This is a genomic window from Acidisoma cellulosilyticum, assembly GCF_020621385.1.
Lineage (GTDB): Bacteria > Pseudomonadota > Alphaproteobacteria > Acetobacterales > Acetobacteraceae > Acidisoma > Acidisoma cellulosilyticum.
In genome coordinates this window covers 1-56,082 of sequence record NZ_JAESVA010000003.1, presented here as the reverse complement: position 1 = coordinate 56,082, position 56,082 = coordinate 1, and the positions used below count along the sequence as shown (strand labels likewise).

General features: G+C 64.0%; 50 protein-coding genes (1 of these 50 only partly in view). 29 read left to right on the top strand and 21 right to left on the bottom strand.

Features of this window, described 5'->3' with window-relative positions:
• Positions 1–1,319: the 5' portion of an ATP-binding protein gene (locus tag ACELLULO517_RS08930; RefSeq protein WP_227306992.1), read on the bottom strand. Its footprint begins 85 nt before the window's first position; only the first 1,319 of its 1,404 coding nucleotides appear in the window; it begins with the start codon at positions 1,317–1,319; its stop codon lies beyond the left edge, outside the window.
• Positions 1,316–2,041, bottom strand: coding sequence for a response regulator (locus ACELLULO517_RS08925; protein WP_227306991.1), 726 nt, complete (start codon positions 2,039–2,041; stop codon positions 1,316–1,318). The genes ACELLULO517_RS08930 and ACELLULO517_RS08925 overlap by 4 nt, the downstream gene beginning before the upstream one ends.
• Before the next feature lie 133 nt (positions 2,042–2,174).
• Here ACELLULO517_RS08925 and ACELLULO517_RS28605 point away from each other — a divergent pair, with 133 nt between their 5' ends.
• Together ACELLULO517_RS28605 and ACELLULO517_RS08910 are read left to right on the top strand one after the other, a co-directional pair.
• Positions 2,175–2,732 carry a hypothetical protein gene (locus tag ACELLULO517_RS28605; protein ID WP_264481422.1) on the top strand — a complete coding sequence of 186 codons (558 nt, stop codon included), beginning with the start codon at positions 2,175–2,177 and terminating at the stop codon, positions 2,730–2,732.
• A 167-nt stretch (positions 2,733–2,899) separates the two neighbouring features.
• Positions 2,900–5,926: a glycosyltransferase family 2 protein gene (locus tag ACELLULO517_RS08910; protein WP_227306989.1), complete on the top strand. Its 3,027-nt coding sequence runs from the start codon at positions 2,900–2,902 to the stop codon at positions 5,924–5,926.
• Here ACELLULO517_RS08910 and ACELLULO517_RS08905 read toward each other — a convergent pair.
• The 3 genes from ACELLULO517_RS08905 to ACELLULO517_RS08895 all read right to left on the bottom strand — a co-directional run bounded on the left by ACELLULO517_RS08905 (position 5,894) and on the right by ACELLULO517_RS08895 (position 11,975).
• Positions 5,894–6,850, bottom strand: a complete 957-nt coding sequence (locus ACELLULO517_RS08905; RefSeq protein WP_227306988.1) for a YihY/virulence factor BrkB family protein — start codon at positions 6,848–6,850, stop codon at positions 5,894–5,896. The genes ACELLULO517_RS08910 and ACELLULO517_RS08905 overlap by 33 nt on opposite strands.
• A gap of 308 nt (positions 6,851–7,158) precedes the next feature.
• A complete protein-coding gene (locus ACELLULO517_RS08900; RefSeq protein WP_227306986.1) occupies positions 7,159–9,651 on the bottom strand; it encodes a sensor histidine kinase in 2,493 nt (830 codons plus the stop codon).
• Between the two features lie 200 nt (positions 9,652–9,851).
• Positions 9,852–11,975: a GGDEF/EAL domain-containing response regulator gene (locus ACELLULO517_RS08895; protein ID WP_227306985.1), complete on the bottom strand. Its 2,124-nt coding sequence runs from the start codon at positions 11,973–11,975 to the stop codon at positions 9,852–9,854.
• Positions 11,976–12,241: 266 nt separating this feature from the next.
• Between ACELLULO517_RS08895 and ACELLULO517_RS08890 the strand changes: the two genes are divergently transcribed.
• From ACELLULO517_RS08890 to mctP, 5 genes are all read left to right on the top strand, one after another.
• Positions 12,242–13,177, top strand: coding sequence for a crotonase/enoyl-CoA hydratase family protein (locus ACELLULO517_RS08890; RefSeq protein ID WP_227306984.1), 936 nt, complete (start codon positions 12,242–12,244; stop codon positions 13,175–13,177).
• Positions 13,178–13,285: 108 nt separating this feature from the next.
• Positions 13,286–15,139: a M3 family oligoendopeptidase gene (locus tag ACELLULO517_RS08885; RefSeq protein ID WP_406566251.1), complete on the top strand. Its 1,854-nt coding sequence runs from the start codon at positions 13,286–13,288 to the stop codon at positions 15,137–15,139.
• 5 nt (positions 15,140–15,144) lie between these two features.
• A complete protein-coding gene (locus ACELLULO517_RS08880; protein WP_227306983.1) occupies positions 15,145–16,503 on the top strand; it encodes an ABC1 kinase family protein in 1,359 nt (452 codons plus the stop codon).
• An 85-nt stretch (positions 16,504–16,588) separates the two neighbouring features.
• The gene (locus ACELLULO517_RS08875; protein WP_227306982.1) at positions 16,589–16,813 is read left to right on the top strand and encodes a DUF3311 domain-containing protein; all 225 of its coding nucleotides are present in this window, start codon (positions 16,589–16,591) and stop codon (positions 16,811–16,813) included.
• Positions 16,813–18,369 carry a monocarboxylate uptake permease MctP gene (gene mctP, locus ACELLULO517_RS08870; RefSeq protein ID WP_227306981.1) on the top strand — a complete coding sequence of 519 codons (1,557 nt, stop codon included), beginning with the start codon at positions 16,813–16,815 and terminating at the stop codon, positions 18,367–18,369. The genes ACELLULO517_RS08875 and mctP overlap by 1 nt, the downstream gene beginning before the upstream one ends.
• A gap of 9 nt (positions 18,370–18,378) precedes the next feature.
• Here the strand turns inward: mctP and ACELLULO517_RS08865 are convergent, their stop codons facing one another.
• Entirely contained in the window at positions 18,379–18,603 is a 225-nt protein-coding gene (locus tag ACELLULO517_RS08865) for a hypothetical protein (RefSeq protein ID WP_227306980.1), read from the bottom strand.
• A gap of 141 nt (positions 18,604–18,744) precedes the next feature.
• Between ACELLULO517_RS08865 and ACELLULO517_RS08860 the strand changes: the two genes are divergently transcribed.
• Positions 18,745–19,605: a TIGR01459 family HAD-type hydrolase gene (locus ACELLULO517_RS08860; RefSeq protein ID WP_227306979.1), complete on the top strand. Its 861-nt coding sequence runs from the start codon at positions 18,745–18,747 to the stop codon at positions 19,603–19,605.
• A gap of 81 nt (positions 19,606–19,686) precedes the next feature.
• Positions 19,687–19,884 (top strand): hypothetical protein, encoded by a 198-nt coding sequence (locus ACELLULO517_RS08855; RefSeq protein WP_227306978.1) that lies wholly within the window; start codon positions 19,687–19,689, stop codon positions 19,882–19,884.
• Positions 19,885–19,897: 13 nt separating this feature from the next.
• On the opposite strand, the gene ACELLULO517_RS08850 is transcribed toward ACELLULO517_RS08855, so the two are convergent.
• The 7 genes from ACELLULO517_RS08850 to miaA all read right to left on the bottom strand — a co-directional run bounded on the left by ACELLULO517_RS08850 (position 19,898) and on the right by miaA (position 26,911).
• The gene (locus tag ACELLULO517_RS08850) at positions 19,898–20,635 is read right to left on the bottom strand and encodes a hypothetical protein (protein WP_227306977.1); all 738 of its coding nucleotides are present in this window, start codon (positions 20,633–20,635) and stop codon (positions 19,898–19,900) included.
• Between the two features lie 15 nt (positions 20,636–20,650).
• The gene (locus tag ACELLULO517_RS08845; RefSeq protein ID WP_227306975.1) at positions 20,651–21,220 is read right to left on the bottom strand and encodes a hypothetical protein; all 570 of its coding nucleotides are present in this window, start codon (positions 21,218–21,220) and stop codon (positions 20,651–20,653) included.
• Positions 21,221–21,370: 150 nt separating this feature from the next.
• Entirely contained in the window at positions 21,371–22,294 is a 924-nt protein-coding gene (ppk2, locus tag ACELLULO517_RS08840; RefSeq protein ID WP_227306974.1) for a polyphosphate kinase 2, read from the bottom strand.
• 163 nt (positions 22,295–22,457) lie between these two features.
• Complete coding sequence (gene ilvC / locus ACELLULO517_RS08835) at positions 22,458–23,477, bottom strand: ketol-acid reductoisomerase (protein WP_227306973.1); 1,020 nt, start codon at positions 23,475–23,477, stop codon at positions 22,458–22,460.
• A gap of 60 nt (positions 23,478–23,537) precedes the next feature.
• Entirely contained in the window at positions 23,538–24,056 is a 519-nt protein-coding gene (gene ilvN / locus ACELLULO517_RS08830; RefSeq protein WP_227306972.1) for an acetolactate synthase small subunit, read from the bottom strand.
• Positions 24,056–25,852 carry an acetolactate synthase 3 large subunit gene (locus ACELLULO517_RS08825; protein ID WP_227306968.1) on the bottom strand — a complete coding sequence of 599 codons (1,797 nt, stop codon included), beginning with the start codon at positions 25,850–25,852 and terminating at the stop codon, positions 24,056–24,058. The genes ilvN and ACELLULO517_RS08825 overlap by 1 nt, the downstream gene beginning before the upstream one ends.
• A 63-nt stretch (positions 25,853–25,915) precedes the next feature.
• A complete protein-coding gene (gene miaA, locus ACELLULO517_RS08820) occupies positions 25,916–26,911 on the bottom strand; it encodes a tRNA (adenosine(37)-N6)-dimethylallyltransferase MiaA (protein WP_227306967.1) in 996 nt (331 codons plus the stop codon).
• A gap of 92 nt (positions 26,912–27,003) precedes the next feature.
• Here miaA and serB point away from each other — a divergent pair, with 92 nt between their 5' ends.
• A complete protein-coding gene (gene serB / locus ACELLULO517_RS08815) occupies positions 27,004–27,876 on the top strand; it encodes a phosphoserine phosphatase SerB (protein ID WP_227306966.1) in 873 nt (290 codons plus the stop codon).
• A gap of 25 nt (positions 27,877–27,901) precedes the next feature.
• A complete protein-coding gene (locus ACELLULO517_RS08810) occupies positions 27,902–28,177 on the top strand; it encodes a hypothetical protein (RefSeq protein ID WP_227306964.1) in 276 nt (91 codons plus the stop codon).
• A 57-nt stretch (positions 28,178–28,234) separates the two neighbouring features.
• Here the strand turns inward: ACELLULO517_RS08810 and truA are convergent, their stop codons facing one another.
• The 3 genes from truA to def are packed head-to-tail and all read right to left on the bottom strand — an operon-like array spanning position 28,235 to position 30,454.
• Complete coding sequence (truA, locus tag ACELLULO517_RS08805) at positions 28,235–28,993, bottom strand: tRNA pseudouridine(38-40) synthase TruA (protein ID WP_227306962.1); 759 nt, start codon at positions 28,991–28,993, stop codon at positions 28,235–28,237.
• Positions 28,990–29,898 carry a methionyl-tRNA formyltransferase gene (fmt, locus tag ACELLULO517_RS08800; RefSeq protein WP_227306961.1) on the bottom strand — a complete coding sequence of 303 codons (909 nt, stop codon included), beginning with the start codon at positions 29,896–29,898 and terminating at the stop codon, positions 28,990–28,992. Before fmt ends, truA begins: the two co-directional genes overlap by 4 nt.
• A 13-nt stretch (positions 29,899–29,911) precedes the next feature.
• Complete coding sequence (gene def / locus ACELLULO517_RS08795; protein ID WP_227306960.1) at positions 29,912–30,454, bottom strand: peptide deformylase; 543 nt, start codon at positions 30,452–30,454, stop codon at positions 29,912–29,914.
• Between the two features lie 154 nt (positions 30,455–30,608).
• On the opposite strand from def, the gene ACELLULO517_RS08790 reads away from it, so the two are divergent.
• The 9 genes from ACELLULO517_RS08790 to ACELLULO517_RS08750 all read left to right on the top strand — a co-directional run bounded on the left by ACELLULO517_RS08790 (position 30,609) and on the right by ACELLULO517_RS08750 (position 38,150).
• Positions 30,609–31,130, top strand: coding sequence for an Hsp20 family protein (locus ACELLULO517_RS08790; protein WP_227306959.1), 522 nt, complete (start codon positions 30,609–30,611; stop codon positions 31,128–31,130).
• A 55-nt stretch (positions 31,131–31,185) separates the two neighbouring features.
• Positions 31,186–31,440: a DUF1150 family protein gene (locus ACELLULO517_RS08785; protein WP_227306958.1), complete on the top strand. Its 255-nt coding sequence runs from the start codon at positions 31,186–31,188 to the stop codon at positions 31,438–31,440.
• A gap of 72 nt (positions 31,441–31,512) precedes the next feature.
• Positions 31,513–32,973, top strand: coding sequence for a DNA repair protein RadA (gene radA, locus ACELLULO517_RS08780; protein WP_227306957.1), 1,461 nt, complete (start codon positions 31,513–31,515; stop codon positions 32,971–32,973).
• Entirely contained in the window at positions 32,970–33,563 is a 594-nt protein-coding gene (locus ACELLULO517_RS08775; protein ID WP_227306956.1) for a CvpA family protein, read from the top strand. The genes radA and ACELLULO517_RS08775 overlap by 4 nt, the downstream gene beginning before the upstream one ends.
• A 45-nt stretch (positions 33,564–33,608) precedes the next feature.
• Positions 33,609–35,087, top strand: coding sequence for an amidophosphoribosyltransferase (gene purF, locus ACELLULO517_RS08770; protein WP_227306954.1), 1,479 nt, complete (start codon positions 33,609–33,611; stop codon positions 35,085–35,087).
• 204 nt (positions 35,088–35,291) lie between these two features.
• Positions 35,292–36,221 (top strand): GGDEF domain-containing protein, encoded by a 930-nt coding sequence (locus ACELLULO517_RS08765; RefSeq protein WP_227306953.1) that lies wholly within the window; start codon positions 35,292–35,294, stop codon positions 36,219–36,221.
• A 467-nt stretch (positions 36,222–36,688) separates the two neighbouring features.
• Complete coding sequence (locus tag ACELLULO517_RS08760; protein ID WP_227306952.1) at positions 36,689–37,321, top strand: CHAP domain-containing protein; 633 nt, start codon at positions 36,689–36,691, stop codon at positions 37,319–37,321.
• Positions 37,322–37,377: 56 nt separating this feature from the next.
• On the top strand, positions 37,378–37,857 hold the full coding sequence (locus ACELLULO517_RS08755) for a lactonase family protein (protein ID WP_227306951.1): 480 nt from the start codon (positions 37,378–37,380) through the stop codon (positions 37,855–37,857).
• Positions 37,854–38,150: a hypothetical protein gene (locus ACELLULO517_RS08750; RefSeq protein WP_227306950.1), complete on the top strand. Its 297-nt coding sequence runs from the start codon at positions 37,854–37,856 to the stop codon at positions 38,148–38,150. Before ACELLULO517_RS08755 ends, ACELLULO517_RS08750 begins: the two co-directional genes overlap by 4 nt.
• Here the strand turns inward: ACELLULO517_RS08750 and ACELLULO517_RS08745 are convergent.
• Positions 38,131–39,051, bottom strand: a complete 921-nt coding sequence (locus ACELLULO517_RS08745) for a LysR substrate-binding domain-containing protein (RefSeq protein ID WP_227306949.1) — start codon at positions 39,049–39,051, stop codon at positions 38,131–38,133. The genes ACELLULO517_RS08750 and ACELLULO517_RS08745 overlap by 20 nt on opposite strands.
• Before the next feature lie 159 nt (positions 39,052–39,210).
• On the opposite strand from ACELLULO517_RS08745, the gene ACELLULO517_RS08740 reads away from it, so the two are divergent.
• On the top strand, positions 39,211–41,202 hold the full coding sequence (locus ACELLULO517_RS08740; RefSeq protein WP_227306948.1) for an FUSC family protein: 1,992 nt from the start codon (positions 39,211–39,213) through the stop codon (positions 41,200–41,202).
• Between the two features lie 107 nt (positions 41,203–41,309).
• A complete protein-coding gene (locus ACELLULO517_RS08735; protein ID WP_227306947.1) occupies positions 41,310–42,797 on the top strand; it encodes a multicopper oxidase family protein in 1,488 nt (495 codons plus the stop codon).
• 4 nt (positions 42,798–42,801) lie between these two features.
• Here the strand turns inward: ACELLULO517_RS08735 and ACELLULO517_RS08730 are convergent, their stop codons facing one another.
• Positions 42,802–44,607 (bottom strand): ABC-F family ATP-binding cassette domain-containing protein, encoded by a 1,806-nt coding sequence (locus tag ACELLULO517_RS08730; RefSeq protein ID WP_227306946.1) that lies wholly within the window; start codon positions 44,605–44,607, stop codon positions 42,802–42,804.
• Between the two features lie 189 nt (positions 44,608–44,796).
• Here ACELLULO517_RS08730 and lepB point away from each other — a divergent pair, with 189 nt between their 5' ends.
• From lepB to rpiA, 6 genes are all read left to right on the top strand, one after another.
• Complete coding sequence (gene lepB, locus ACELLULO517_RS08725; protein WP_227306945.1) at positions 44,797–45,540, top strand: signal peptidase I; 744 nt, start codon at positions 44,797–44,799, stop codon at positions 45,538–45,540.
• A 47-nt stretch (positions 45,541–45,587) separates the two neighbouring features.
• A complete protein-coding gene (gene rnc / locus ACELLULO517_RS08720) occupies positions 45,588–46,301 on the top strand; it encodes a ribonuclease III (protein WP_227307667.1) in 714 nt (237 codons plus the stop codon).
• Positions 46,298–47,203: a GTPase Era gene (gene era, locus ACELLULO517_RS08715; RefSeq protein WP_227306944.1), complete on the top strand. Its 906-nt coding sequence runs from the start codon at positions 46,298–46,300 to the stop codon at positions 47,201–47,203. Before rnc ends, era begins: the two co-directional genes overlap by 4 nt.
• Before the next feature lie 44 nt (positions 47,204–47,247).
• Positions 47,248–48,120: a D-amino-acid transaminase gene (locus ACELLULO517_RS08710; protein ID WP_227306943.1), complete on the top strand. Its 873-nt coding sequence runs from the start codon at positions 47,248–47,250 to the stop codon at positions 48,118–48,120.
• 83 nt (positions 48,121–48,203) lie between these two features.
• On the top strand, positions 48,204–49,223 hold the full coding sequence (locus ACELLULO517_RS08705; protein ID WP_227306942.1) for an NADP-dependent oxidoreductase: 1,020 nt from the start codon (positions 48,204–48,206) through the stop codon (positions 49,221–49,223).
• A gap of 3 nt (positions 49,224–49,226) precedes the next feature.
• On the top strand, positions 49,227–49,961 hold the full coding sequence (rpiA, locus tag ACELLULO517_RS08700; protein WP_227306941.1) for a ribose-5-phosphate isomerase RpiA: 735 nt from the start codon (positions 49,227–49,229) through the stop codon (positions 49,959–49,961).
• 336 nt (positions 49,962–50,297) lie between these two features.
• Here rpiA and ACELLULO517_RS08695 read toward each other — a convergent pair whose 3' ends face one another.
• Positions 50,298–50,678, bottom strand: a complete 381-nt coding sequence (locus ACELLULO517_RS08695; RefSeq protein ID WP_264481420.1) for a RidA family protein — start codon at positions 50,676–50,678, stop codon at positions 50,298–50,300.
• Positions 50,679–50,722: 44 nt separating this feature from the next.
• Positions 50,723–53,164 carry an ATP-dependent helicase HrpB gene (gene hrpB / locus ACELLULO517_RS08690; protein ID WP_227306940.1) on the bottom strand — a complete coding sequence of 814 codons (2,442 nt, stop codon included), beginning with the start codon at positions 53,162–53,164 and terminating at the stop codon, positions 50,723–50,725.
• A 79-nt stretch (positions 53,165–53,243) separates the two neighbouring features.
• Between hrpB and ACELLULO517_RS08685 the strand changes: the two genes are divergently transcribed.
• On the top strand, positions 53,244–55,373 hold the full coding sequence (locus ACELLULO517_RS08685) for a protein-disulfide reductase DsbD family protein (RefSeq protein WP_227306939.1): 2,130 nt from the start codon (positions 53,244–53,246) through the stop codon (positions 55,371–55,373).
• A gap of 3 nt (positions 55,374–55,376) precedes the next feature.
• Here the strand turns inward: ACELLULO517_RS08685 and ACELLULO517_RS08680 are convergent, their stop codons facing one another.
• Complete coding sequence (locus ACELLULO517_RS08680; protein WP_227306938.1) at positions 55,377–55,841, bottom strand: DUF2147 domain-containing protein; 465 nt, start codon at positions 55,839–55,841, stop codon at positions 55,377–55,379.
• Positions 55,842–56,082: the final 241 nt, after the last annotated feature.

Here is a 56,082-nt window from a genome sequence, read left to right as displayed (position 1 = left end):
TCGCGCGCGATGGGCAGGCCGAGGCCGACGCCGCCGGTCTCCCGATTCCGGCTGGTCTCCAGCCGCTGGAAAGGCTGCATCACGCGCTCCATATGTTCGGGCGGGATGCCGGGGCCTTTATCCAGAACTTCGATCTTGAGGTGCCGCACCTCGCGGGCCGGCGGGATCAGCTTCACATAGGCCGAGCCGCCATATTTGACGGCATTGCCGATGATATTCGTCAGCGCCCGCTTGAAGGCCTGCGGTCGCACGCGGGCCGTCAGATGGCCGGGGCCTTCGTAGCGGAGCTGGTCGGCGATATCCGGCGCGGCATCGCCGGCCTCATCCAGGACCGTGCGCAGCAACTCGGCGAGGTCGATGGGAGAGACCGGCTCGTTCGGGCTGGCGATGCGGCCGAAGGCGATGGTGGCGGAGACCATGGCCTCCATCTCATCCAGATCCTGCAGCATTTTGCCGCGCTGCTCGTCATCTTCCATGAATTCGGCGCGCAGGCGCATGCGCGTGATCGGCGTGCGCAGATCATGGCCGATGGCCGTCAGTAGCAGGGTGCGGTCGTCGACGAAGCGCCGGATACGCCCGGCCATGGTGTTGAAGGCTTTCGCCGCCGCCGCCGTCTCAGACGGGCCGTCTTCGGGCAGCGGTGGGGCATTGACGTCCCGGCCCAGCGCTTCAGCGGCTGCAGCCAAGGTCCGCACCGGCGCGGTCAGGCGCCGCACGGCCCAGATGGTCATTGCCGCGGCCAGCGCCGTCATCAGGATGAAGGCGAACAGAAATTCGGTGCCCTGGAACGAGTCGGGCCGGGGCAGCCGGCTTGTCACGATCAGCCAACGGCCGCTCGGCATTTGCAGGGCCGTGTATTCGTGGCGCGAACTGGGGTCGAAGCCGAATCGAAAATGCTGCGGCCGCAGTTCGGGCGGGATGGGGAAGCCATCCATATTGAGCAGAATCGCATGGCGCACTGGCGGTGGCGTGGGCAGCAGATTGCTGAAATCGGAGTCGACATTGTCCGTCAGCCGCGCTGAGAAATTTTTTGACAGGGGAATGGTCTTGAGACGGCTGTCCTGCTTCGCGGGCGGCACCTCCACCAGATCGCGATACATGCTCATGACGCGGAAGCTGTAGACGCGCAGCCCGGCCAGCCGCACGAGGTCGTTGCGGTCCAGCGTGTGGATGCCGAGGCCGAGGGTCTGCACGACGACCAGACCCACGATCAGCACGAAGGCCGTGCGGGCCGCGAGGCTGCGCGGCCAGAGCCGGATGCGGAACCGTTTAGGCTGCGCCGGCTGTTCCTCGGTCGCTACTCGGCCGAATGCGCTCACGCGCGTTCGACGGTCGCGGCCAGCACATAGCCGCCGCCACGGACGGTTTTGATCAACTGAGCACCGCGACCCTGGTCATCCAGCTTGCGCCGCAACCGGCTGACCGCGACATCGATCGCGCGATCGAAAGGTCCGGCCTGACGGCCGCGAAGAAGATCGAGCAGCATGTCTCGTGTCAAAACCCGGTTGGCACGCTCCAGGAGCGCGAAGAGGAGATCGTATTCACCGCCGGTCAGCGGCACTTCAACCCCTTCGGGATTGAGAAGCCGCCGCCTTGCCGGTTCCAAAGTCCAGCCGGCAAAACGCAGGGGACGCGCTGTCCGGTCGCTATTGCCGGCCGTCTCCTGGGTATCGCTGGCCCGACGCATGATAGCACGGATGCGGGCCAGAAGCTCGCGCGGGTTGAAGGGCTTCGCAATGTAGTCGTCGGCGCCGAGTTCCAACCCGATGATCCGGTCCGTATCCTCGCCCATGGCGCTCAGCATGACGATCGGGACGTCTTCCTGGTCGCGCAGCCAGCGCGCCAGATCCAGACCGCTTTCGCCGGGCAGCATGAGGTCGAGGATGACTAGCTGAAAGGCGCCTCGGGTCCAGGCGCGCCGTGCTTCGCGCGCGTCGCGCACGGCGGTGATCCGAAAGCCGTTCTTCTCCATGAACCGCGTCAGCAGGTCACGGATCTCGTGATCGTCGTCGATGACGAGAAGGTGAGGGCGTATATCCATAATCAAAACATAAGAGAGTCTGGGCGGAAGGTGCAGATACTTCCTGGCTCTGTTGCATTTTGTCGCGTTTCGGTCGGAAGCCCGTCACAGAAGGCGGCGATGCTGGCCTTCTCGACAGGAAAGGGATCGTTCCATGGGACGCATCGCAACGGCTGCAATCATTACCATCGCTTTGGCCGGCGCCACGGTTCAGAGTTTTGCTGGCGGCTTGCCGTCTGACGACAAGGCGGGCGTCACTGCGCAGGCATCCTTGCCTGTGGACGCGCTTCTGGCCGATGCCGCACCGTCGGCACCGCCCATGCCATCCATGATGCCGGGCGCCGATCAGCCCATGCCGCCGCCGCCGGGTGGCTTCCCGCCGGGTGGTCCGGGTGACCGGATGCGTCCGCCGGGCCCGATGATGGGTTGGGGGCCGCATCCCGGCATGCATGGTCCTTGGGACCGCATGCGGCATATGGCCCAGACCTGGGGGCTGTTCTTCAATCAGAAGGACAAGAATTTGAGCGACAGCGATGTCCAGACCCTGGCGGCGGCCGTTCTGCTGATCCATGGCAACCATAGCTGGAAGGTGGCGAATGTCGCCGACGCGGCCGATGGGTCCGTGACCTTCGCCTATACGACGACGGATGGCGCGGTCATCGCCCGCTTCTCGATGGACCGTCACACCGGGCGCTTGACCCGTATCGGCTAAGCCGGCTGATCTCAAGGCTTAGCCTGAGGTGCGGACCCTTTGCGAATGCGCAGGGTCTGCACCGGTCCCCGAACGCGGATGATCAAAACCTGCCGGACAAGTCCTGGTAAGGGTTGATCCGCGACCGCCCGACCAGCGATACAGGGAGGGAGAGCAGGGGCGACACAATGGTGCAGAAGACAGGACCGTCTCGTTCCACTCGTGTAAGCGGGCCGCTGCCGCAATCCGGCTCGGTCACGATCACCATCGATCGCCAGACCGTTCAACTGCAGAAAAAAGGGCCTGACCTGTTCGGCCCCGGCGTTCTGACTGTGCTTCTGGACGGCAAGGCCGTGACGCAGATATCGGTCAGTCGCCCATCGGCCGAGCTGCATTTCACGCTTCCGCCCCGTCTTTTGCCGCTTGCGATTGACTTGGTTGATCAGGCTACAAACAGAAGCGTGCTCGCGGCGCCCTTGTCGCTTGAGCAGATATTGTCGCCGTCGATCGAACGGGCGGAGATCGGGCGCGGGGAATGTCTCATGACCGTGAGCATGGCCGGGCGTCCCGTCACGGCACTGGCCGTTATTCTGGTCGATGATCATGGCATGGCCGTCGCGGGCGGCATGCTGGAAGCGGCCAAACGCAGCGAAAGCAGCCGCACGCGCTATGCGGCATCATTGCCGCTGCTTCGGCTGTTGCCTAATGATCAAGCAAACCCACTGACGCTTTATGTCGGCGGGCGCCGCATGGCCGAGCCCGTTCCGGTGTCAGCCGAGGCTGTCGGTTTCGTCGGCTATGTCGACCAGGCCGCGGGGGATCAGATACGCGGCTGGGCGATAGACCTGGCAAGGCCAAAGCATCCGGTCAGCCTCGATATTCTGGTCGGCGACCGTCTGGTCGCGACCATCCTTGCGCGGGAATCGCGACCGGACCTGAAATCGCACAAAGGGAAGTTTTCCAGCGCCTTCACCGTCGAGAAGGCGATTCTCGGCAAGCTTGTGCGTGGCGACATTGTCTCTGTCGTCTTGGCTGGTACCAAAACCCACCTTGTGCACAGCCCGCAAGTTGTTCAGGCGGCCGAGACCATTCGCGGCATCTTCGACAATATCGACGGCAATCAGGCCTGCGGTTGGGTGATCGATCTCAGCAAGCCGGGTAAGCCCTGTACCGTGGAGGCGTTATGCGAAGGTCGGGTGATCGGCACCGCGCTTGCCAACGGGTTGCGCCGCGATGTCCTGGAAGCCGGCTATTACACGGATCGTTGTGGCTACAGGATTGTTCTGGAGGAGCCGCTCCATACCTTGTTCGGCCGCGATATCACGGTGCGCATCAAGGATAGTGGCGTCATTCTGAACGGCGGTCCAAGGCAGCCCAGGATCAATCCCAATATCCTGACCTACCTGACGCCGGATCGGGGCATTCCGCCGCGCGTATTGGGGCGCCTGCGTCAGCGGATGAACCGACAGGCGGACGGCACAGGTATTTCGCTGATCATGCCGGTCTACAATACAAGGCGGGATTGGTTGACGGAGGCGCTGCGGTCCGTCTGTCAACAATGGTGTGGCGCCTGGGAACTCATCTGTGTTGATGATGCATCGACGGAACCGCATGTCGCGGCCATGCTGGCCTGGTTCGCGCAGACCGAGCCGCGCATTCGCGTTCTTCGCGCGCCGCGCAACGAGGGGATCGCGGGCGCCACGACGCGCGGCATCCAGGCCGCGCGCTATCCCTATGTCGCGCTGATGGATCATGATGATGTGTTGGAACCGGATGCCGTCCATCATCTCATAACCGCCGCGCGCAAGACCGGCGCCGATTTCATCTATAGCGACGAGGCTTTGACGGCCGAGGATAGTTCCGTCGTGTTGGACGTGCGGGCAAGACCCGCCTTCTCTCATGACTATTATTTGTCCCATCCTTATCTCGTGCATATGATCGCGGTGCGGACGGAGATTGCTCAACGGATCGGCGGGTTCGACGCAAGCTTGGCTATTTCCGCCGATGTCGATTTTATCCTGCGTGTCATCGAAGAAAGTCAGCGCGTCGCGCATATTCCGCGGGTGCTCTATCGCTGGCGAACGCACGCCACTAGCACAGGGCACGAGAAGCAGGGCCAGGTGATGGCGGCGACGACCGCCGCTATCCAGCGCCATCTCGATCGGTTGAAAACGGGGGCCTTGGCCAGGCCCGCGGATGAATTTAACCAGTTCGAGATCGCCTGGCCTGACCCTGGCGGGCGCGTGCTCATTGTCATCCCCACCAAGGATGGGATCGACGTGCTGCGCCAATGCATCTCGTCGATCGAGGCGACGGTGCCGGCCAGCGAATACAGGCTTGTCGTCATCGACCATGAATCGCGGGAAGCGCAATCCAAGAAATATCTGGCGCAGCTGGCGAAGCGTCACACCGTCATGCCGTATCAGGGCAAGTTCAACTATGCGCGGATGAATAATCTCGCCATTCGCACGCATGGTCAGAACGAGCCTTTCGTTCTTTTCATGAACAATGACATCGAGGCGGTAGAGGCCGGGTGGTTTGAGCGGATGCGGTCGCTGGCAGCCCGTCCCGATATCGGGGCGACGGGTACTGCGTTGATGTATAGCGACAAGCGCATGCAGCATGCCGGTGTCATCGTCGGCATCAATGGTCTGGCCGATCATGCGCTGCGGTTCGAACCCGTCTGGAACCAGGATGGCAGCCGCAATCTCGGCTATAATGCCTCCCTGACCGCCGTGCGGGATTTCTCGGCCGTGACGGCTGCCTGCATGATGATGCGCCGGTCGGTCTTCGACGAGATCGGCGGCTTCAATGAGGCCTATGCCGTCGGCTTCAACGACACCGATCTTTGCCTCCGCATCGGCCAAGCCGGCTACAAACTCATCTATGACGGCCGGACCTTGCTCTTTCACCACGAATCGGTGACCCGCATCGCCAAGGCGCAGTTGAAACATCCGCAGGATGATTCCAATTTTCGGCGGGATTGGCAGGGTTTGTTGACCGGCGGCGACCCTTATTACAGCCCGCTGCTGGAACTCTATGGGGCGGACCACAAGCTGCGCCTGGCGGAATGCCCATCCTTGGCGCCGCGTGTCGTGCCGGTCAGTCTGGGGCGCCCGCGTCCGGGCAAGGTCGCACCCCGTGCGCAACCGGGCAGGAAAAGCCGTTCGGCTAAGCCTGTCTCAGTCGCGCGGATCGGTGCCGCGGCCGATTGAGGCTGGCGCCGCGCCCTCGTCCGCGGGGGGGCTGATGTTTTCCGGCGCAAAAAGCTCGTGCGCGGCAGGGGTGCGCAAGCCGCCGTCACGGGGGCGGTTCGGTTTGCGCACACGGTCGATCTGGGCGTTCAGCTCGGCACCGAACAGCACGGCATAGGCGCTCACCCAGAACCACATCATGACACCGACGGCCGCCCCCAGCGCGCCGTAGGCGGCGCTGTAGCTCGCGATATTGCTGACGTAAAAGGAGAAGATGCCTGAGACCAGCAGCCAGAGAATGGCGGCGGTCAATGCGCCGGGCAACACGGGCCCGACCCCATCCGGATGCGGTGCCGGCCCGATCTTGTAGAAGAGTGACAGCATGCCGAGGACGAAGGCGAATAGCCCGGCAATGCCCGATAGATGCGCCAGCTGCGCCGTATAGCGGGACAGGCCGAGCGCGGAAAATGCCGTGGGCAGGCCGACCAGTACGCCGATGCCAAGCACGGCGGCCAGGATGGCGCCGAAGGTCATCATCATCGCGAGCGCCTGGAACTGTAGGACGCTCCGCGTCTCTTTCCGGCGATAGGCGAAATTCAGCGCCCAGATCAGGGATTTGGTGCCGGATGCAGCCGACCAGAAGGCGATCATGAGGCTGACGGCGAGGCTGATGGTCAGCGTCCCGCTGTGGTTGCTGACCAGTTCATGCACCCGGTCGGACAGCAGCTGATAGGCGGCGCTCGGCATGATCTGCCGCAGATAGGCAAGCTGCGGTTCCACCGTTACGGGGTCGAAGACCATGCCATAGATGGAAATCAGCATGGTCATGGCCGGAAACAAGGCAAGCGTCGCATAGAAGGCGCAGCCGGCCGCGTTCAGGGACATATAGTCGGAAACCATGGCAAGCGTCGTCGCACGGAGCACGCGACCCGGCGGGGTCCGCATTTTCTCCTGGATTTCCCGCTGTAGCTTTTCTGTCACCATCCGTCAGAGCTTCCCTGGCCGCCCGGTGTGCGGCCGAACCGGCGTGCTTTCAACCGCAAACATATTTTCCTCTATCACCAAGATGTTAGGCGGCGTTTTGGACCTGCTGTCTAGAGCGTTTCCTGCTCGCTTATGCTCACAGATACCGCTCTAGATTATTGTTTTTGCGAGCATCTTCACACAGTCAGATGATGTCATCTGACTGTGATCTGCTCTAGCTGCGATGCCATGACCTTGGCCGGGTGAAGATCTGAGATCGCGGCGTGTGGTCAGACTTTGGGAGCGTCGTATTTCGCCCGCAAGGCCTCCGCGACCCGGTCGACCTCCTGGGCCAGGTTCAATAACGCGCGCTGACATTCCGCCTGATCGGCGAGGTTCAGCCGACGGAACTGGCGGCAGAGCGCGTGGACCGCTTCGGCGCCGATATTGGCGGCGGCACTGCTCAAGGCATGGGCTTCCGCCTGAAAAAGAACGCCGTCGCCTGCGCGGGCCGCAACCCGCAGCGAGAGCATCAGCGCTTCCGCATCGGCGATGAATTCATGAGCGAGTTCGGTCGCAAAGACAGCGCCGCCCAGCAGCTCAAGCTCTCGCAGCATGCGCGGGCTTAACGTTTGGGCCGGGCGTTCCTGGGCGGCGACGGGGGCGGGAAGGCCGGCGGCGCGCGCTGGCAGTCCTGCCGCATCGCTGAAATTGGCGACGATATCCAACAGGCGGCCGGCCTCGATCGGCTTGACGATGCAAAGATCCATGCCCGACTCGATGCAACGCGCCGCCATCTCGGGTGTGGCATCGGCCGTGAGCGCCAGGATCGGCAGATGCCGTTCTCCCGCCGTGGCAAAGCGGTAGAGCTTCGTCGCCTCCAACCCGTTCATCACCGGCATGTTCACATCCATCAGAACCAGGGCAAACTCCTCCCGCTCCATCGCGTCCAGCGCCTGTTCGCCATTGCTGACGATCTTGAAGCTATGGCCGCCGCGTTCAAGGATTTTGGCGACCACCGACTGATTGATGCGGTTGTCGTCTGCGATGAGGATATGGAGCGAGCGCCCTTGGGACCGCCCGGCCAGCGGCTTGGCCGTGTCGGGGTCCAGTCGCGCGGCGGCCGCGCGCAGCACCGTCTCGATCTCGGCGTCGCTGGGCTCCGGTGGCAGGTAGGACAGGCAGAAGCGGCGCAGATCGCGCGTAAATTGGCTGGGGACAGGCCTATCCGTATTCAGCAGAATGACGGGTGGCACAAAGTCAGCAAGCTCCGGCCGCATGTCCCGGATAAAGCTGCTGACGCCGGGCAGGCTCGCCGTATCCAGCAGCACCGCATGAAGCCCTTGGGTCTGCATCATGACGGCGGCCAAAGCCGCCTCGTCATCGGGGGGCACATGCATGGCGGTCAATTCCACGCCCTGCGTCCTGAACCGCTGCGACAGAGCGTCCGTCGCCTGCGGATCAGCGCTCAGCAAGGCAAGACGCAGTGGGGGCAGGGGCGGCGCTGGACCATTGGCGATGCCCAGCGGCAATTCCAGGCGAAAACGACTGCCCTCACCAAGCCTGCTCTCCAAGGTGATTTCGCCGCCATGCAGCCGGGCGAGGCTGCGCGCGATCGCAAGGCCCAGCCCGCTGCCGCCGAAACGGTCCAGGATAGTGGCGTCCGCCTGGGCAAAACTGTCGAAAATCCGGCCCTGCGCCTCGGCCGCTATGCCGATGCCGGTATCGATGACCTCGAAGACCAAAGTGATCTCCGCGTCGCTGCGGGTCAGAACATCGACCGCGATCAGCACCCCGCCGCATTCGGTGAACTTGACCGCATTGCTCGCCAGATTGCGGAGGATATCCATGATCTGCCGCGGATCGCCGATCAGGCAGGCCGGGGTCATCGGGTCGATATAGGTCGATAGGGCAATCGCCTTGCTGGCTGCCGGAACCGCGACCAGTCGCTCGATCTCATAGAGAAGTTCGGGAAGGTCAAAGGTTTGATTCTGGCCGGGGAACTGGCCGGCCTCAATGCGCGAAAAGTCGAGGATACCGTCGATCAGGCCGAGCAGGGATCGTGCGGCCGCACCGGTCGTTCCCACCATCTCCCGCTGTTCACGATCCAGCCGCGTTTCCGATAGCAGGTCGCTCATGCCGATGACGGCATTCAGCGGCGTGCGCAGTTCATGGCTGACACTGGCCAGAAACTGGCTCTTGGCCTGGCTTGCCTGTTCGGCTTGCGATTTGGCGACCGACAGGCTGCGGATGAGGGATCCGGCATAAAGCGGGATCGCGACGAGCCCGGCCAGAAGCCCCCCGGAAAGATAGGGGTCCATCCGCCAATAGGTTGTGGACAGGATGCAGACCGCGAAACCGACCGTGGCGCAGCCCATGGCTGCCCGCAAATAGGTCAGGCCGAACCGAAAGCCATAGCCCAGGACGGCCCAGAGATAGATCGGGTAAAGGGGGGCTGTCACGCGCCCGCCGATATGCAATCCGAAAGACAGCATGCCGGTATCGGCGATCAGCTGCAGGATGATTCTCACCCGCGACGGGCAGGCGCGAATCACGAGATCGCAGAAAAAGACGACACCGAGCAAAGCGTAGAAAGCGCTGCTCAGCAGAACGATTTCGTCCTCGCCGGAGTTTCCGCTGAGCCGCACCCCGGCGAGGTAGAAGAAGACGCCAAAACCGATAACCAGACGATTGATGACGATCTGGTGCTCGGTTCCGGTCCCTTGCCTGAGGCGGCGCCCGATCGTGGCGGCACCCGTTCGGATTTTTGCCCGGATCGACAAACCGCCAAGGCTCACGGCCGCAGGGCGCGGCTTGTGGTTCGGCTCCGATTCTGCGCTCGGCTCAGGGGATCGGTTGCTTCTGAAACTCGGCCTCAAACGTTTGGGCATGGCTCTGGCACTCAGACTGGGCGCGCGTTACAGCATCTTCCCGCCCGGTCTTGAATGGTTTTCTTAGGCCGATCTTGCCGAGACCAGGCAAACTAGCCGGAGCCGGCCATCCTGCCAACAAAATGAGACGCATAAAACGTCTCAAGCTCGGATGGGGGCAAAGCCCGGCTGAAAAGATAGCCTTGGAGTTCGTCGCAACCCTCGTCGCGCAGGACTGCCATTTGTTGGGGCGTTTCCACGCCCTCCGCGATGATCCTGAGACCGAGGCCCCGGCCGAGACCGATAATGGCACGGGCGATGGCGATCCCCTCGGGGCGGGACGGAATGCTATGGACAAATCCCTGGTCGATCTTGAGGCCGTCGACGCGCAGGCGCTCGATATAGTCGAAGGAAGCATAGCCGGTTCCGAAGTCATCGACGCAGAACGTGACGCCTTGCTGCTGCAAGGTCATAATCTGCCGGCGGGCAGCCTCGTGATCTTCCAGCAGGGTGGTTTCGGTCAGCTCAAGATCGATCAGCCGAGGCGAGACGCCGGAGCGCGCGATGGCGGCCCTGACCAGTTCGGCCACGTCATTGCTGCGGAACAATGAGGCCGAAAGATTAATGCCAACGCGAATGGCGAGGCCTTTCTTTTCCCATTCGGCGGCCTGCCGGCAGGCCGCGTCGAGAACCCATAAATTAATTTCGGTCATCAGCCCGGCCTCTTCGGCGACAGGCAGGAAATGATCGGGGTAGATCAGCGTATGGGCATCCGGGCCCCAGCGTAGAAGGGCTTCCACGCCCACCATGCGCTGGCTGCGCGCATCGATTTGCGGCTGGTAGTGCATCACGAGTTCGTTGCGCCTCAGCCCCGCCCGAAGGTCTATCTCAAGCTGGGCGGATTTCCGCACAGCGGATTGCAAGGTCGGCTCGAAACGATAGATGCGGTTCCGCCCCAGCGACTTGGCGCGATACATGGCAAGGTCCGCGTGCTGCATCAATGCGCTCGGCGTGGATCCATCTTGCGGAAAAAGAGCCGTGCCGATGCTGACGCTGGTATGAATGCTCTGCCCGGCAATGGGAAAGGGCATCTCAAAGCTTTTTCGTATCGATTCAGCAACGGTAAACGCGACGTCGGATGCATTATCCACCGCAAGGCCGATTTGCAGAATGCCAAACTCATCGGCGCCAATCCTTGCCAGAATCTCGCCGTTGGTGAGGAAGGTCTGCATCCTTTTGGCGACCGCACTCAGCAAATGGTCTCCGTTATCATAGCCGAAAGCATGACTGACGCTTTTAAACCGGTCGAGATTTAAAAAATGCAAGGCGAAGACAAGCCGATCGCTGCTCCGGGCGATGGCTTCCTCCAGACGTAGCGTCAGGGCATGCCGGTTCGGCAATTGCGTGAGGGCATCATGATGCGCCACGTAATGCAGATGGTCTTCGGCGCGCTTGCGTTCGGTGATGTCCAGCGACGTCGTCAACACGCCGGTGACATCGTTCTCGACGGATTTGAGCGGCGCTTTGCTGGTCAGAAATACCCGTCGGATGCCCGTCGGGTCGATGATCTCTTCTTCGAAAGCGGGCAGCGGCAGGCCGTTTGCAAAAACCCGCGCGTCCAATTGACGCGACCGCATCGAGGCGGTGTGATTGCCGTCGTCATCCCCAAAAATTGTAATGTGTTCGGCATTGGCAAAAATACAATCGCCGCGTCGATCATAGGCGCTGACCATGGCCGGCACGGTGTCGATCACTTGCGCCAGCCGATCGCGGCTATTGCGCAGCAACTCCTGCCGCTCTTGTTCTATGCCGGCCAATTCCTCGGCCAAAGCATTGGCCCGAATACGAATTTGCTTCTGGCGCGATCCGATTTTCAGCAGGTTGCGGGCGCGGGTAATAAACTCCTGATGATCGATGGGCGTCTGCACGAAGTCGGTCGCGCCGGCTTCCAAAGCTTCAAGGCGAAATGCGCGATCATCATAGGCTGTGATAACAATAATGGGGACATCGACGCCGTTCGGCAGGGATCGGATTTGCTGAGTGAAGGCGGCCCCTGTCATTTGCGGCATCTTGTAGTCGGTAATGACAAGGTCCGGCATCTTGCTGCTGATCGCCTTCAGCGCCGGGTCAGGCGTCGCGAAGGCTTCGACTTCGATGTTATCGTCCAAAAAGCTGGCGAGCCGCGAAAAGATGCTGCGGTTCGTAGCGCGATCATCGACGATGACGACAAATGCCATATAATCCTCGATAGACGCGACTTGTCTCGGCCGGGATAGCCGAATCTCAAAAACGGTCACAAACCTATAGTGGAAGCGTCATTTTTCCAAGCAGCCTGAATGATCCGGGCGCGGGCAGCCCGTTCGGGTCGAACAATTTTCCATGAGTGCAGGAAACTTACTGCTCCTTCCGTAAAACCTGTGAAAAATAGAGCGTCCGACGAGAATTGGGATGGTCCCGATCGATCGGGCGGCGCGGCCTGCTCGCGCGCTCACAGGAGTTCACTATGACCTTTGTCAATCCATCACTCGGTCTTGTCACGTCGCCTGCTGAAATGTCGGCGTCCGTCGCGGCCGAGGCCTTGTCCGCTTTGACCGCAAGCTACTATCCCACCATTCAGCTGGAACTTGATTCCGCAGCGAAGGCGCTTTTTTGCTATATGCGCCCCGAAGGACGTCCGAGCTATACGCCGGAATTGTTGCGCGACTTGGGTCGTATGCAGAATGATATTGCTCTAGCCACGGCTGTTGGCGAACCCTTTCGCTATTTCGTCGTGGGATCGCGCGTCGCCGGCACGTTCAATCTTGGCGGTGATCTCGATCTCTTCGGTGCCAAGATCCGCGCCGGAGACAAAGCGGCGCTTCGTGCCTATGCGCATGCTTGCGTCGACGTCGTCTATCATAATGCCATCGGCTATGGGCAGCGCGTGACGACCGTCGCTCTGGTCCAAGGTGCGGCTCTGGGTGGCGGGTTCGAGGCGGCTTTGTCCTGCCACCATATCGTCGCCGAACGCAGCGCGACCTTTGGTCTGCCCGAAGTGCTCTTTAACCTCTTCCCGGGGATGGGCGCCTATTCTTTGCTGTCCCGCCGGCTGGATGCGGTCCGCGCCGAGCGGATCATCCTGAGCGGCAAGGTCTATTCGGCGGCCGAACTCTACGAGATGGGTCTGGTCGATATGCTGGTGGAGGACGGCGAGGGAGAGGTCGCGGTGCGCGAATACCTCGCCAGGCTGGACCGTCGCTTCAACGCCCATCAGGCCGTGCTGCAGGCGCGCCACCGCGTCCATGCCCTGACGCGCGAGGAACTGATCGACGTCGTCGATGTCTGGGTCGACGCGGCGATGAAGCTCGATGACGCCGACCTGCGTCGGATGGGACGGCTGGTGCGCGCACAGACCCGCCGGCATGGCAGCGGCGCAGAGACACGTCTTGCCGCCGAATGAAAGGGCGGGACCATAGGGGCGTCGGGGTGGGTGAGGTCTGGGCATCGGATTTTGAGCCGCCCGAGCCTTGCCCTAGACTGCTATGGGATAGACGGGAGATCAATCGCTATGGTTCGACGTGAGATGGTCTGCATGCCGGACGGCCCCGCCTCTGGCGGTGCTCCGGTTCAGGGGCCGCTTCTGCCGGCCTGGGACCTGGCGGACCTCTATGATGGTGTGGACAGCCCCGCTCTGCTTCGCGATTTGGAGGAGAGCAAAAGCCGCGCCGCTGCTTTTCGGGCTGCCCATGCGGGCAAGCTCGACGGGCTTTCAGCGGTGGCTCTGGCGGGCGTGCTGCAGCAATATGAGGCGATCGAGGAGGTGCTGGGCCGGATCATGTCCTATGCCCAGCTTCTGTTCAGCAGCGACAGCTCGGACGCCAAGATCAGCCGTTTCTACCAGTCGATGAGCGAAAAGGTGACGGAGATCTCGACCGATCTCCTCTTCTTTACCCTCGAACTCAACTGCCTGGATGAGCAGGCGCTGACCGCCAAAATGGCGGAGCCTGCGCTGGGCGCGTGGAAATCCTGGCTTGATGATCTGCGCATCTTCAAGCCGCACCAGCTGTCCGACGACATCGAGCAGCTATTGCACGAAAAGGAGGTGACGGGCGCCAGCGCCTGGAGCCGCCTGTTCGATGAGACCATGGCCGGTCTGCGCGTCTCTGTCGCGGATGAGAGCCTGACCGTCAGCGATGCGCTGAACCGGCTCTCCGACCGTGATCGGGAGACGCGCAAGGCTGCCGCCGGCGGGATCAGCGAGACCTTTGCCGAGAATATCCGGCTCTTTTCGCTCATCACCAATACCTTGGCCAAGGATAAGGAGACGATCGACCGTTGGCGCCATTATCCGACGCCGGCGAGCTACCGCAATCGCTCCAATATGGTGGAAGACGAGGTCGTCGACGCGCTGGTCTCGGCGGTGACCGCCAATTACGGCCCCCTCTCGCACCGTTATTACAGCCTGAAAGCCGATTGGCTGGGGCTGCCCAAGTTGCAGCATTGGGACCGCAATGCGCCCCTGCCGGCGGACAGCGACCAGAAAATCACCTGGGCCGATGCGCAGAGCCGCGTTCTCTCGGCCTATGGCGCCTTCAGTCCGGTCTTGGCCGAAGTCGGCCAGCGTTTCTTCGACCGGCCCTGGATCGATGCCGGGCTGCGTCCGGGCAAGTCCGGCGGCGCCTTCGCGCATCCGACCGTGCCCTCCGCTCATCCTTATATCTTGATGAACTACCACGGCCGCACGCGCGACGTGATGACGCTCGCCCATGAACTCGGCCATGGCGTGCATCAGGTCCTGGCCGGCGAGGCGCAGGGCTATCTTCGCTCCGGCACGCCGCTGACGCTGGCTGAGACGGCAAGTGTGTTCGGTGAGATGCTGACCTTCCGCGCCATTCTGGACGCCGAGACCGATCCCGCCCGCCGCCGCATCATGCTGGCCTCCAAGGTTGAGGACATGCTCAACACGGTGGTACGCCAGATCGCCTTCTATCAGTTCGAGACGAAGGTCCATGCCGAGCGTCGCGGCGGCGAATTGCTGCCGGAGCGGCTGGGCGAAATCTGGATGGATGTGCAGACCGCCAGCCTTGGTCCGGCATTTGAGTTCACACCCGATTATGCCGCCTACTGGGCTTACATTCCGCACTTCATTCATTCGCCCTTCTATGTCTATGCCTATGCTTTCGGCGATTGTCTGGTGAATGCGCTTTATGCGGAATTCGCGGCCGGCCATCCGCGCTTTCAGGAAAAATACCTGGATATGCTGCGGGCCGGCGGCACCAAGCGGCACAAGGAATTGCTGGCACCCTTCGGGCTGAATGCGGCTGACCCGGCCTTCTGGACAAGGGGACTCGACGTGCTGGCCGGCTTTATCGATGAGCTGGAAGCGGCCGGAACACCCGCCGCTTCCGGCCAGGGGGCCTAAGACGCATGGCGGATAAAGGGCGCGACGAAGCCAGTTTTTTCGGCAGCGTGCGGCGCTTTGCCCGCACCTCCGGGGCGGTCGGCGGCATCGCCGCCCGGGTCGCGGGGGAGCGTGTCTTTGGCTTCAAGACGGACCGCGCCGCCCATGCCGAGGATCTGCGTCAGGTTCTGGGCGGGCTGAAAGGCCCGCTCATGAAGGTGGCGCAGATTTTGACCACGATCCCTGACGCTCTGCCGCCGGAATATGCGGCAGAACTGTCGGAATTGCAGGCGAATGCGCCGTCGATGGGCTGGCCCTTCGTTCGCCGCCGCATGGCGGGCGAACTCGGGCCCGAGTGGCAATCCCGTTTCCAAAGCTTCAGCCAGGAGGCGGCGGCCGCGGCCAGTCTGGGACAGGTCCACAAGGCCGTGCTGCCTGACGGGCAGACGGTCGCCTGCAAGCTGCAATATCCGGATATGCCGAGCACGGTGGAAGCCGACCTGCGCCAGCTCAAGATCGCCATGGCGATCTATCATCGCATGGACAACGCCATCCAGCATGATGAGATCTACAAGGAATTGTCCGAGCGGCTGCGGGAAGAGCTGGACTATGAGCGTGAAGCCGCCCAGATGCGGCTCTATCAGGCGATGCTGGCCAATGTTCCGGACGTGCATGTGCCGACGCCGATTGCCGCGCTGACCACGGACCGCCTCCTCACCATGACCTGGCTGGACGGCAGTGCCCTGCAGCGTTGGCTGGATACGGAGCCGCCGCTGGAAGCGCGCAATCGTGTGGCGGAGGCCTTGTTCCGGGCCTGGTATGTGCCTTTCTACCGCTACGGCGTGATCCACGGCGACCCGCATCTCGGCAATTACCAGATGCGGCCGGACGGCGGCGTCAATCTGCTCGATTTCGGCGCCATCCGTGTCTTTCCGCCGAGCTTCGTGCGGGGCGTGATCGATCTCTTCGAAGCCGTGCGCGACGGCGATGACGGCAGAGCGGCCGAGGCCTATCGCAATTGGGGCTTCGCGGATGTCACGCCGGAAATGGCCTCCGTTCTCAACGGTTGGGCTCGTTTTCTGTATGAGCCACTGCTGGATGACCGGGTTCGCCGGATTCAGGACACGCCGGACGGTCAGTTCGGTCGCTCCGTCGCGGAGGAGGTCCATTCGGGTCTCAAGAGCATCGGCGGGGTACGTCCGCCGCGCGAATTCGTGTTGATGGACCGCTCGGCCGTGGGCCTGGGCAGCGTCTTCCTGCGTCTGAAGGCGGAGCTGAACTGGAGCCACCTTTATAAGGAGGTCACGGCGGGGTTCGATATCGACGCGCTCGCCGAGCGTCAGGCAGCGGCCCTGGCGGCGGCCGGGGTGCCGCCAACCAAGTAACGCTTGGTATTCAAGCAATTGCCCGAGAGATGACGGATTGGTAGGGAAGGACAGCGCCCGAAACGGGGTGTAACCGGAGGACGTCATGCCCCAACCCGCCCGCCGACGCGCCAGTCTTTGGCGCGTCCTTCTGATCCTGCCCATCCTCGCCGTGGTGGCGGTCGGCTGTTTCAACCGCGCTGGCCCCAGCCTGTGGGGATTTCCGTTCTTCTACTGGTACCAGATGCTGTGGGTCATCCTGTGCTCGGTCATCGTCGGTTTTGTCTTCCTCATTGAGGGAAAAGCGGCCGATGCGGGAGATGACGCGTAATGACGCCCCTTGCTCTGCAACCTGTCGCACTCGCGGTTTTCCTGGCCCTTTTCGTCTTTGTCACCGTGCTCGGCTTCCTGGCGGCGCGATGGCGGCGTGGCGATCTGGATACGCTGCATGAATGGGGTCTGGGCGGCCGGCGCTTCGGCACCTGGATTTCCTGGTTCCTGCTCGGCGGCGATCTCTATACGGCCTATACATTCGTGGCCGTGCCGGCACTGGTCTTCGGCGCGGGTGCGGTTGGGTTCTTCGCCGTGCCCTATACGATCATCATCTATCCGATCCTGTTCGCCTTTTTTCCGCGCCTGTGGCGGGTCTGCAAACGCCACGGTTATCTGACGGCGCCGGAATTCGTTCGCGGCCGGTTCGAAAGCCGCTCGCTGTCGGTCGCGCTCGCACTTACCGGCATTCTGGCAACCATGCCCTATATCGCGCTGCAATTGGTCGGCATGCAGGTGGTGCTCGCCGCACTCGGCCTTCAGGGCAGCGGCATCTGGGCCGATATGCCGCTTTTCATCGCCTTCGTGGTGCTGGCGGCTTTCACCTATACCAGCGGTCTGCGGGCGCCAGCGATCATCGCGGTGGTCAAGGATCTGCTGATCTATGCGACCGTGATTGCCGCCGCGATCGTCATCCCGATGCATCTCGGCGGTTGGAGCAAGATCTTCGCAGCCGTGCCGGCGGCGAAGCTGACCCTGCCAGTGCCGGGGCCGCATAGCCTTGGCAGCTACGGCGCCTATGCCACGCTCGCCTTGGGCTCGGCGCTCGCGCTGTTTCTGTATCCGCATTCCATGACGGGCATCCTGGCGGCCAGCAGCGGGCGCGTGATCAAACGTAATGCCGCCTTGCTGCCGGCCTATTCCCTCGTGCTCGGCCTGCTGGCACTGCTCGGCTTCATGGCGATCGCCTATGGCGTCGCGAAGAACCCAGCCTATGCTGCCGGCTTCGCGCAGTACAAGGGCAATTTCGCGGTGCCGGCGCTGATCCTGTCAGCCTTTCCGTCCTGGTTCGCGGGCATCGCTTTCGCGGCCATCGCCATCGGCGCTCTGGTGCCGGCCTCGATCATGTCCATCGCGACCGCCAATATCTTCACGCGCGACATCTACAAGGCTTTCATCAAGCCGCATGCCACGGACGCCCAGGAATCCGGCATGGCCAAGTTGGTATCGCTGATCGTAAAACTCGGCGCGCTCGCCTTCATCGTCATTCTGCCGGCGACGACGGCGATTCAGTTTCAGCTGCTCGGCGGAATCTGGATCATTCAAACCCTGCCGGCGGTCATGCTCGGCCTGTCAAAGCTTCGCCTGCGACCGGCCGCGCTGCTGACGGGCTGGGCGGCCGGCATGGTCATCGGCACGGCGATGGCGGCATCGACCGCCTTCAAATCGGCGATCTTTCCGCTGCATCTGCCCGGTGGTTTTTTGGCACCCGGCTATGCCGCGCTCTATGCGCTGATCGCCAATCTGGCGATCAGTTTGGTGCTGTCCTGGATATTGAACGCGTTCAGATCCGAAGCGGCGGCGCGGAATGATCCCGCCGCGCGCTTCGAATTCTGAACGGCATTTTTAGCCGCTGTTGCCACCGCCGCCGCCCGGCGCGGTGGGGGAGGCGCCGGTGCTATTCGTCCCCGGAACGGTGCCCGTCACCGGATTGATCGGCGCCGATGTGGCGGGCGAAGCAACCGGGGAGGTGGGTGCCGGTTCCTTTGCCGTCGTGCCCATGTCGGCACAGCCGGCCAACCCGACCAGTGCGCCCGCGACCGGCAGAACCAGGAATAATTTTCTGACCATCATTGCCTCTCCATCGGTTATTCGAAGGTCGGCAGGTGAGGGTGAACCGTCTCGGGTTCAACATCGGGCTCGGCCACGTTCACGTGACGCTGCGGTGCCGAAGACTTGCCACCGTTTCTCGGTCGTCGGACAAGCGGTGTCATGATCCAGCCGCCTTTGCTTCCTGCCTTCGACGCCGTTTTCGCTGACGCCGATGCCTTCCTGCTCGACCAGTTCGGCACCATCCATGATGGGGAGCGGCCTTATCCCGGCGCTGTGGCGGCCATGCTGCGCGCGCGGGCGGCGGGTAAGCGCATTCTCATCCTGTCGAATTCCGGCAAGCGGGCTGCACCCAATAAAGCAAGGCTGGCACAGCTCGGCTTCCCGGCGGAGAGCTATGACGGCTTTCTGACCTCGGGCGAGGTCGTCTGGCAGATGCTGGCGGCCCGACGCCTGCCGGCCTTGCAGCGCGTCCGTCGCGTGCTCGTCCTCTCCCGTGGCGAGGATAAGGCCGCCTTGGCGGGGCTCGATCTCGAACGGACCGAGGACCCTCAGCGAGCCGATCTTGTCATTCTGCTCGGCAGCGAGGCTGATCGTATCGGTCTCGCTGCCTATCGCGCCCGGTTGGCAGAGCCGGCGCGGCGGGGTGTTCCTTGCCTCTGCGGCAATCCCGATCGTCTGATGGTCCTGGGCGACGGGTCCCTGGCGCCCGCACCCGGCCAGATTGCCGAAATCTATGCTGAGATGGGCGGCTCCGTGGTCTGGGTCGGCAAGCCGCATGCTGCCCTGTACGAGGCTGCTTTCGCGGAATTGCGGGCGATTCTGGGGCGCAATTTTGCGCCTGACCGGATCTGGGCGGTCGGCGACAGTCTGGAACACGATATTGCCGGCGCAGCCGCCCTTGGCTGCCGCTCCATCCTCGTCACCACCGGCATTCTCGGTGGCAGCACGCCCGCGGATATCGCGGACGAAATGACGCGATGGCAGACGCAGCCCGATGCGATCCTGCCCATTTTTGCGTGAGCGGGCTCTTTCACTCGTTACCGAAACCTTTACGGGCCTCCGCGCGTGCCTAGGTAAACCTGATCATTCCGGAGATGAGAGATGCGCAATTGGCTCGCGATCCTGGCCGGGCTTGGTGTGATGGCCAGTCTGTCCGCCTGCTATTATCCGCCGCCGGGTGGTTATTACCATCGGCCGCCTCCGCCGGTTGCCTACCGGCCCCCGCCGCCGGCTTATCGGCCGCCCCCGCCTCCGGGCTATCGCCCGCCGCCACCGCCACCCCGGCCGGTCTATCCGTAAAAGGCCCGGCGCCTCAGCGCCGGAAAGCGGCGGCGAGAGCGGCGTCCAGCGGCAAGGGCAAATGTGGCGCGAGCGATGCTGGGTCGAAGGGCTGCACGCCGCTGCCTGGTTGATTGAGCAATAGACTGCGAACCTGTCGCTGCGGCGCGAACCAGACGCTCATCAGCGGTGACGCCCAGGGCCAAGTGTCGCGCGACAGGATTGCGACCTCGGTTTTGGGCGGAAACGGGATGAGCCCGGTCGCGCGCCGCAATTCGGCATGCAAAGCAGCGCGATAGCGCGCCCAGTCCAGATCCGCCCGCGCATTGCCGATCATGACGGTCAGGGTCAGCAGGACAGCGATCCAGCTGACGTAGCGCGGCATTGCTCTATTCTTTCGCGGCAAGTGTTGCGTGATCAGAAACCAGGCGAAGACGACTGCCGCGATCAGGCAGGCATTGCCGCGCGCGGCAAAAGCGCTGGCCGGGGTCGCGGGCAGTATCGCGGCCGCAATCGCCAATCCCGCGAACAGAACGGTCGCCATGACGCCGGCCCAGAACCGTCGGTGTGCCGGCAAAAGCCCGAAGGGCAGAAGCAGAAAGGCCAGCAGGCCGGCTAAGGCTGGGATATTGGCGCCGCCGTCCGGCATCCAGAGCCAATCCAGACCGACCAGGCCCTGCACAAAACTGGCGCGATTGGTGGGCACGCGGGGATGCAGGATGTCATTGACCGCCTGGATGCTTCCGGCAATCAACAGGAGTGCCGCGATCATCAAGATCGCCCGCCCTTACCCACGCGTCTGACGTGCCCTTTGCCAGCTTGCGCAGGCAAGCAGCGGGCCGAGGAAGGCGGTCGACTCATATAGTCTGAGACAGCCGATGGACAGCAGCAGAATCAGACCCAATCGGGCCGGGGACAAGGGGGCGACCGCAACCATCAGGAGGAGCAGACAACAATAGGCGGCCGCAAAAGGCCCGTCAGCGACGCTGGCAAAGGCAGAACTCATGCTGCCGGCCAGAAAAACGAATAAGGGAATGAGGGCGAGGTGGCGCTGCGATCGGGGCAGGATCAGGACAGCGCTTCCTGTCAGCAGCAGCGGCATCAGCGTGCTGGACAGGCTGAACAACAGAGCCACGGCCTGCGGCCTTGTCGCCCCCAACCGCATGCCGAGCACAACCGGGGCCTGCACCAGGATTTGCGCCGTCAGGCGCGAGGGTTCGATGATGACGAAGCCTCGCGCCAGCCAAAGATGGGCGGCGTAGAAAGCGCCATCGGCAAAAAGACCGCGCAGCGCCAGCCCAGCCCAGATTTGGGTGAGGAACAGCAGGGCAAGTGCCGCGATGAGGATAAGTGACACCCTATCCGCGGCACCGGCCGACAAGCGGCGCGGGCCGGATGCTTCACGCTTCGTGAGGAAAGCCGCGCCACCATCCATTTAAATACGATATCGGAATGTATGGTGGCGCGCCAGTCAAAGTCCGGGCGTTGGTGGGGACTTTCTACCCCGTCAGTAGATGCCGGGCACATACATGTCGGACGGCACCGGACCACGGATGTAATCCGGGTTGCGGACGCGCTCGGGCAGAATGACCGGCTGATGCTCGACCTCGCCATAGGGGATCTGGCTCAGCAGATGATGGATGCAGTTCAGGCGGGCGCGCTTCTTGTCCACGCCTTCCACCACCCACCAGGGCGCCTCGGGGATATGCGTATGCTCCAGCATCGCTTCCTTGGCCTTGGTATATTGTTCCCAGCGGCTGCGGGATTCCAGATCCATCGGGCTCAGCTTCCACTGTTTCAACGGATCGTTGATGCGCATCTGGAAGCGCATATGCTGCTCGTCATCGGTGATCGAAAACCAGTATTTGATCAGGATGATACCGGAGCGGACCAGCATCCGCTCGAATTCCGGAACGTCGCGGAAAAAGGCATCGACATCGGCGTCCGTGCAGAAACCCATGACGCGCTCGACGCCGGCGCGGTTGTACCAGCTGCGGTCGAACAGCACGATCTCGCCGGCCGCCGGCAGGTGGGAGACGTAGCGCTGGAAATACCATTGCGTCCGCTCGCGCTCATTCGGCGCGGGCAGGGCCGCGACGCGGCAGACGCGCGGGTTGAGGCGCTGGGTGATGCGCTTGATGGCGCCGCCCTTGCCGGCCGAATCACGCCCCTCGAACAGCACGACGACTTTCAGCTTTTGCTGCTGGACCCAGCTCTGCAGCTTCACCAACTCGCCCTGCAGGCGGAACAGCTCGTGAAAATAGAAGTGACGGTCGATGCCGCCGTCTGCGGTCTCGTCGCCACCGTCCTTGACCAGCCGATGCAGACGGCCGTCATCAAGTTCCATCTCCAGCTCTTCGTCGAAGCTGTCCATGAATTCGGCGCGGACGCTCTCCAACAGGGCCTTGTGGTCGGCTTCGTCAATGCTCATCGCGCTGTCACCCTATCCCGTCTCTGTCCCGGCATGGGACGCACCACAGCATAAATGCAGGATGGAGCGGTGAATAATGACGATCAGGCGGCAAATGAAAACGGCCAACCGCCCGGAAGGGCGGATGGCCGTTGGTATCAACCCGTTTGAAGGGGCGTAGAATTTAGTTCTTGGTCTTGTCGACCAGGGCGTTCTTGCTGATCCAGGGCATCATGCCGCGCAGCTTCTCGCCCACTTCCTCGATCTGGTGTTCGGCCAGACGGCGGCGGGTCGCCTTGAAGCTCGACTGATTGACCTTGTTCTCCAGCATCCAGTCGCGCGCGAAGCGGCCGGACTGGATATCGGCCAGCACGCGCTTCATCTCGGCCTTGGTCTCGGCGGTAATGATGCGCGGGCCGGTGACATATTCGCCGTACTCGGCCGTGTTGCTGATCGAGTAGTTCATATTGGCGATGCCGCCCTCATAGATGAGGTCGACGATCAGCTTCACTTCATGCAAGCACTCGAAATAGGCCATTTCCGGGGCATAGCCGGCTTCCACCAGCGTCTCGAACCCGGCCTTGATCAGCTCGACCAGACCGCCGCAGAGCACGACTTGCTCGCCGAACAGATCGGTCTCGCATTCTTCCTTGAAGGTCGTCTCGATGATGCCGGCGCGGCCGCCACCAACGGCGGAGGCATAGGACAAAGCGATGTCCATGGCATTGCCGGACTTGTCCTGCGCCACGGCCACGAGGCAGGGAACGCCGCCGCCCTTCTGATACTCGCCGCGCACGGTATGGCCGGGGCCCTTCGGCGCGATCATGAAGACATCGATGTCAGCGCGCGGGTCGAGCAGGTTGAAATGCACGTTCAGGCCATGGGCGAAGGCAAGGGCGGCGCCTTCCTTCATATTGGCGTGCAGCTTCTCGCGATACAGATCGCCCTGGCCCTCGTCCGGGGTCAGAACCATCACGACATCGGCCCATTTGGCCGCGTCGGCCGGGTCCATGACCTTGAAGCCGGCGGCTTCGGCCTTGGCGACGCCCGTGGAACCGGCGCGCAGGCCGATCGCCATCTCGCGCACGCCGCTGTCCTTAAGGTTCAGCGCATGGGCATGGCCCTGGCTGCCAAAGCCGATGATCGCGACCTTCTTGCCTTTGATCAGGTTCACGTCGGCGTCGCGATCGTAATAAACGCGCATCTTCACTCGTCTCCCATTGAATTCAGTCTGGCCCACGGCCTGACGGCCAGGGCCGTCGTTTTAGATAATCGTCCGCGTCCCGCGTGCGATCGCAGCGACACCGCTGCGGGAAATCTCGGTCGTCCCGAGCGGCCGCATGAGATCGATGAAGGCATCGATCTTTTCACTGGCCCCGGTCAGCTCGAAGACGAAGCTTTCGATCGTCGTATCGACGATCTTCGCCCGGAATGCGTCGGCAATCCGCAGCGCCTCCACGCGCGGTTCGCCGCGCGCGATGACCTTGATGAGCCCTAGCTCGCGGGCGACATGCGGCCCATCCGCGCTGAGATCGGCGATCTTGTGGATCGGCACCAGACGGCCGAGTTGGGCTTTGATCTGCTCGATGACCAGATCGGTGCCGCGCGTCACCACCGTAATGCGGCTGCGCGACAGATCGGCGTCGACCGGCGCCACCGTCAGGCTGTCGATATTATAGCCGCGGCCCGAAAACAGGCCGATGACGCGGGCGAGCACGCCCGCCTCATTATCCACCAGCACGGAAATGGTCGCTGTGCGCTGACCGTTCGTCGTATCGCTCATTACACAAGCACCATGCCGGCGTTCGTCACTTCCGTATTGTTGTGGTGGCGGTCGGGCCCCAGCAGCATTTCGTTATGGGCAGCGCCCGAGGGGATCATCGGATAGACGTTCTCGCCCTGGTCGACCGCGATATCGGCGATCACCGCGCGGTCGCATTTCAGCATTTCCAGGATGACGCGGTCGAGATCGTCCACCGAGGTCGCGCGCATGCCGACGCCGTGGAAGCTCTCGGCGAGCTTGACGAAATCGGGCAGGGCCTCGCTGTAGCTTTCGGAATAGCGGCTGCCGTGCAGCAATTCCTGCCACTGCCGGACCATGCCCATATACTGGTTGTTCAGGATGAAGACCTTCACCGGCAGGCGATACTGCGCCAGCGTGCCCATTTCCTGAATATTCATCAGGATCGAGGCTTCGCCCGCGATATCGATCACCAGCGCGTCGGGCTTCGCCACCTGCACGCCCATGGCGGCCGGCAGGCCATAGCCCATGGTGCCCAGGCCGCCGCTCGTCATCCAGTGGTTCGGGCGCTCGAAACCGAAATGCTGGGCCGCCCACATCTGATGCTGGCCGACTTCGGTCGTGATGAAGGTCTCACGGCCGCTCTGGCGCGTCAGTTCGAACAACCGGCGGACGGCATGCTGCGGCTTGATGATGGAACCCGGCGCATCCGGCTGCACGAAGGCGAGGCTGCGCTTTTCGCGCCAGCTGTCGATCTGGCGCCACCAGGCCGTGATGCTGGCGCGATCCGGCTGCGCGTTCAGGCTGCGGATACGCTCCAGCAGGGCGCGCAGAATAAGGCCGGCGTCACCCAGGATAGGGACATCGACCGTCACCACCTTGTTGATGTTGGAGGCGTCGATATCGGCGTGGATCTTCTTGGAATGCGGGCTGAAGGCATTCAGCCGTCCCGTCACGCGGTCATCGAAACGCGCGCCGATATTGATCATCACGTCGCAGCCGTGCATCGCCATGTTGGCTTCGTACGTGCCGTGCATGCCCAGCATACCGAGGAAATGCGGATCGCTGGCCGGCAGCGCGCCCAGGCCCATCAGCGTATTCGTGCAAGGAATGCCGGTCTCCGCCACCAACTCGCGCAGCAGGGCCGAGGCTTCCGGCCCGGCATTGATGATGCCGCCGCCGGTATAAAGGATCGGGCGGCGCGAATGCTGGATCAGCGCCACGGCGCGATCGATCTGCGCGGCGTCGGGCTCGGTCTGCGGACGATAGCTGCGATGCGGCTCGCGCGTCGCCTCAACATAAGGGGCCGGCTTGATCAGGATATCCTTCGGCAGATCGATCACCACCGGGCCCGGACGGCCGCTGCGGGCGACATAGAAGGCTTCATGCACGACGCGGGCGAGGTCTTCCGAGCGCTTCACCAGGTAATTGTGCTTGGTCGCCGGCCGCGTGATGCCGACGGTATCGGCCTCCTGAAACGCGTCATTGCCGATCAGATGCGTCGGCACCTGGCCGGTCAGGCAGACGAGGGGGATGGAATCCATCAGCGCGTCGACCAGACCGGTCACGGCATTGGTCGCACCCGGACCGCTCGTCACCAGCACGCAGCCCACTTTGCCGGTGCTGCGGGCATAGCCTTCAGCCGCATGCACTGCCGCCTGCTCATGGCGGACCAGGATGTGACGAATGGCATTCTGCTGGAACAGGGCATCGTAAATCGGCAATACTGCGCCGCCGGGATAGCCGAAAATAACCTCTACGCCCTGCTCCTTAAGCGCGCGAAGAAGCACCTGGGCGCCCGCGGCAGGAGTTTCGGCGTGGTTCATTTCGGCATTCATGGCGGTTCCCCGTCTGCAGCCTGATTGCTGGGAGCCGGTAATGAACCTCGTAGCTGCGCGGCGTCAACCGACTTCGCGAATAAAACGAGTCAGATCAGCTATTCCGCTTTCCGAAAGTTGCGCGGGATCGGCGATTTGCGCATGGATCGTATGCAAGTGGCCGTCATCGGCTAATTCATGGTGCCGGAACCAAGTCGCCTGACGCTTGATATAGTGATGGGTATTGGTCACGGCCTGGTTGCGGGCGGCGTCTCGCGTCATCTCGCCGCGCAGATGGGCGGCAAGCTCCGGCACGCCATGGGCGCGCATGGCCGGCAAAGCCGGATCCAGCGCCTGATCGGCGAGCAGACGCACCTCCTCCTCGGCGCCGGCTGCCAGCATGCTGTCGAAGCGGAGGGCCGCGATCGCCTGCAACTCGGCCCGCGGCGGGGCCAACTGAATGGCGCGGAAGCGCCAGGGCGGCGGCGGCAAGGTGACGTGCTTGCGCCATGAGGCCAGGCCGCGGCCCGTACTGAGCAGCACTTCATAGGCGCGGGTGATGCGCTGGCTGTCGCTGGGGTGAAGCTGGGCAGCCGTTTCCGGGTCGCGCGCTGTCAGCTCGGCATGAAGGGCATGCGGCCCGAGCGTCGCCAAAGCCGCGCGGGCTTCGGCGCGGGCATCCGGTTCGATCGGCGGAATTTCGGACAGGCCGTGGCGCAGCGCCGAGAAGTAAAGCCCGGTGCCGCCGCATAGAATAGGTAATAGGCCGCGCGCATGGGCTTCGGCCATTTCGCCCAGCGCCGCCTCCCGCCACCAGGCGACATGGCCGGGTTCGGCGGCAGGACGCACCCCATAAAGCGCATGGGGCACGCGCGCTTCATCTGCGACGCTCGGGCGTGCGGTCAGAATTCGCAGATCGCGATAGATCTGCATTGAATCAGCGTTGATGACGACGCCACCCAAACGCTCGGCCAGCATCATGGCAAGGGCGGATTTACCGCTGCAGGTCGGGCCCGCCACGAAAAGCGCGAGGGGAAGTCGCGACCGCAGGCCGTCCAGACCCGAGATATCTTGCGCCATCACCGGTTCTTGGCCGGGAGAGCGAAAAGAACTCTCCCATTCCCGCAACAGAGCTTGCGTGATCTCCGGCGGCCGGTCAGTTTGCGCCCGTTATGCGCCATATCCTCACGCTCATTGCTGATCGCCAATCGACAAGCCTCACTGCTGCCATGATCCGGCGGGCAGGGGAAGCCGTGAAAGGTGCCGAGCCCACGATCCTGTCGGATGGGGAGGCCGCCGATATTCCGGTCGACGACCTGCCGGACGCGATCGCGATGCAGGAAGTGCTCGATAACGCGCCGATCGATTGGATCGTCACCAAGTCGCGCGGTCGCCGTAAGGGGCTTCTGGTCGCCGATATGGACAGCACCATCGTCACCAGTGAAACGCTCGACGAATTGGCAGCCTATGCCGGCGTGCAGGCGGAAATCGAGGCGATCACGCGCCTCAGCATGAATGGCGAGATCGATTTTTCCGAAGCGCTGCGCAAGCGGGTCGCCATGTTGCGCGGCCTGTCGCTGGATGCGCTGCAGAAGACCTGGGAAAAGACCGAGCTGATGCCGGGCGCAAAAGAACTCATCGCGACGATGCGCAAGCATAATGCGCTGACCGCGCTCGTCTCCGGTGGCTTTACCTTCTTTACGGGCCGCGTCGCGGAGGTGGTCGGTTTCGACCGTCACCATGCCAATGTGCTGATCGATGACGGAAAGACCCTGACGGGCGAGGTCGCGGAGCCCATTCTTGACCGCGATGCCAAGAAGGCGGCCCTGGTGCGGATGGCGGAGGAGCGGGGGCTCAAGCTCGCCGCCACCTTGGCGGTCGGCGACGGTGCCAATGATCTCGCCATGCTGGCTGTCGCAGGATTGGGCGTCGCCTATCACGCGAAGCCGATCGTGGCGCGGGAGGCGCGCGCCCGCGTCGACCACGGCAATCTTCGTGCGCTACTCTTCGCGCAAGGCTATCCGGCTTCCGCTTTCGTTACCTGAATTTCCCGCCGAAGGAGCTTCGCCCATGTCGACGCCTGTTCATGACTGGGTGAAGCCGCGACTGGATGCGCTGGTCGCGGAAGGCGTGAAGAACGGCATGGACCGTGAGGTCCTGGTCGCCGTGCTGACCGATATCGTCGAGGGTTCCGGCTACAACCTTGCCGAGACGACCGAAGCGGATCAGTTGCAGCCGGACGGCCGCACCGATCCGCGGCAGGAGCCGGTGTCGACCGGCACGCTGCCGGTGACGCGGGAGGAATGGTTCCCCTACTCGGTCTCGACCTTGCCCGATCCGGAATAATATCGCCCAGGTTCGGGGTCAGGCGATGCCGATGGGCATGCAATGCCCAGGCGCCGGTCAGAAGATCGCCGGCTCGTAATCGACGCTCATGAAGGTCAATCCGTCGGGCGGGGCAGTGGGGCCGGCGGCCGCGCGGTCGCGTGCGGCCAGCGCCTCGGCCATTTGGGCTGGCTCCCACACACCGGCGCCCACAAGTTTCAGCGTGCCCACCATGTTGCGCACCTGGTGGTGCAAAAAGCTCCGCGCCTCGGTCTCGATAATAATGTGAAATCCGTCGCGGCGGACATCCAGTCGGTCGAGCGTGCGCAGCGGCGATTTCGCCTGACAGCTCGCGGCCCGGAACGACGTGAAATCGTGCCGGCCGAGCAGGAAACGGGCGCCTTCCGCCATGGCGCCGGCCTCTAGCGGATGCGGCATATGCCAAACATGGCCGGCCTCCAACGCCGGGCGGGCGCGGCGATTGAGAATGACGTAGCGGTAGCGACGCCGCAGAGCGTTGAAGCGCGGGTGCCAGCCTTCTGGCGCCACTCGGACATCCTGCACGACGACGGCATGGGGTTTCATGTAAAAATTGAGGGCGTCCCGCAGGCGCTGGGGCGGCAGATCGCGGTCCAGCGTGATCATTGCGACCTGCCCCTCGGCATGCACGCCGGCATCCGTGCGGCCGGCGATCGCGGCGGCCACGGGTGCGCCACCGGCCAGCCGGCTGGCCGCTTCCTCCAGCACCTGCTGGATGGAGAGGCCGTTGGGCTGCATCTGCCAGCCCACGAAGCCGCGCCCGTCATATTCCAGCAGCAGGGCGTAGGTGGTTGTCATGCGCTGAGCTTGGTGCCGGGCGGAACCGCGAAACCGCGCAGGAAATCGGCGGCGGCGGCCGGCGCTCGGCCCGCCCGCTGCAGCCTGGTGATGCGCAGTGCCCCCTCACCGCAAGCGATGGTCAGCGCGCCGTCCAAGACGGTACCGGGCTCGCCCTGGCCGTCGGCCAGTTCAGCGTCCAACACCTTCAATTGGTCCGCACCCATGGTGGTGAAGGTCCCGGGCCAGGGGTCGAAGGCGCGGATCTGCCGCTCGATCGCGGCGGCGGGTTTGCTCCAGTCGATTTTCGCGTCGCCGCGCGACAGCCGGGGGGCATAGGTCGACCCCGAGTCGGGCTGCGGCACCGGGGCCGGGTTTGTCTCCAGAACCTTCAGGATGAGATCGGCGCCGATCGCCGCCAGCGCGTCATGCACCTCGGGCAGCCGGGTGCGGGGGCCGATGGCGACGCGGCCTTCCATCAGCATCGGCCCGGTATCCAGCCCTTCATCCATCTGCATGATGGTGACGCCCGTCTCAGCGTCGCCTGCCAGGATCGCCGCATGGATCGGCGCGGCACCGCGCCAGCGCGGCAGCAGGCTGGCATGGATATTGATGCAGCCGCGCTTCGGCGCTTCCAGCCAGGCGCGCGGCAGGATGAGGCCGTAGGCTGCGACCACGGCCGCGTCGGCGTCCAAAGCTTGGAATGCGGCCAGGGCTTCGGCATTGCCGCGCAGCCTGGCCGGATAGTGCACCGGCAGGCCGAGCTCTTCCGCCACGCGCTGGACCGGGCAGGGCTGCAGGCTCTGCCCGCGCCCGGCCGGGCGCGGCGGCTGGCAATAGACGGCGACAATCTCTTGGCCGGCATTCACCAGCGAGCGCAAAGCGGGCACGGCAAAATCCGGCGATCCCATGAAGACAAGGCGCATGACGGGCTATCCCTTAGCTGCTCTTCTTCAGCCGCTTTTCCTTGACCATCTTGCGCAGGATCATATTGCGCTTCAGCGCCGAGAGGTGATCGACGAAAAGCACCCCGTCCAGATGGTCGATTTCATGCTGCAGGCAGGTGGCCAGCAAGCCATCGGCTTCGATCACCTGCCGGTTGCCGTCCATATCCTCATAGGAAACGGTGACGCCCGCCGGTCGGGTGACATTGGCATATTGTCCGGGGATGGAGAGGCAGCCTTCCTCGCGGATCGCATGGTCCTCGCTCACCTTTTCGATCTTCGGGTTGATCAGCGTGATCGGCGCCGGCTTGTCGTCCGGCTGCAGGTCGATTACCGCCAGCCGCAGGTCGAGCCCCACCTGCGGGGCGGCCAGTCCGATACCGGGGGCCGCATACATGGTCGCAAACATGCGCGGTACGACGCGGCGCAAGGTCTCACGGTCCGCCTCGGTCACCAGGCGCGTTTTGGCCTTCAGCCTGGGGTCTGGGGCCATGACGATCGGCAGAAGGTCGGCGGTATCGGGTTTGTCGGAGGTCATTGCGGGGATTTACCTGTCAGGGCCGCATGGATCAACGGAGAGCCTTGCATTCCGGGTCTTGCAAGGATGCGCGGATCTACCCACTATATCTTGAGCACGAGCGCCGATTTTGGGCTCGTCAGTGCTTCGCTCTACGAAGAGGAGGCTCACGCCGATGACTACCCGTGTCTTCACCTCGCCGCTTTTTCTCGGCTTCGACCATTTGGAGCAGATGCTGGAACGGGCATCCAAAACCCAATCTGAAGGCTATCCGCCGTATAATATCGAGCAAACCGGTCCGTCCGGCCTCCGTATTACCCTGGCGGTTGCGGGCTTTAGCATGGAAGAACTCCAGATCACCCAGGAGGACAATCAACTGGTGATCCGGGGCCGCCAAACCGAGGACAGTCAGAATCGCGTCTTCGTCTACCGTGGTATCGCGTCCCGTCAGTTCCAGCGCGCCTTCGTGCTGGCCGAAGGGATCGAGATCAAGGGCGCATGGCTGCATAACGGATTGCTGCATGTCGATCTGATCCGGCCGCAGCCGGAAACGCGGGTGCGGACGATCCCGATCGATACGATGTCCAAGTCGGCACCCGTACCGTCTCGTGCGCGTCGTGACATCCGAGAGGTGACCGAGCTGCGTAATGAGATTGGGTCCCAGATCGGGGTCTCCCGCATCGTCGGGGAAGATTAAGCGTTGCGCGTTACAGGATGGGCCTTAGCGCCATCCGTCGAAAAGGAATGAACCGATGCGCATTCAGAACAGCGTCGATACCAGCGATCAGGTTGTCGGTCAGGTCCTCGACATCCGTCAGATCACCACGGCCCAGCTCGCTCAGCTCGGCGTCTCGCGGCTGGCCTATATCAAACCGGTCAGTGTCGCCGGGGAGGCTGTCTTCGCCATTCACGGCGCGGATGGCACGCCGATGGCCGTGGCGCCGAACCAGGAACTCGCCTGGGAAGCCATTCTTGAGCATGAGATGGTGCCGACCCTCGTCCATTAATCAGGGCCTTATGCGCAGGGCGAGAGCGATTTTCGCTTTCGTCGGGTGCCGGTCCTCGGGCATGTGTCGCTGATGGCGAAATCGACTGCCCGCTATATCTGCCAAAGCTGCGGCGCCGTTTCCCCCAAATGGGGCGGCCGCTGCGAGGCCTGCGGTGCGTGGAATACGATCACGGAAGAGGTCCAGCCGGCGGGGCAGGCGAAAGCCGCAGCCTCCGGCCGGCGCATTACCCTGGTCGGTCTGGAAGGTGAGGCAGCGCCCCCGCCCCGGATGGAATGCGGGGTCGCGGAGCTCGATCGTGTGCTCGGCGGCGGGCTGGTGCCGGCTTCCGCCATCCTCGTCGGTGGCGACCCTGGTATCGGCAAGTCCACGTTGATGCTGCAGGCGGCCGCCAGTCTGGCGCGCGCCGGCCGCCGCGTCGTCTATATCTCGGGCGAGGAATCGGTCGATCAGCTGCGCATGCGCGCCCGGCGGCTTGGCCTGTCCAACGCCCCGGTGGAGCTTGCCTCCGCGACGGGGGTTCAGGATATCGCGGCGACCTTGAGCGGGGCGGGGCGGGGCGGGGAAAAGCCGGTTTCTCTCCTCGTCATCGATTCGATCCAGACCATGGCGCATGAGGCGCTGGATTCCGCGCCCGGCACCGTCTCCCAGGTCCGCGCCTCGGCGCTGGAACTCATTCGCCTCGCCAAGCAGGAAGGGTTTGCCCTCGTCCTCGTCGGCCATGTGACGAAGGACGGCGCGCTCGCCGGTCCGCGCGTCATGGAGCATATGGTCGATGCCGTGCTCTATTTCGAAGGGGAGCGCGGGCATCAGTTCCGCATCCTGCGCGGCGTCAAGAACCGCTTCGGCGCGACGGACGAAATCGGCGTCTTCGAGATGACGGAGGCGGGGTTGGGTGAGGTCACCAATCCTTCCGCCCTGTTCCTGGCGGAGCGGCGCGGCAATATCGCGGGCTCCGCGGTCTTCGCCGGATTGGAAGGCACGCGACCGGTTTTGATGGAAATTCAGGCGCTGCTCTCCCCCAATCCCGGCGGATCGCCCCGGCGCTCGGTCGTCGGCTGGGATAGCGGGCGGCTCGGCATGCTGCTCGCGGTTCTGGAAAGTCGCGGCGGTCTCAGGCTTGCCCAGCAGGATGTCTATCTGAATGTCGCCGGCGGGTTGCGGATCACCGAACCGGCGGCCGATCTTGCCGTCGCGGCTGCCATTGCCTCGGCCGCCGCCGGTCAGCCGACCGACCCCAGCCTCGCCTTTTTCGGCGAAATCGGGCTTTCGGGGGAGGTCCGCCAGGTCGCCCAGGCGGAAGCGCGGCTGAAGGAAATGGCCAAGCTCGGCTTTACCTCGGCCGCCATGCCGCGGCGTCTGGGTGGTGGCACGCGCCGGCCGATTGCGGCCCCGTCCGGGCTGGGGCTGATCGAAATCGGACATGTGAGCGATCTTCTCGGCCGTTTTCGTGATAAGCCGCCAACCGGTTCTGCAATGCCGCCTGCCGATAAGACTCCTGCCCCGGAGCCTGCCTTGGAAGATTCTGAATGACGTGGTTCGACCTCGCCATGCTGGCGGTGCTCGCGATTTCGGCGCTGCTCGCCTTCTACAGAGGCTTCGTGCGGGAGGTGATGGGCGTCGGCGCCTGGGTCGGTGCCATCGCGGTCGCCTTCTGGTTCGAGCCCTTCGTGGCGCCGCATGTCGCGCAGTGGATCAAGGCCAAGGAGTTTGTGGAGCCCGCGGCGATCGCTGCGGTGTTCATCGTCGCGCTGATCGTCTTCTCGGTCGTCAGCGGCTGGGTCGGCGCCTTGGTCCGCGGATCGGCGCTGGGCGGGGTTGATCGCACGCTCGGCATCGTCTTCGGCCTGGCCCGAGGCGGCGCTCTGCTCGTCATCTGCTATATCCTAGCGGGACTGGTGACATCTCCGCAGGACTGGCCCGAGCCGATACGTGATGCACGACTCCTTCCCTATGTGTATGAGGGGGCGCAACAGGCGGTCGCAATGTTGCCGGACGGTTACCATCCTCATCTGATGGCGCCTCCGGTCACGCAGCCGCCCACCTTGAATGACTTGCTGCAGCCTGCTCCCAAGGGTTCGGCATTGTCTCCGGCTCAGGGGCAGACCGGGCAGGCCCAATGAGACCGCATGACGGCGCGGAATCGCGGCTTAAAGGAACATGAGTCGATGATGGACGTTTACGGTGCTGTCCGGGCTGAAGAGCCCGGTGATGACGACAAGATGCATGAGGAATGCGGCGTCTTCGGCGTCTGGTATGCACAGGATGCGGCGGCCATCACCGCACTCGGCCTGCATGCGCTTCAGCATCGCGGTCAGGAAGCGACCGGCATCGCGACTTATGACGGCGAGCGCTTCCACATCCATAAGGGCCTCGGCCTCGTCGGTGACAATTACAGCGATGCCAAGACAATGGCGGGCCTGCCCGGGGCTCACGCCATCGGCCATAACCGCTATGCCACGACGGGCGAGACGGTCCTGCGCAATGTCCAGCCGCTTTATGCCGATTTCGCCTTCGGCGGCTTCGCCGTCGGCCATAACGGCAATCTCACCAATGCCGCCGCGATCCGCCGCGAACTGGTGCGCCGGGGTTGCCTGTTCCAGTCCAGCATGGATTCGGAAGTTTTCATCCATCTGATCGCGATCAGCCTCTATTCGACCGTTCTCGATCGTCTGATCGACGCCTTGAAACAGGTTGTTGGCGCCTATTCGCTGGTTGCCTTGTCCCAGGACGGGTTGATCGGCGTGCGCGACCCGCAGGGCGTGCGTCCGCTCATCCTCGGCCGTCTGCCGCATCCCGACGGCAAGGACGGTTGGGTTCTGGCGAGCGAGACCTGCGCGCTGGAGATTGTCGGCGCCGAATTCGTCCGCGACATCGAGCCGGGTGAGATCGTCGTCATCAACGACCAGGGCGTGCGCAGCGTGAAGCCGTTCCACCGCACCACCTCGCGCTTCTGCATCTTCGAATACGTCTATTTCGCGCGGCCCGATTCCGTCATGGAAGGCAAGCCGGTCTATATGGCGCGCAAGGAAATCGGCGCCATGCTGGCGCGGGAATCCGGCGTCGATGCCGATGTCATCGTGCCGGTGCCTGATTCCGGCGTGCCCTCGGCCATGGGCTATGCGGCGGAGAGCGGCATTCCCTATGAGCTTGGCATCATCCGCAACCATTATGTCGGCCGCACCTTCATCGAGCCGACGGACCAGATCCGCAATCTCGGTGTCCGGCTGAAGCATTCCGGCAATCGGGCGGTTCTGCAAGGCAAGCGCGTCATCCTGGTGGATGATTCGATCGTGCGCGGCACGACCAGCCGCAAAATCGTCGAAATGGTCCGTGCCGCCGGGGCGACGGAAGTGCATATGCGCATCTCCTCGCCACCGACGACCCATTCCTGCTTCTACGGCATCGATACGCCGGAGCGCGGCAAGCTGCTTGCCGCCCGTCATGATGTGCAGGAAATGGCCGAGCTGATCGGTGCCGACAGCCTGGCCTTCGTCTCGATCGACGGCCTTTATCAGGCGCTCGGTGTCGCCCAGCGCAATGCGGTGAACCCGCATTTCTGCGACGCCTGTTTTACGGGCGATTATCCGATTCCGCTGCATGATCTGGCCGATCCGCCGCTGACGCTCCTGACCAAGGTCGGCTAAGGCCAAGTCCCACAGACCAAGTCCCATAAAAAAAGCCCCGCCGGGTTCGGCGGGGCTTTTTTGTGGATAGTCGGGGATCTGTGCCGCCGGGGTCCGCCCGGTTCGTTAATGCTGGACGGGATGCCGATTTTCCCGGCATCGTGTCGAAGGGGTACCGACCGATCCGGTCTTGTGCCGTAAGCGTTAAGGATTTGAGGCTGTCCTATGCCTTTGGCGGGCGATGCTTTCGATAGTTTCACGCAGCTCGGCCTTTTGCGCGATCTCTCGGGCTTCGCGCCAAAAATCCTCGATCTTCTGCCGATCGGTCTGCAGATCGATAATCTTGAACACCACACGCTTTACGTGAACCGGAGTTTCACGGCGCTCTTCGGCTATGGGCTCAAGGATATCGAATACAACGATCTTTGGTTTGAGGTCGTCTATCCGGACCCGGTCTATCGGGCCAAGGTCAGAGCCATTTGGGAAGAACGCGTTCTGACGGCGGCGGAGTTCGATACCTCCAGCGACGGCTATGAGCGAACCGTCCGCTGCAAGGATGGCAGCGACAAAGTGGTGGAGTTTCATATCCGCCGCGTCGGCGATTATTTCGTCTATCTCTATATCGACGTGTCGTCGCGGCATGCGCTGGCAGGGGAGCTTCAGCGGCTCGCGCATACGGATGAGCTGACCGGCCTCGCCAATAGCCGCTGCTTCTTCGAAATCGGCTCCGCGCTTATGCGCGGGGATCGGCTGCCGCTCTCGCTCCTGACCTTCGACATCGATCATTTCAAGGCGGTCAATGACGGCCACGGCCATGCTGCCGGTGATCAGGTTCTGGTCGCTGTCGCAGCCTGCTGCCGGAGGATATTGGCGGAGGGGCAGACCTTGGCCCGGCTGGGCGGGGAGGAGTTCGGTATTCTGCTGCCGGGTTATGATAAGCGGCAGGCGCAGGCCATTGCCGAGCGCCTCAGGCGTGCGGTCGCGGAGGAGCCCATCCCGCTCGCGGTCGAGCCCTTACATATCACGATCAGCATCGGTGGCGCCTGCGACCGGCAGCAATCGGGCGGCCTCGACGCTCTGTTGCTGCGCGCGGATCGTGCCCTCTATGCCGCCAAGCGCGCTGGGCGGGATCAGGTCTGTTTCGCGGAAAGCTGAGCGCTCCCGGATGTCCAGCATCGGAATCGACAAATTTTAGGATATAATTCCTAAAACTTTGACGCCTATCCGCTGGTTTTAAACGATTACCTCTATTGACACGACGATAAAGCGAAGCGGTGTTGCACGGCACCGCGCCTTTGCATTACCGATGCCCTCGCGATCACGCGATGAGCTTTTCGGCGCCAAATATGATGCAGAACGATCATGCATCTGATTTGTTGTCTTATCATGACGTGATGGCTTGGTGCGGCAATGATTAGATAAAGACTGCGGGCTTCATGATTCGAGTGACAGGCGGATTAAGGCTCAAGCTTTTTGCGGCATCTGCATTTTGTGTGGGTCTGTTTGGGCTGAGCATTCATGCTGAGGCGGCGACGCGACATGCGAGCCATAAAAGCAGCGGCCGAACCACGCATCACGTCGCCTATAATCGGCACCAATCCAGCTCCAGTCACAAAAGTTCGGTGCATCACGCTGCCTGGCACAGCCGTCGCCACATTGCCCATGCCCCCTCCTTGCATCATGTCGTCTGGCACGGACGCCATAGCGGCAGCTGGCTGCAATGCGTGCCTTATGCCCGCCGTGTCTCGGGCATCGAATTGCGCGGCAATGCCAATACCTGGTGGCGAGAGGCCAATGGCCGCTATGACCGTGGCCAGACGCCGCAGGAAGGCGCTGTGCTCAGCTTTCAATCCAATCGCCATATGGAACTCGGCCATGTCGCGGTCGTGACAGAGACCGTCAATCCGCGTGAAGTTCTGATCAGCCAGGCCAATTGGCCGATGCCGGGTCAGCGTCACGGCAATATCTCCAAGGCCATTTCCGTCATCGACGTTTCGCCCGACAATGACTGGACCTCTGTCCGTGTCGAGCGCGGGCATTCCGGCAGCTATGGTTCGGTCTATCCGACCAACGGTTTCATCTATGGCCATTCGACGGCGGACAGTCTGATGGCGGATGAGGTGCCAACGAAATCATCGAAGGCGCGCGCTGGTATCTCGGCCGGCTGGGCGCAGACGGTGCAATTGGCGTCGGCCCCGAGCTATGGCAACGGTCCGGCCATCGCCGAGTCCGCGCCTGACCGCAACCTGCGTTGACACAGGGCGCCGACGATATTTTGTTGAATTGGCAACAAAATAAGCGGAACCGTGGCATGAAGCCTGTCATCGGTGTTGTCGCGGCCGTCATGCTGACGGTGGCCGTACCCGCCTATGCCGCGCAGCCGGTCACGCGCTTCAAGGATTGGGCGGCGTCCAGCTACAGGCAGAACGGCCATCGCATCTGCTACAGCTTCACGCAGGCGATCCTCGGCCGCAAGCGGCGTGGCGGCTGCAATACGGCCGTGCTGGTCGTCACCCACGCGCCGCCGCGGCAGGACCGCGTCGTCGTCAGCCCCTGCCATCCTTACGCGCCGCATCAGGCGGCTTTGACGATGACGGCCGGCACCAGGCATTTCGCTTTTCATCCGAGCGGCAAATACGCCTATGCTGCGGCAGGCCCGGCCACGGTTGCGGCCTTCCGGCGCGAGATGAAGGCGACGCTGCCCGCGCCTCAAGGCCGGCCAAAGGAATTGTTCAGCCTGCGCGGCTTTTCGGCCGCCTATGATGCGATGCGGTCCGCCTGCATCGGGTGACCTCGGCACGGGATGATAACGCAGGACGCGCAGTATCGGGAGCGGCGGCTTGTGGCGCGCCGTCTGATCCGGCTTGGTCATTCTGTCATGGCCGTCGATCCGGCGCGCGGCATGATCACTTCGTCTTTCCCGACGGTGAGAAGACCAGCGATTCGACACTGCTTTTCCTGTCGCGGGACGCGATCCAGGCCCATCTTCTGCGGGCCGGCTTCACGGATATCGCGATCCTCGGCGATTGGGACGGCAGCCCGATGACGGCGACAAGCCCCGAGATCATCGTGGTGGCGGCTTAACCGCGCCATCCGCGGGCGCCGCGCAGACGCCCATGCTGGCGGCCAGTTGCAGCCAGGCCTCGGCCGCGCGCGACAGAAAGGCGCCGCGCCGCCAGGCCAGCGTCATGCCCCAGGCGATATCGCGGTCAGCGAGGCCGATGCGCCCGATACTCTCATGGGCGTTCATCTCCGCGATCAGCTGCGGCATGAAGGTGATGCCGAGGCCCCCGGCCGCGAGCTTCAGCATGAAGCTGATCTGACTGGATGAGGCGATCACCTTCGGCGTGAAGCCGTGGCGCTTGCAGGCCTCGATCAGAAGCCCATGCATCGTGAAACCGGCATCAAACAGGATGAAAGGTTCCTCCGCCAGGTCTTCCAATGCGACCTCCGTCTGTCCGGCCAAAGGATGGTCGGCGGCGCAGATCGCCAGGATCGGATCATGCCGCACCAGGGCGCTGTCGAAATCCGGCGAGATAGGCTGGATCAGCCCGGCTATCTCTACCTCGCCGGCCCGCAACGCATCCTCCAGATGGCGGCTGCCGCCTTCGATGAGTTGGATATCGATCCCCGGATAGCGGCCGCGAAAGGCCGAGAAGATGGGCGCGAACAGCGCGTCGCTGCCGACTGCGGGCAGGCCGACGCGAAGCGAGCCGCGCCGCAGGCCGCGCAGCGCGTCCAGCTCCGCCATCAGATCGTCGCGCTCGGCCAGCATTTTGACGGCCCGGCGAAACACGATCTCCCCGGCGGCCGTCAGCGCCGACTTGGTGCCGATCCTGTCCAGCAGCTTGAGGTCCAGTTCCTCCTCCAGCAGCTTGACCGATTTGCTGACTGCCGATTGCGTCGTCAGAACGATTTTCGACGCCTCGGTGAAGCCGCCACGGCGGACCACTTCGACAAAGGCCCGCAGATTGCGCAATTCCATCGGATATTCCGATCAAGACTGATTTTAAGTCGAATTATTCGTTTTTATCATATTGCATCGCACCATACACCCTTGACCGGCGCAGGGGCGGAGCGTGGGATGACTGGCGTTTTCCAGCGAAGTTTGGGAGTTGTAGGGCAGCTTCGTACCGGGTCAGCCATGAGCGATATTCAACATACAAGCCTGACCTATCGCCTGGCGCGTAAGCTGGAATCCTATTCCTTTGCCGCCGCGCCCGAGCAGATCGGCCTATTGGAAGGGGCGAGAGCCGCACTCGCGGTCGCAAGCCTGGTCGCGCTCGCGCTGTTGCTGGGGAAGCCCCAACTCTCCTGGGCGGCCTTCGGCGCCTTTTGGGCCTGTCTGGCGGATCCCGGCGGGCGTGACGGTTTGCGTCTGCGCGCGATGGGCGTCTTTGCGCTGGGCGGCACGGTCGTGGCCTTCTGCGCATCGGCCGCCGCCGATATCGGTCCGGTTCTCGCGGGCATGGCGCTTCTGCCTCTCGTTTTCCTGCCGAGTCTCGGTGGCACCTATGGTCCGGCCATCAGCCAGGCCGGCAGCCTTGTCGCGGTCACGGCCGTGGTCGCCGTCGATTTTCCAAGCCCACCGGCAGGGGCGCTGACGCTCGCCGCTATCTTTCTGTTCGGCTGCCTTTGGGCCATGGGTCTCAGTGTCTTCGTCTGGCGCATTCATCGTCAGGCCCCGGCCCGGCGCGCGATCGCCTCCGTCTTCGCGCGGCTGACCGATATGGCGACGGAACTGTTGAGCGGCGAGCGCCAGCACCGATCCGGCCGTGCCGCATGGGACGCGATGAATGCCGACCATCGCCGCGCTATCCGGACAGCCATCGAACGCGCCCGCGGGCTCGCGCTGGGTATCGAAAGCGGCAGCGCTTTCTATGCGGCCCAAATAGACGCGGCCGATCGCATCTTCGCCGGCCTCATCGCGGGCGGTCATCATATCGCCGACCTCGGCACGTCGCTGGCGGAAGGGGCGGAGCGTAACCTGCTGTCTCGCCTGCCGCTTCTTCTGGCGGAGGCGCATCGTCAGGTGGCGCGGCGTGACCCTGCCTCGGCCTCCCTGGCCGCGGCGGCCGATGCCGTGCTGCGCGATTGCCGGGCGGTCGATACCGCCATGGCGCGCGCGATCGGCGCCATGGCGCAGGCCTTGGCCGATCTCGCCGAGCTTTGGCGGCAGGGCAAGGTGGAGGCGGAGATCCTGCCCGCCTCCGTCAGGACCGGCGGCCTGGGTCTGCGACGCCCGGTGCCAATGCCGGTGCTGCATCATGCTGTGCGCCTGGCCCTGGCTGTCGTCCTGGCTTATGGCCTGGCCATCTGGCTGAACCTGACTTTCTCCTATTGGGCGACGGTCGCGGTCGTCGTGGTACTGCAGCCCTTGGCCGCGACCACTTGGCCCAGGACATTGGAACGCGTTCTGGGCAGCATCGCGGGCGGCGTCCTGGCCGCGGCGGTCCTGCTGCTATTGCCGATGAAGCTTGCGCTTTTGCTGGCGGTTCTGCTGATCGCGGCGGCGGCGATCGCCTTTCGCTTCGTCAATTACACGATTTTCGTCGTCTTCCTCACGGCGCTCGTCGTGCTGATCACGGCGTTGCTGCTGCCGGCCGAATCCATCCCCTGGGCGCGGATCGTGAACAATATTCTGGGCAGTCTGATCGCGTTTGCGGCGACCCTGCTGCTTTGGCCCCGCCAGGGACCCACGCCACGCGCGGTTCTGGCTGCGGCCATTGATGCCAATCTCGGCTATGCGGCCGCCGTCGTCGCCAGCACCGGCATCTCGCCCGCATTGGAAGTCACGCGCCGCACGGCCGGTATCGCGAGCAGTGCGGCGGAAACGCTTCAGCATCGGATGAGTTTGGAAGGGCAGCGCCGCCGCGCGCATCTGATGGAAATGCAGGCGGTTCTGCATGCGCTGCGGGGTGTGGCGGGTGCTGCGACCGCTCATGCGCTCGCGCTGCGTGAGGCCGATGAAGCCGATGCCGCGACCATCCGCCAGCAATCTCTCCTTCTCGTCCAGGCATTCGGCGCGACCAGCACGCTGCCCGATAAGCCGCTTGCCGATGCGGGCAGCGACGATATTGCCCGCGAGATCGCGAGTGTGGTGCAGGCCGTGCGGGTTTTCCTCGACCCCGCTTAGGCCGTCGGCGCCGCCACGCCCCATCGCGCGATTTGACCTTGCCAAGGGGGAAGCCTGTAGCAGGCAAGGATTAGGATCGGCTTATCGCTTTGCAGGAACTTGACCCCATGACCGACCATCTCACGCGGCGACGGCTTCTGGGTGCCGCGGGCGCGACCTTGGCGCTGCCGCTCGCAAGGCGTGCCGAAGCATCCGCGCCGGTTGCCCACCAACTGGTCGCCGGCACGCGGATGCTGGACGTGAACGGTCGCGCTGCCCGCGTCTATCGGCTGGTGAATGAGACCGGACAGCCGGGCCTCGCCCTCAATCCCGGCGAGCGCTTCAATGTCACGCTGCACAACACACTTGCCGAACAGACGATCATCCATTGGCACGGCCAATTGCCGGATTGGAAACAGGACGGCTTTCCCTGGCCGGAAACGCCGCCGCTTCCGGCCGGTGCGTCCAAGACCTACGATTTCGCGCCGATCGCCGGCACCTTCTGGATGCATTCGCATCAGGGCATGCAGGAACAAGGCCTGATGACCGCACCGCTGATCGTGCGGGACAACGCAACCGCCACCGAAGATCGGCAGGAAGTCGTGCTGATGCTGCACGACTTCAGTTTTCGGTCGCCCGAGGACCTGCTCGCCGGTCTCTCCAAGCCCGGCGCGATGGGCGGCATGTCGGCGGGTGCGACGGGTTCCATGCAAATGACAGCGGGGCAGATGACGGCGGGGCAAATGAAATCGGGCTCCATGCCGACCATGCCGATGAATGGCATGCCGTCCGACGACGTCGATCTCAACGACATCGACTACGACGCTTTTCTCGCCAATGACCGCACGTTGACGGACCCTGAGGTCGTGTCGGTAGAAAAAAGCGGCCGCCTGCGCCTGCGCGTCATCAACGCTGCGTCGTCAAGCCAGTTCTGGCTCGATCTCGGCGCATTGACGGGTCAGGTCGTGGCGGTCGACGGGCATGCGGTGCATCCCGTCAGCGGCGCGCGTTTTCCCCTCGCCATCGCGCAGCGGCTCGACATTCTAGTGGATCTGCCGACCGCCGGCGCCTTTCCGGTTCTGGCACGATTGGAAGGGTCCGACCGGCAGACGGGTCTTGTTCTCGCGACAGCCGGCGCGGCCGTGAAGAAGCAGCCGGACAAGGCTGGTGCCTCGACCTCGCCGCTTGATCTGTCGCTGGAACAAAAGCTATCGGCCGTCACACCCTTGGCCGCGCGCAAGGCCGATATCAGCCAGACAATCCTGCTGTCAGGCGCCATGCAGCCCTATGCCTGGTCCTTGGACCAGGCTGCCTGGCCCAATGTTCCGCCGCTGATGCTGACGGCGGGGCAGCGGGTGGAGATCGATCTGATCAATGCCTCCACCATGGCGCATCCGATGCATCTGCACGGCCATGCCTTTCAAGTCGTGGCGCTCGGTGGCAAGCCTGTGCAAGGCGCGGTGCGCGATACCGTGATGGTCCCGCCCCTTGGCGGCAGTGTGCGCATCGCCTTCGACGCCGTTAACCCCGGCCGCTGGGCATTTCACTGCCACAACCTCTATCACATGATGACCGGCATGATGATGGAGTTCCGCTACCAGGGCATTGCGGTTTGACCGATCAGGCGCCGGCCATCGCCTCCCGCATCACTTCCAGCTCCAGCCAGCGCTCCTCGGCGGTCGCCAGATCGGCTTCCGTTTTGGACAGTTTGTCGGTGGTCGCCGCGAATTTCTTCGGGTCCTTGGCATAGAGCTGCGGGTCGGCCAGCTGCCTCTGCAGCTTGGCGATCTCGGCCTGCATCGCCGCGATCTGATCCGGCAGTTTCTTCAGCGCATCGACGTCCTTGAAGCTCATTTTCTTCGTGGATGACGCAACGCCCGCGGGCTTTGCCGAGGATGCGGATTTCGCCATCGCCTGGGCGGCGGCGCGGCTCGGCAGATCGGCTTTCCGTTGTATGATCATATCCGAATAGCCGCCGGCATATTCGGTCCAGCGCCCGTCGCCTTCGGCGGCCAAGGTGGATGTCACGACGCGATCGAGGAAGTCGCGATCATGGCTCACCAGCAGCACGGTGCCGGCATAGTCCGCCAGCATGTCCTGCAATAGATCCAGCGTCTCGAAATCCAGATCATTGGTCGGTTCGTCCAGGATCAGCAGATTGGACGGGCGGGCCAGCGCGCAGGCCAGCAGCACGCGCCCGCGCTCGCCGCCCGACAGCGTGCCCACGGGGGTGCGCGCCTGCTCGGGCTTGAACATGAAGTCCTTCATATAGCCGATGACATGCCGCTTCTCGTCGCCGACCTGCACCATATCGCCCAAACCGCCGGTCAGCGTATCGGACAGCGTCCGGGTCGGGTCCAGCGTCGCGCGCTGCTGGTCCAGCGTCACCGTTTCCAGATTGGTGCCGATACGGATTTTGCCCTGATCGGGATCGACTTGACCGGTCAGCAGCTTCAGCAGCGTCGATTTGCCGGCGCCGTTGGGGCCGACGATGCCAAGCCGGTCGCCGCGAATGACGCGCAGATCGAGGTCACGGACGATCGGCCGGTCATAGGCTTTGGCGACGCCTTCGGCGACAAACACCAGCTTACCGGACCCCTCGGCCTCGCTCGCCGCCATCTTCGCGCCGGTCGCCACGGTATTGCGGTCACGGTAGCGCTCACGAAGGTCGGCCAGTTCGCCGACGCGCCGCACATTGCGCTTGCGCCGGGCGGTGACGCCGTAGCGCATCCAGTCTTCCTCGCGCGCGATCTGGCGGGACAGCTTGTGATGCTCGGCCTCCTCCTGCGCCATCAGCTCCTCCCGCCAATCGTCATAGGCGGCGAAGCCCCGATCGACCCGTCGCGTCGTGCCGCGGTCGAGCCAGATGAGCGAGCGGGACAGGTTGGTCAGCAGGCGGCGGTCATGGCTGATCAGAACCAGGCCGGTGCGCAACCGGCCAAGCTCGCTTTCCAGCCATTCGATGGCGGGCAGATCGAGATGGTTGGTCGGCTCGTCCAGCAGCAGCAGATCGGGTTCGGGCGCCAGGGCGCGCGCCAAGGCAGCGCGGCGGGCCTCGCCGCCCGAAAGATGGGTCGGATTCTCTTCGCCTGTCATGCCCAGCGAATAGAGCAGGCTGACGGCGCGGTATGGGTCGTCCCCCGGTCCCATGCCGGCCTCGACATAGGCGAGGGTCGTGGCATAGCCCGACAGATCAGGCTCCTGCGGCAGGTAGCGGATGGTCGCGCCGGGCTGGATGAAGCGCGTTCCCTGGTCCACGGGCAGCAGACCTGCGGCGATCTTCAACAGGGTGGACTTGCCGGACCCGTTGCGACCGATGAGGCAGATGCGGTCGCCGGCGCCCACCGCCAGCTCCGCCCCCCGCAGCAGCGGCACGGAGCCGAGATTGATGTGAATATCCTGAAGCATGAGAAGAGGGGGTGCCATGGGCGGCTTGTCGCCGATCCCGACCCTGCCGCGCAAGCGTGGGCGAGGCACCGCAGCCAAGACCTCGCGTCCGTCGCCTGGCGGGTCTGACGCAAAAATGACGCTTGCTTAAGATAGCCTGCCCGTTGCTTGACAGGCCTACGCCTTTCCGCGACATGCGCTGAGCGTGTTCAGAGGTCAAGGACTCCTATGTCTCAGCGTAAACCAGGCGGCTGGGGCGACAGCCTCAAGACCATCATCTATGCCGCCTTGATCGCGATTTTCATTCGAACGTTCCTTTACGAGCCGTTCAACATCCCCTCCGGCAGCATGATCCCGACGCTTCTGGTGGGCGACTATCTTTTCGTCTCGAAGTTCAGCTACGGCTATTCCAATTATTCGTTCCCCTTGTCCCCGAATATGTTCCAGGGCCGCATTTTCGGCAGCCTGCCGCAGCGGGGCGATGTCGCCGTGTTCCGCCTGCCGCGTGACCCGAGCATCGACTACATCAAGCGCATCGTCGGCCTGCCGGGCGACAGCATCCAGATGAAGCAGGGCCATCTTTATATCAACGGCACCGAACTGCCGCGCGATCCGGACGGCGGCTATACGACCGAGGGCGACAGCGACGGTCCGCCGATGGCGCTGAAGAAGTATATCGAGACCATGCCGGACGGGCTGAAGCATCCCATCCTGAAGGCGTCCGATGACGGCCCGCTGGACAATACCGACGTCTATCACGTGCCGCCGGGCTATGTTTTCGGCATGGGCGACAACCGCGATGACAGCCTGGACAGCCGCGTTCTTGACGCCGTCGGCTATATTCCCGTCGCCAATCTTGTCGGAAAGGCCGATATCATCTTCTTCTCGATCGACGCGCGCTATCCCTGGTGGGAAATCTGGCAGTGGCCTCTCGAAATCCGCTGGAACCGCATCCTCAGCTCCATTCATTGACCGACAAGCGTTCGCCCAAAACTAAGTCTGCGGTCTCGTCCGAGGCTTTGGCGGAAGAAGCCCGCGCGGCCGTGGAACAGATCCTCGGCTATCGCTTTGCCAATGCCCGGTTGCTGCAGGAAGCGCTGACCCATCGCTCCGCCGCCGGGGCCGGCCAGGGCTCCAACGAACGTCTGGAATTCCTCGGCGACCGCGTGCTGGGCCTGGCCATTTCCGTCTGGCTGACCGAACACTATCCGCGCGAACAGGAAGGGGCGCTCGGCCGCCGTCTGGCGCATCTGGTTTCCCAGCCCGTTCTGGCTGAGGTCGCGGAAACCCTGGGCCTGCCGGCGCTGCTCTCGGTCGCACCGGGGGAGGCGCGGGCCGGCGTCCGTCGCCGGGCTTCCGTTCTGGCCGATGCGGTCGAGGCGCTTCTCGGAGCCGTTTTCCTGGATGGCGGGCTCGACCCCGTGCAGCGCTTCGTGCGCGCCAATTTCGCCGCCGCCATGGTTGCGGAGGCTGAGCCGCCGAAGGACGCCAAGACCGGGTTGCAGGAATGGGGGCAGGCGCGGGGCTTCGGCCTGCCGCTGTATGACATCGTCTCCCGCGACGGTCCCTCGCACGAACCGCATTTTGTGATCAGCGTTCGCCTGGGTGAGTCCGAGGCGCGTGGGGCGGCCGGTTCACGCAGGGCTGCCGAGCAGGTGGCCGCTCAAGCATTGCTGGACCAGCTCAAGCGCGCTACGGACAGGCAAGCCAAGCCAGGACCCAAAAGTAAATGACCGACCAGCGAACCGCGCCGACGCGCTGCGGCTTCGTCGCCATCATCGGCGCACCGAATGCGGGCAAGTCCACCTTGCTCAACCGGATTGCCGGAGCGAAGCTCTCCATCGTCAGCCCCAAGGCGCAGACCACCCGTTTCCGCATCATGGGCATTCTGATGCAAGAGGCGTCGCAGATTCTGCTCATCGACACGCCGGGCATCTTCCAGCCGCGCCGCCGCCTGGACCGTGCCATGGTCAATGCCGCCTGGACCGGCATGCACGACGCTGACCTCACGGTCCTCATGGTCGACGCGAAGGCCGGCATCTCGGATCTGACGGATGGTATCCTGAAGCGTCTTGAAGGCACGGACCGCGAAATCTGGCTGGTGCTGAACAAGGTCGATCTGGTCGAGCCGCAGAAGCTGCTGCCGCTGATCGCCGGGATCAACGCGCGCGTCACCTGCAAAGCGACCTTCATGGTCAGCGCCGTAACCGGCGAGGGCGTGGCCGAGTTGCGTGACGCTTTGGCGGGCGCCGTGCCGGAAGGTCCGCATCTTTATCCGGATGAGGAATTGACGGATCTGCCGGACCGGCTGCTGGCGGCTGAAATCGTGCGCGAACAGATCCTGCTGCAGACGCATCAGGAAGTCCCGCATGAAACGACGGTCGAGACCGAAAGCTTCAAGGAACGGCGCGACGGTTCGGTGCGGATCGACGCCAATATCACCGTCTCGCGGTCCGGCCATAAGGCCATCCTGATCGGTGCCGGGGGCGCCCGCATCAAGGAAATCGGCGCCCGCGCCCGGCTTGAGCTGACGAAGCTGTTCGACCGCAAGGTCCACCTGTTTCTCACCGTCAAGGAACGCGCCAACTGGGACGAGAAGACCCAGCATATCCGCGCGCTGGGCCTGGACGACTGACACTGCCTAGCAACTGACGAGACTGCCCGGAGAGGCTGAGACTGATGAGCCGTATTGCCTATGTGAATGGCCGCTATCTTCCTGTGGCGGCGGCTCAGGTCCGGGTCGAGGATCGCGGTTTTCTGTTCGGCGATGGCGTTTATGAGGTGGTGCAGGTCTATCGCGGCCGCTTCGTCGATGAGGAGAAGCATCTCAATCGGCTGACCCGCTCGCTGGGGGAGCTTCGCCTCGCCTGGCCCGTCGGTCGCCGCGCGCTGGAAGCCATCATCCGCGAAGTCGTCACCCGCAATCGCCTGCATGACAATGCGCTGGTCTATATCCAGATCACCCGTGGTGCGGCCAAGCGGGAGCACGTCTTCCCCAAGCCCGGCACGCGGACGACGCTGGTGGTGACGGCACGGGCCATCCCGGCCTTCCCGCGCGATGTCGATGCCTGGGCGACCAGCATCATCACCGGTCCCGATCAGCGCTGGGACCGCTGCGACATCAAGACCGTCAACCTGCTGCCCAACGTGCTCGCCAAGCAGGCGGCGAAGGACGCTGGTGCCTTCGAGATGGCGATGGTCGACGGTCAGGGCATGGTCACCGAATGCGCCTCCTCCAATATCTGGATCGTGGATGAGCATGGTCAGCTGCGCACCCGCGCGCTCGGTCATGAAATCCTGCCCGGCTGCACCCGCGCGGCGCTGTCCGAACTGCTCGGGGCCGAAGGGCTGACCTTGTCCGAGACCGCGTTCAGCCTGGATGAGCTGCGCCGGGCTCAAGAAGTCTTCATTACGAGTGCCACCAGTTTCGTGCGGCCCATCACCCGGATCGACGGCGCATCCGTGCAGGACGGCGCGGTCGGCCCGGTCACGCGGCGGCTTTTTGCGGCCTTTGCCAGGCATGTGCAGGGCGGCTTGCCGAACGCCGCCTAAGGCGCGAAGGATAGGATAAACACGCCGCCCGCGCCCTGACCGTGTGCGGCGGCACGGGCGGCAAACGATAGGGACGATCTCGCATGAGCAACCTTCGCCGCTCCATCATCCTCGCCAGCCGCCCCAAAGGCGCGCCCAGTGCCGATAATTTCGCGCTCGATGAAAGCGTCATGCCGAAGCCGGCCGAGGGCGAGGTTCTGACGCGCACGCTTTGGCTGTCGCTGGACCCCTATATGCGCGGCCGGATGAGCGACAAGCCGTCCTATGCGCCGCCGGTCGCGATCGGCGCGCCGATGACCGGCGAGACGGTGGGCGAAGTGGTCGAATCCCGCGATCCGCGGTTTGTGCCCGGTGACGTCGTGACAGGCGCCTTCGGCTGGCAGTCGCATATCATTTCGGCGGGCGATCGTCTGACGACCATCCCCAAGGGCGCGCCCTATTCCGCCTATCTCGGTGTGCTCGGCATGCCGGGCGCCACCGCCTATGCCGGCATGACGGAAATCGGCCAGGTGAAGCCGGGCGAAACGGTCGTGATCTCGGCCGCGTCGGGCGCGGTCGGAGCCGTTGCCGGTCAGCTCGCCAAGCGGGCCGGTGCGCGTGTCGTGGGCGTCGCCGGCAATCCGGACAAATGCCTTTATATCCAGGACACGCTCGGCTTCGACGAGTGCATCGATCATCGCGCGGTCATGGACCTGGATGCGGCACTGCGCGACGCCTGCCCGAACGGCATCGACGTCTATTTCGAGAATGTCGGCGGCGATCTGCAGGACGCCGTCTACCCGCTGATGAATAATTTCGGTCGCATGATCATGTGCGGCATGGTCGCCGAATATAATGATACCAAGACGCGGCCCGGCCCCAACCTGATGGATGTCGTGCGCAAGCGCCTGCGCATCGAAGGCTTCATCGTCATGGATAAGCCTGAGCGTTTCGTCGATTGGCGGGCCCTGGCCGCCCCTTGGGTCGCCGATGGCAGCCTGCATTTCCGTGAACATGTGGTCGATGGGCTTGAGAATGCGCCGGAGGCGTTCATAGACCTTCTGCGGGGCCATAACTTCGGCAAACTCGTGATCCGCGTGGCTGAACCTTCCAAAGGAGCCTGAACCATGGCCGAGCAATTGAGCCCGCAGGACGCTGCCAAACAGGCGGCGGCCGACGCAGCGGCTGCGATGATCGAGGACGGCATGGTGGTGGGCCTGGGCTCGGGCACTACGCTCCGCCGGTTTGTCCGCAGCCTGGGGGTTCGTTGCCAGGCCGGGCTGAAGATCACCGGCGTGCCGACGTCGGAGACGACGCGGGCGCTGGCTATCGAGGTCGGCGTGCCGGTGGCCGATCTCAACGATGTCGGCCCCCTCGACATCGTGTTCGACGGCGCGGATGAGATCGACCCCCAAGGGCAGATGATCAAGGGCGGCGGCGGCAATCTGTTGTGGGAGAAGATCGTCGCGACTGCGGGTCGCCGCTTCGTCGCCGTCATCGACGACAGCAAGACCAAGGACCAGCTCGGCCAGTTTCCGCTGCCGGTCGAGGTCATCCGCTTCGGCTGGCACGCGACCGAACGGCTGATGCGCGATCTGCTGATCGAGAGCGGATATCTGGAGCCCAAAATCGCCATGCGTGGCGGTCTCGATAAACCCTTCGTCACCGATTCCGGGCATTACATTCTGGACTGCGCGCTGGGCCAGATTACGCATCCCGAGGCGCTGTCCATCGCGCTCAACCGGATACCGGGCGTGGTCGAGAACGGGCTCTTCATCGATATCGCCCGTTCCGCCATCATCGGCGAGCCGGACGGGACGCTGAAGACGATCGATTATCCTGGCCGGGCGGCTGGAGTTTAAACCCGTCAGATTCAATCGGAACCGCCACCAAATCCGCGCAAGACGGATTGGGCGGCGGTTCCCATCAAACCGCCTAGAGCAGATCCCGGTCAGATGGAATCATCTGCCGGGTGAAGATGCTCGCAAAAACAATAATTTAGAGCGGCACCTGTGAGCGTAAGCGAACAGGAAACGCTCTAGAGTTTGTCTGATTTTTAACTGAAGCTTGTCCCTAATACCGTCATGCCCGGCCCCCGAGCCGGGCATCCATTCGTTGGGGCGCCCAAGGACTGGATGACCGGGTCAAGCCCGGCCATGACGGGGCAAGGGGTCGTTTCCACCTAAACCTGACGGACTCTAGCCACGCTTCCGCGCGGTGACCTCGATTTCGATCTTCATGCGCGGATCCGCGAGCCCGGCCACGATCATCATCGAGGCCGGCCGCACCTCACCGAAATATTTGCGCAGCACCGGCCAGCAGGCGGGGAAATCCTCAGCCTTCGGCAGCACGTAATTGGCGCGCACGATATCGACGAAACTGGCGCCTGCTTCCTCCAGCGCCCAGCCGATATTCTTCAGCGTCTGCTCCGCCTGTTCGGCGACATCCTCCGAGATCGTTTTTGCCGCGTAATCGAAACCCGTGGTGCCGGAGACGAACACCCAGTCGCCATCGACCACGGCGCGCGAATATCCGATTTCGGTTTCGAACTGCGATCCGGAGGAGATGAGGCGACGCATGATCGGTCCTGTCTGCAAAGGGAGGTCAGGCGGAGCTTGGCAGCTCAAAGCGTCTCCGTCACCAGCGGGTTCTCGGGCCAGTTATGCCGCGGGTAGCGGCCGCGCATGTCCCGTCTGGCATCCGCCCAGGCACCGCGCCAGAAGCTCGCGATATCGGCGGTAATGGCGATCGGCCGTCCGGCCGGGGAGAGTAGGGCAAGGCGCAGCGGAATGCGCCCGCCGGCAAGCTTCGGCGTCTCGGCCAATCCGTAGAAATGCTGGGCGCGGGCGGCGGCCATCGGCACCGGCTCGCTGTAATCGACGGCCGCGCGTCCGCCGGGCAAAGGCAGATGCGTCGGCAGATCGCGGTCCAACTGGCTCCGCCGCGACCAGTCCAGCCGGTCGAGCAGCAAGGCGCCGATATCAAGACGGCTGAGGTCGCCCAGCCGGTTCAGCCCATGCAGATGCGGCGCCAGCCAGTCCTCAAGGCTCGCGGTCAGGCTGACATCGTCGCTCGCCGGCCAAAGCTCTGCCTCCAAACCATGCATGAGCATCAGCCGCGCCTGCACGCTGCGTGCAGCCTCGGTCCAGGGCAGGCGTGACGGGTCGCGCCGCACGGCATCCAGCAAAGCGGCAGCCGCTTCCGCCGCATCCGGCGGGCCGGAGCGGTCTTCCAGGATCAGCGCGCCCAGCCGCCGCCGCCGCCGGGCGAGGATGCTGCCGGTCGTGGGGTCCAGGCTCGTCTCCACCGTTTCGGTCAAGCGCCGGGCCAGGCTCGGCGGCAAGGCGGCCGGGTCCAGGGGGGCTGCCATACGGATGCGGGCGGAGGTCTTCATTTCCAGCACCGCGACCGCAAGCAGGGATGCGCGCGCCAGCGGGTCGCTGACCGGCACCTTCGCGCCACCGCCGCCCGACAGGCGAAAACTGCCGGGCTCGCCCCGGCGCTGGGCCAAGCGGTCCGGGAAGGCGGCCGCGATCAAAGGCGCCGGATCGCCCACGGCTGTCACATCGCCGCGCAGGCCCAGCCGCCCGCGATAGCTTTTCGCCGCCTGCCTGATGCGCTGCACCGCACCGCGATCCGCCTGGGCGCTGCCATGGCCGGCCAGCGCGTCCAGCCGCAGCGTGACGTCGGCCGGCCCGTCCGGTCCGGCGCGCAGCGGGTCGCGTTCTTCCAGCAATGCCGCCAGATCGGCCGCCAGCGCCTTCTGTCCCAGCGTTTCCGCCGTCAGCATCATCGCGGCAAGCCGGGGATGCGCGCCGACCGCGCTCATCCGCTGGCCGAGCGGCGTGATAGCACCTTCCGGGGTCATCGCATCAAGATCGACCAATAGCGCCAGAGCAGCGGCCAAGGCGCCCTCGGGCGGCGCGTCGGGGAAGGGCAGATCAGCCGGCAGCGTGCCCCATTGCGCGCAATCCAGCAGCAGGCCCGAAAGTTCGGCTTCCAGAATCTCGGGCCGATCATAGGGTCGCAATCCGCGCTGCATGGCGCTGGTCCAAAGCCGGATGGCGATGCCCGGCCCCTCGCGCCCGGCGCGGCCGGCGCGCTGATCGGCGGCGGCGCGGCTGACGCGCTCGGTCATCAGCCGGGTCAATCCGCTATTGCTGTCCATGCGCGGCGTGCGCCGGAAGCCGCCATCGATGACGATGCGCACGCCTGGCACGGTCAGGGATGTCTCGGCGATAGACGTTGCCAGAACAACGCGCCGCTGCGCCGCCTGGCGCAATGCCAGGTCCTGGGCGGCGGGCGGCAGATCGCCATGCAGCGGCAGCACCAGCGCGTCCAATCCCTGCAGCGCCGTTTCCGTGCGGCGGATTTCCCCCATGCCGGGCAGGAAGGCGAGGATATCGCCGGGGGCCTCCGCCAGCGCGCCACGAATGCTTCGCGCCATGGCCTCGGGCAGATCGCGCATCTCCGTCACGTCGCGGGCGCTGTAGCGGATATCGACGGGGAAGATGCGCCCGGCACTTTCGATGACGGGCGCCCCCATCAGCGCGGATAGGCGCGCGCCGTCGAGCGTCGCGGACATCGCGATCAGCCGCAGGTCGGGCCGAAGGATGCGCTGCGCGTCCAGACAAAGGGCCAGCGCCAGATCCGCTTCCAGCGACCGTTCGTGGATTTCGTCCAGAATAACAGCGGAAATGCCGTCCAGTCCGGGGTCGGACAGCAGCCGGCGGACCAGCAGCCCGGTCGTCACCACCTCGATCCTTGTGGCAACCGAGACCGCGCTATCGATGCGCGTGCGAAAGCCGACGGTCTGGCCCGCGCTTTCGCCGATCAGACTCGCCATGCGCGTGGCTGCCGCGCGGGCGGCCAGCCGGCGCGGCTCCAGCATGATGATGCGGCCGGTCGCCCAGGCAGCGTCGCGCAGCAAAGCCAGCGGCACCGTCGTCGTCTTGCCCGCGCCGGGCGGCGCGACCAGGACCGCATTGGGGTGTTCGGCCAAGGATGCCAGCAGCGCCGGCAGGGCTTCGGCGACGGGCAGATCGGTCAGAAAGTCATCAAGCACAAGGAAAGTCCTGCATTTCGCCGGTCAGGTTACATGAGCATCACTAGAGCCGCAGCGCATCGGTCTATAAAAGGTCGCCATGACATATTCTGCCCGCAGGCTGAAGTTCTCCCCGCGCATCGCAGTGGCGGTACTGCTCACGCTCGCGGCCGGTCTCTGGCTGACGGCCGGTTCTTCCGCGCGGGCAGCGCAAAGCCTGTTCGCCTCGACGCTGAATAACGAGGTAAGTATCGTCTCGGACGTCGACAGCGTGGCGCCGGGAACGCCGTTTCACATCGGGCTCCTGTTCGGCCTCGGCAAGCACTGGCACATCTATTGGACCAATCCGGGCGATGCGGGTGTTGCGCCGGCTGCAGCCTTGACCTTGCCGCAAGGCGGGTCTGCCGGCCCAATCCAATGGCCGATCCCGAAGGTCATCTATGATGGGCCGGTGACCAGCTATGGCTATAGCCGCAAGCTGGCGCCGGTCCTGCTGCCGCTGACGATCACGCCACCCGGCAAGATCGCTGGCGCGCATTACAGCGTGAAGGTCGCGGCCAGCTGGCTCGTCTGCAACGAGATTTGCGTGCCCGGCCAAGCGACGTTCTCTCTCGCCCTGCCGGTGGAGGCCAAGGCGCGCCCATCGCATGAGGCACCGCTCTTTGCCGAGGCGGAACGCGATATGCCGCACGAAAAGAATTGGCATGGCTGGATCGAACCGGACGGCACGCTGACGGTTGACGGCACCGATGCCTCCCGCGACCGGGTCGCCAGCGCCTATTTCTTCCCTGCCGGCCAGGACACGATCAATCAGGATTATTTCCAGCCCCTGAAGATGCGCCAAGGGCGGCTCGTGCTCGGCCTGAAACTCGCCTCCGACTACAAGGCGGATAAGCCGCTCGCCGGGCTTCTGGTCTTGACGGCGGCCGATGGCAGCGAGCGGGCGGCGATGATCACCGCCACGCCCGGCATGCCGCCGGTCGCAATGCCGGGCAAGGCCGTCTGGATGCTGCCTTTGGATGTGCTGGCTTCGGCCCGCTACCTCAGCCTCATCGGCGCTGCGTTGCTCGGCGGTCTGATCCTCAACCTCATGCCCTGCGTCTTTCCGGTTCTGGCAATGAAGGCGGCCCATCTCGCGCATCTGGGGGATGGCCAGCGCGGTCGGGCTCAGCGGGATGGTCTGGTCTATGGCCTCGGCATTCTGGTCAGCTTCCTGGCTCTGGCCGTCATTCTGTTCGGCCTGCGTGAAGGGGGCACGGTCGTCGGCTGGGGCTTTCAGTTCCAATCGCCGGATTTCGTCCTCGTCATCACCTGGCTGCTCTTCGCGGTCGGGCTCAGTTTTTCCGGCGTGCTGACGGTCGGCAACCGCTGGATGGGCCTCGGCCAAAGCCTGACCCAAACGGGTGGCGTCTGCGGCAGTTTCTTCAGCGGCGTGCTGGCGGCCGTGGTCGCGACACCCTGCACGGCCCCCTTCATGGGTGCTGCCATGGCGGCCGCTCTCGCCGGACCGCCTTTACCGGGCCTGTTGATTTTCGCGGCGCTCGGCATCGGCCTCGCTTTGCCGATGGTGGTGCTGAGCTGCATTCCCGGCATCGGCCGGTTGTTTCCCCGCCCTGGCCAATGGATGATCGTTCTGCATCAGGCGCTCGCCTTTCCGATCTATGCGAGTGTGCTTTGGCTGATCTGGGTCGCGAGCCAGGAGGGCGGATCGTCGCTGCTGGTCTATTCGGGCATCGGCCTGCTGCTGATTGCCTTCGCCGCCTGGGCCTGGCGTCTGGGCGGGCGCGTCGCACCCGCGCTCGCGGTCATCGCGGCGGCGATTCTGCTGCCGGTGTTGTGGGAGGCGCGCAGCGCTTCGGCAGCCCCGGCCTCGCCGTCAGCCTCGGTCGCGGAAGCCTTCACGACCAGCAGGCTGAATGCGCTGCGTGCCGCCGGCAAGCCGGTTTTCGTCAATCTGACCGCGGCCTGGTGCGTTACCTGCCTCGTCAATGATCGTCTGGCGCTCGGCCGTGCGGACGTCCAGCAAGGCTTCCGGCAGGCCGGCGTCACCTATCTGGTCGGCGACTGGACAAGGGCCGATCCCCAGATCACGGCCTTCCTGAAGGAGCATGGGCGCAGCGGCGTGCCGCTTTACGTCTATTATCCGCCGGGGGACCGTCAGCCGGTCGTCCTGCCGCAGATACTGACGCCGACCTTGGTGCTGACAGCGATCGGCGCCGCCGCCGGCTGAGTTTTATTCCAGGGAGTTCGGGGGCATCCGGCAATCGGCCGGTGGCGTCGGCCCGGTATAGCGGGTCCAGAAGCGCGTCGCGCCCAGCATCGGCAGCAGGAAATAGCCTCGTAGCCTGAGCTGATTGGCAGACATCACGCGCACTTTCGCGCTGTAGTGATGACCGCTCTTCGGATCGATGATGGACCCCATCCAAGCCCTTGTCCGCGGATGCAGGTTGACGATGAAGACGAAGCGGCATTGGGAGTGATGGTCCCAGGTCTGGGGCGTCGGGTCCTGCGGATGGTCGATCTGGAAACCGACCAGCGCCCCGCAGCGCGCATCCCCCCCGCAAGGATAGATCTGCACCACGCCCTCGCCCTTGCCGGTCACCCAATAGCCGCTGGGGTCCGGCGGCGCGGCCAGGGCCCGCCCTTGTCCGGCGGCCAGCAACAGAAGACCGAAGAAGACAGCCAGAATGATGCGCATGGGCGCGATTCTATCATCCTTGTTTCGCTTGCCGTCCAGCCCGCGCGATGACGATTTGGCTTTTACCGGGCGCCGATCAGATCAAGGTGATCTCAGGCGAGCGCGACCGTCCGTTCGGCCAGCGCTTCGATCGCCCGATCGATCCTCTCGGCTTCGGCCTGGGAGATACGCAGGCCGAGTTTGGATCGGCGCCAGAGGATGTCCTGGCTGGATCGGACCCATTCATGGGTGACGAGGTAGT

Excerpts from the sequence above, each read along its gene's own strand:
- ACELLULO517_RS08925 (WP_227306991.1), bottom strand. The coding sequence starts at position 2,041 with ATGGATATACGCCCTCACCTTCTCGTCATCGACGACGATCACGAGATC.
- ACELLULO517_RS28605 (WP_264481422.1), top strand. The coding sequence starts at position 2,175 with ATGGGACGCATCGCAACGGCTGCAATCATTACCATCGCTTTGGCCGGC.
- ACELLULO517_RS08910 (WP_227306989.1), top strand. The coding sequence starts at position 2,900 with ATGGTGCAGAAGACAGGACCGTCTCGTTCCACTCGTGTAAGCGGGCCG.
- ACELLULO517_RS08905 (WP_227306988.1), bottom strand. The coding sequence starts at position 6,850 with ATGCGGACCCCGCCGGGTCGCGTGCTCCGTGCGACGACGCTTGCCATG.
- ACELLULO517_RS08895 (WP_227306985.1), bottom strand. The coding sequence starts at position 11,975 with ATGGCATTTGTCGTCATCGTCGATGATCGCGCTACGAACCGCAGCATC.
- ACELLULO517_RS08890 (WP_227306984.1), top strand. The coding sequence starts at position 12,242 with ATGACCTTTGTCAATCCATCACTCGGTCTTGTCACGTCGCCTGCTGAA.
- ACELLULO517_RS08885 (WP_406566251.1), top strand. The coding sequence starts at position 13,286 with ATGGTTCGACGTGAGATGGTCTGCATGCCGGACGGCCCCGCCTCTGGC.
- ACELLULO517_RS08880 (WP_227306983.1), top strand. The coding sequence starts at position 15,145 with ATGGCGGATAAAGGGCGCGACGAAGCCAGTTTTTTCGGCAGCGTGCGG.
- ACELLULO517_RS08875 (WP_227306982.1), top strand. The coding sequence starts at position 16,589 with ATGCCCCAACCCGCCCGCCGACGCGCCAGTCTTTGGCGCGTCCTTCTG.
- mctP (WP_227306981.1), top strand. The coding sequence starts at position 16,813 with ATGACGCCCCTTGCTCTGCAACCTGTCGCACTCGCGGTTTTCCTGGCC.
- ACELLULO517_RS08865 (WP_227306980.1), bottom strand. The coding sequence starts at position 18,603 with ATGGTCAGAAAATTATTCCTGGTTCTGCCGGTCGCGGGCGCACTGGTC.
- ACELLULO517_RS08860 (WP_227306979.1), top strand. The coding sequence starts at position 18,745 with ATGATCCAGCCGCCTTTGCTTCCTGCCTTCGACGCCGTTTTCGCTGAC.
- ACELLULO517_RS08855 (WP_227306978.1), top strand. The coding sequence starts at position 19,687 with ATGCGCAATTGGCTCGCGATCCTGGCCGGGCTTGGTGTGATGGCCAGT.
- ACELLULO517_RS08850 (WP_227306977.1), bottom strand. The coding sequence starts at position 20,635 with ATGATCGCGGCACTCCTGTTGATTGCCGGAAGCATCCAGGCGGTCAAT.
- ppk2 (WP_227306974.1), bottom strand. The coding sequence starts at position 22,294 with ATGAGCATTGACGAAGCCGACCACAAGGCCCTGTTGGAGAGCGTCCGC.
- ilvC (WP_227306973.1), bottom strand. The coding sequence starts at position 23,477 with ATGCGCGTTTATTACGATCGCGACGCCGACGTGAACCTGATCAAAGGC.
- ilvN (WP_227306972.1), bottom strand. The coding sequence starts at position 24,056 with ATGAGCGATACGACGAACGGTCAGCGCACAGCGACCATTTCCGTGCTG.
- ACELLULO517_RS08825 (WP_227306968.1), bottom strand. The coding sequence starts at position 25,852 with ATGAATGCCGAAATGAACCACGCCGAAACTCCTGCCGCGGGCGCCCAG.
- miaA (WP_227306967.1), bottom strand. The coding sequence starts at position 26,911 with ATGGCGCAAGATATCTCGGGTCTGGACGGCCTGCGGTCGCGACTTCCC.
- serB (WP_227306966.1), top strand. The coding sequence starts at position 27,004 with ATGCGCCATATCCTCACGCTCATTGCTGATCGCCAATCGACAAGCCTC.
- ACELLULO517_RS08810 (WP_227306964.1), top strand. The coding sequence starts at position 27,902 with ATGTCGACGCCTGTTCATGACTGGGTGAAGCCGCGACTGGATGCGCTG.
- truA (WP_227306962.1), bottom strand. The coding sequence starts at position 28,993 with ATGACAACCACCTACGCCCTGCTGCTGGAATATGACGGGCGCGGCTTC.
- fmt (WP_227306961.1), bottom strand. The coding sequence starts at position 29,898 with ATGCGCCTTGTCTTCATGGGATCGCCGGATTTTGCCGTGCCCGCTTTG.
- def (WP_227306960.1), bottom strand. The coding sequence starts at position 30,454 with ATGACCTCCGACAAACCCGATACCGCCGACCTTCTGCCGATCGTCATG.
- ACELLULO517_RS08790 (WP_227306959.1), top strand. The coding sequence starts at position 30,609 with ATGACTACCCGTGTCTTCACCTCGCCGCTTTTTCTCGGCTTCGACCAT.
- ACELLULO517_RS08785 (WP_227306958.1), top strand. The coding sequence starts at position 31,186 with ATGCGCATTCAGAACAGCGTCGATACCAGCGATCAGGTTGTCGGTCAG.
- radA (WP_227306957.1), top strand. The coding sequence starts at position 31,513 with ATGGCGAAATCGACTGCCCGCTATATCTGCCAAAGCTGCGGCGCCGTT.
- ACELLULO517_RS08775 (WP_227306956.1), top strand. The coding sequence starts at position 32,970 with ATGACGTGGTTCGACCTCGCCATGCTGGCGGTGCTCGCGATTTCGGCG.
- purF (WP_227306954.1), top strand. The coding sequence starts at position 33,609 with ATGATGGACGTTTACGGTGCTGTCCGGGCTGAAGAGCCCGGTGATGAC.
- ACELLULO517_RS08765 (WP_227306953.1), top strand. The coding sequence starts at position 35,292 with ATGCCTTTGGCGGGCGATGCTTTCGATAGTTTCACGCAGCTCGGCCTT.
- ACELLULO517_RS08755 (WP_227306951.1), top strand. The coding sequence starts at position 37,378 with ATGAAGCCTGTCATCGGTGTTGTCGCGGCCGTCATGCTGACGGTGGCC.
- ACELLULO517_RS08745 (WP_227306949.1), bottom strand. The coding sequence starts at position 39,051 with ATGGAATTGCGCAATCTGCGGGCCTTTGTCGAAGTGGTCCGCCGTGGC.
- ACELLULO517_RS08740 (WP_227306948.1), top strand. The coding sequence starts at position 39,211 with ATGAGCGATATTCAACATACAAGCCTGACCTATCGCCTGGCGCGTAAG.
- ACELLULO517_RS08735 (WP_227306947.1), top strand. The coding sequence starts at position 41,310 with ATGACCGACCATCTCACGCGGCGACGGCTTCTGGGTGCCGCGGGCGCG.
- ACELLULO517_RS08730 (WP_227306946.1), bottom strand. The coding sequence starts at position 44,607 with ATGGCACCCCCTCTTCTCATGCTTCAGGATATTCACATCAATCTCGGC.
- lepB (WP_227306945.1), top strand. The coding sequence starts at position 44,797 with ATGTCTCAGCGTAAACCAGGCGGCTGGGGCGACAGCCTCAAGACCATC.
- era (WP_227306944.1), top strand. The coding sequence starts at position 46,298 with ATGACCGACCAGCGAACCGCGCCGACGCGCTGCGGCTTCGTCGCCATC.
- ACELLULO517_RS08710 (WP_227306943.1), top strand. The coding sequence starts at position 47,248 with ATGAGCCGTATTGCCTATGTGAATGGCCGCTATCTTCCTGTGGCGGCG.
- ACELLULO517_RS08705 (WP_227306942.1), top strand. The coding sequence starts at position 48,204 with ATGAGCAACCTTCGCCGCTCCATCATCCTCGCCAGCCGCCCCAAAGGC.
- rpiA (WP_227306941.1), top strand. The coding sequence starts at position 49,227 with ATGGCCGAGCAATTGAGCCCGCAGGACGCTGCCAAACAGGCGGCGGCC.
- ACELLULO517_RS08695 (WP_264481420.1), bottom strand. The coding sequence starts at position 50,678 with ATGCGTCGCCTCATCTCCTCCGGATCGCAGTTCGAAACCGAAATCGGA.
- ACELLULO517_RS08685 (WP_227306939.1), top strand. The coding sequence starts at position 53,244 with ATGACATATTCTGCCCGCAGGCTGAAGTTCTCCCCGCGCATCGCAGTG.
- ACELLULO517_RS08680 (WP_227306938.1), bottom strand. The coding sequence starts at position 55,841 with ATGCGCATCATTCTGGCTGTCTTCTTCGGTCTTCTGTTGCTGGCCGCC.